At 60.9% G+C, this 57248-nt stretch carries 54 protein-coding genes and 1 pseudogene (1 of these 55 running past the window's edge); 25 read left to right on the top strand and 30 right to left on the bottom strand.

What is annotated here, in order from left to right:
* From PVW27_RS17000 to denD, 4 genes are all read right to left on the bottom strand, one after another.
* Positions 1-376, bottom strand: the start of a protein-coding gene (locus tag PVW27_RS17000) for a TRAP transporter large permease (protein ID WP_274559821.1). Its footprint begins 905 nt before the window's first position; 376 of the gene's 1281 nt are visible here — the first part of the coding sequence; its start codon is at positions 374-376; the stop codon falls past the left edge of the window.
* Positions 373-882 (bottom strand): TRAP transporter small permease, encoded by a 510-nt coding sequence (locus PVW27_RS16995; RefSeq protein ID WP_274559819.1) that lies wholly within the window; start codon positions 880-882, stop codon positions 373-375. The genes PVW27_RS17000 and PVW27_RS16995 overlap by 4 nt, the downstream gene beginning before the upstream one ends.
* A 71-nt stretch (positions 883-953) precedes the next feature.
* Positions 954-1919 (bottom strand): TRAP transporter substrate-binding protein, encoded by a 966-nt coding sequence (locus PVW27_RS16990; protein ID WP_274559818.1) that lies wholly within the window; start codon positions 1917-1919, stop codon positions 954-956.
* Positions 1920-1956: 37 nt separating this feature from the next.
* Entirely contained in the window at positions 1957-2991 is a 1035-nt protein-coding gene (denD, locus tag PVW27_RS16985) for a D-erythronate dehydrogenase (RefSeq protein ID WP_274559816.1), read from the bottom strand.
* On the opposite strand from denD, the gene PVW27_RS16980 reads away from it, so the two are divergent.
* Positions 2976-4082, top strand: coding sequence for a LacI family DNA-binding transcriptional regulator (locus tag PVW27_RS16980; protein ID WP_274559814.1), 1107 nt, complete (start codon positions 2976-2978; stop codon positions 4080-4082). The genes denD and PVW27_RS16980 overlap by 16 nt on opposite strands.
* A gap of 54 nt (positions 4083-4136) precedes the next feature.
* On the opposite strand, the gene PVW27_RS16975 is transcribed toward PVW27_RS16980, so the two are convergent.
* Complete coding sequence (locus PVW27_RS16975) at positions 4137-5012, bottom strand: helix-turn-helix transcriptional regulator (RefSeq protein WP_274559812.1); 876 nt, start codon at positions 5010-5012, stop codon at positions 4137-4139.
* A 251-nt stretch (positions 5013-5263) separates the two neighbouring features.
* On the opposite strand from PVW27_RS16975, the gene PVW27_RS16970 reads away from it, so the two are divergent.
* The 9 genes from PVW27_RS16970 (at position 5264) to PVW27_RS16930 (ending at position 15548) form a co-directional block, all read left to right on the top strand.
* A complete protein-coding gene (locus PVW27_RS16970) occupies positions 5264-6631 on the top strand; it encodes an aldehyde dehydrogenase family protein (RefSeq protein ID WP_274559811.1) in 1368 nt (455 codons plus the stop codon).
* A 63-nt stretch (positions 6632-6694) separates the two neighbouring features.
* On the top strand, positions 6695-7894 hold the full coding sequence (locus PVW27_RS16965; RefSeq protein WP_274559809.1) for an amino acid ABC transporter substrate-binding protein: 1200 nt from the start codon (positions 6695-6697) through the stop codon (positions 7892-7894).
* A gap of 75 nt (positions 7895-7969) precedes the next feature.
* The gene (locus tag PVW27_RS16960; RefSeq protein ID WP_274559807.1) at positions 7970-8836 is read left to right on the top strand and encodes a branched-chain amino acid ABC transporter permease; all 867 of its coding nucleotides are present in this window, start codon (positions 7970-7972) and stop codon (positions 8834-8836) included.
* Entirely contained in the window at positions 8833-9771 is a 939-nt protein-coding gene (locus PVW27_RS16955; RefSeq protein WP_274559805.1) for a branched-chain amino acid ABC transporter permease, read from the top strand. Before PVW27_RS16960 ends, PVW27_RS16955 begins: the two co-directional genes overlap by 4 nt.
* Positions 9768-10499 (top strand): ABC transporter ATP-binding protein, encoded by a 732-nt coding sequence (locus PVW27_RS16950; protein WP_274559804.1) that lies wholly within the window; start codon positions 9768-9770, stop codon positions 10497-10499. The genes PVW27_RS16955 and PVW27_RS16950 overlap by 4 nt, the downstream gene beginning before the upstream one ends.
* Positions 10492-11685, top strand: coding sequence for an ABC transporter ATP-binding protein (locus tag PVW27_RS16945; RefSeq protein WP_274559802.1), 1194 nt, complete (start codon positions 10492-10494; stop codon positions 11683-11685). Before PVW27_RS16950 ends, PVW27_RS16945 begins: the two co-directional genes overlap by 8 nt.
* Before the next feature lie 11 nt (positions 11686-11696).
* Positions 11697-13169: an aldehyde dehydrogenase family protein gene (locus tag PVW27_RS16940; RefSeq protein ID WP_274559800.1), complete on the top strand. Its 1473-nt coding sequence runs from the start codon at positions 11697-11699 to the stop codon at positions 13167-13169.
* On the top strand, positions 13169-13975 hold the full coding sequence (locus PVW27_RS16935; protein ID WP_274559798.1) for a coniferyl-alcohol dehydrogenase: 807 nt from the start codon (positions 13169-13171) through the stop codon (positions 13973-13975). The genes PVW27_RS16940 and PVW27_RS16935 overlap by 1 nt, the downstream gene beginning before the upstream one ends.
* 13 nt (positions 13976-13988) lie before the next feature.
* The gene (locus tag PVW27_RS16930; RefSeq protein WP_274559796.1) at positions 13989-15548 is read left to right on the top strand and encodes a flotillin family protein; all 1560 of its coding nucleotides are present in this window, start codon (positions 13989-13991) and stop codon (positions 15546-15548) included.
* Between the two features lie 71 nt (positions 15549-15619).
* Here PVW27_RS16930 and idi read toward each other — a convergent pair whose 3' ends face one another.
* The 6 genes from idi to PVW27_RS16900 form a co-directional block, all read right to left on the bottom strand.
* Positions 15620-16171 (bottom strand): isopentenyl-diphosphate Delta-isomerase, encoded by a 552-nt coding sequence (gene idi / locus PVW27_RS16925; protein ID WP_274559794.1) that lies wholly within the window; start codon positions 16169-16171, stop codon positions 15620-15622.
* A complete protein-coding gene (locus PVW27_RS16920; RefSeq protein ID WP_274559792.1) occupies positions 16168-17346 on the bottom strand; it encodes a geranylgeranyl diphosphate reductase in 1179 nt (392 codons plus the stop codon). The genes idi and PVW27_RS16920 overlap by 4 nt, the downstream gene beginning before the upstream one ends.
* Before the next feature lie 2 nt (positions 17347-17348).
* Entirely contained in the window at positions 17349-18632 is a 1284-nt protein-coding gene (locus PVW27_RS16915) for a BCD family MFS transporter (RefSeq protein ID WP_274559790.1), read from the bottom strand.
* On the bottom strand, positions 18629-19537 hold the full coding sequence (gene chlG / locus PVW27_RS16910) for a chlorophyll synthase ChlG (protein ID WP_274559788.1): 909 nt from the start codon (positions 19535-19537) through the stop codon (positions 18629-18631). The genes PVW27_RS16915 and chlG overlap by 4 nt, the downstream gene beginning before the upstream one ends.
* 109 nt (positions 19538-19646) lie before the next feature.
* Entirely contained in the window at positions 19647-21065 is a 1419-nt protein-coding gene (gene ppsR, locus PVW27_RS16905; protein WP_274559786.1) for a transcriptional regulator PpsR, read from the bottom strand.
* On the bottom strand, positions 21066-21872 hold the full coding sequence (locus PVW27_RS16900; protein WP_274559784.1) for a cobalamin B12-binding domain-containing protein: 807 nt from the start codon (positions 21870-21872) through the stop codon (positions 21066-21068).
* A gap of 311 nt (positions 21873-22183) precedes the next feature.
* Here PVW27_RS16900 and bchF point away from each other — a divergent pair, with 311 nt between their 5' ends.
* The 14 genes from bchF to hemA all read left to right on the top strand — a co-directional run bounded on the left by bchF (position 22184) and on the right by hemA (position 37590).
* On the top strand, positions 22184-22672 hold the full coding sequence (gene bchF / locus PVW27_RS16895) for a 2-vinyl bacteriochlorophyllide hydratase (protein WP_274559782.1): 489 nt from the start codon (positions 22184-22186) through the stop codon (positions 22670-22672).
* Complete coding sequence (locus PVW27_RS16890) at positions 22669-23955, top strand: ferredoxin:protochlorophyllide reductase (ATP-dependent) subunit N (RefSeq protein ID WP_274559780.1); 1287 nt, start codon at positions 22669-22671, stop codon at positions 23953-23955. Before bchF ends, PVW27_RS16890 begins: the two co-directional genes overlap by 4 nt.
* Positions 23952-25496, top strand: a complete 1545-nt coding sequence (bchB, locus tag PVW27_RS16885; protein ID WP_274559778.1) for a ferredoxin:protochlorophyllide reductase (ATP-dependent) subunit B — start codon at positions 23952-23954, stop codon at positions 25494-25496. Before PVW27_RS16890 ends, bchB begins: the two co-directional genes overlap by 4 nt.
* Positions 25486-29058, top strand: coding sequence for a magnesium chelatase subunit H (locus PVW27_RS16880; protein ID WP_274559776.1), 3573 nt, complete (start codon positions 25486-25488; stop codon positions 29056-29058). Before bchB ends, PVW27_RS16880 begins: the two co-directional genes overlap by 11 nt.
* A 113-nt stretch (positions 29059-29171) precedes the next feature.
* A complete protein-coding gene (gene bchL, locus PVW27_RS16875) occupies positions 29172-30068 on the top strand; it encodes a ferredoxin:protochlorophyllide reductase (ATP-dependent) iron-sulfur ATP-binding protein (protein ID WP_274559774.1) in 897 nt (298 codons plus the stop codon).
* Positions 30068-30739, top strand: a complete 672-nt coding sequence (gene bchM, locus PVW27_RS16870) for a magnesium protoporphyrin IX methyltransferase (protein ID WP_274559773.1) — start codon at positions 30068-30070, stop codon at positions 30737-30739. Before bchL ends, bchM begins: the two co-directional genes overlap by 1 nt.
* Positions 30740-30768: 29 nt before the next feature.
* On the top strand, positions 30769-32181 hold the full coding sequence (locus PVW27_RS16865; RefSeq protein WP_274559835.1) for a PucC family protein: 1413 nt from the start codon (positions 30769-30771) through the stop codon (positions 32179-32181).
* Between the two features lie 28 nt (positions 32182-32209).
* Complete coding sequence (puhA, locus tag PVW27_RS16860) at positions 32210-32980, top strand: photosynthetic reaction center subunit H (protein ID WP_274559771.1); 771 nt, start codon at positions 32210-32212, stop codon at positions 32978-32980.
* A gap of 21 nt (positions 32981-33001) precedes the next feature.
* Positions 33002-33649: a photosynthetic complex putative assembly protein PuhB gene (puhB, locus tag PVW27_RS16855; RefSeq protein ID WP_274559769.1), complete on the top strand. Its 648-nt coding sequence runs from the start codon at positions 33002-33004 to the stop codon at positions 33647-33649.
* 10 nt (positions 33650-33659) lie between these two features.
* On the top strand, positions 33660-34121 hold the full coding sequence (puhC, locus tag PVW27_RS16850) for a photosynthetic complex assembly protein PuhC (protein ID WP_274559767.1): 462 nt from the start codon (positions 33660-33662) through the stop codon (positions 34119-34121).
* Positions 34122-34139: 18 nt separating this feature from the next.
* Positions 34140-34436 (top strand): hypothetical protein, encoded by a 297-nt coding sequence (locus PVW27_RS16845; protein ID WP_274559765.1) that lies wholly within the window; start codon positions 34140-34142, stop codon positions 34434-34436.
* Positions 34433-35551, top strand: coding sequence for a magnesium-protoporphyrin IX monomethyl ester (oxidative) cyclase (gene acsF / locus PVW27_RS16840; RefSeq protein ID WP_274559763.1), 1119 nt, complete (start codon positions 34433-34435; stop codon positions 35549-35551). The genes PVW27_RS16845 and acsF overlap by 4 nt, the downstream gene beginning before the upstream one ends.
* Entirely contained in the window at positions 35551-36360 is an 810-nt protein-coding gene (puhE, locus tag PVW27_RS16835; protein ID WP_274559761.1) for a putative photosynthetic complex assembly protein PuhE, read from the top strand. The genes acsF and puhE overlap by 1 nt, the downstream gene beginning before the upstream one ends.
* Before the next feature lie 15 nt (positions 36361-36375).
* Positions 36376-37590, top strand: a complete 1215-nt coding sequence (hemA, locus tag PVW27_RS16830; protein ID WP_274559759.1) for a 5-aminolevulinate synthase — start codon at positions 36376-36378, stop codon at positions 37588-37590.
* Positions 37591-37716: 126 nt separating this feature from the next.
* On the opposite strand, the gene PVW27_RS16825 is transcribed toward hemA, so the two are convergent.
* The 12 genes from PVW27_RS16825 to PVW27_RS16770 form a co-directional block, all read right to left on the bottom strand.
* Positions 37717-38487 (bottom strand): SDR family oxidoreductase, encoded by a 771-nt coding sequence (locus PVW27_RS16825; RefSeq protein WP_274559756.1) that lies wholly within the window; start codon positions 38485-38487, stop codon positions 37717-37719.
* Positions 38487-39410 (bottom strand): dihydrodipicolinate synthase family protein, encoded by a 924-nt coding sequence (locus PVW27_RS16820; protein ID WP_274559754.1) that lies wholly within the window; start codon positions 39408-39410, stop codon positions 38487-38489. The genes PVW27_RS16825 and PVW27_RS16820 overlap by 1 nt, the downstream gene beginning before the upstream one ends.
* The gene (locus PVW27_RS16815; RefSeq protein ID WP_274559752.1) at positions 39407-40078 is read right to left on the bottom strand and encodes an aspartate/glutamate racemase family protein; all 672 of its coding nucleotides are present in this window, start codon (positions 40076-40078) and stop codon (positions 39407-39409) included. Before PVW27_RS16815 ends, PVW27_RS16820 begins: the two co-directional genes overlap by 4 nt.
* A complete protein-coding gene (locus PVW27_RS16810) occupies positions 40075-41520 on the bottom strand; it encodes an amidohydrolase family protein (protein ID WP_274559750.1) in 1446 nt (481 codons plus the stop codon). The genes PVW27_RS16815 and PVW27_RS16810 overlap by 4 nt, the downstream gene beginning before the upstream one ends.
* Complete coding sequence (locus PVW27_RS16805) at positions 41510-42952, bottom strand: ABC transporter substrate-binding protein (RefSeq protein ID WP_274559748.1); 1443 nt, start codon at positions 42950-42952, stop codon at positions 41510-41512. The genes PVW27_RS16810 and PVW27_RS16805 overlap by 11 nt, the downstream gene beginning before the upstream one ends.
* Positions 42949-43980 carry an ABC transporter ATP-binding protein gene (locus PVW27_RS16800; RefSeq protein WP_274559746.1) on the bottom strand — a complete coding sequence of 344 codons (1032 nt, stop codon included), beginning with the start codon at positions 43978-43980 and terminating at the stop codon, positions 42949-42951. Before PVW27_RS16800 ends, PVW27_RS16805 begins: the two co-directional genes overlap by 4 nt.
* Positions 43977-44972 carry an ABC transporter ATP-binding protein gene (locus PVW27_RS16795; protein ID WP_274559744.1) on the bottom strand — a complete coding sequence of 332 codons (996 nt, stop codon included), beginning with the start codon at positions 44970-44972 and terminating at the stop codon, positions 43977-43979. Before PVW27_RS16795 ends, PVW27_RS16800 begins: the two co-directional genes overlap by 4 nt.
* On the bottom strand, positions 44972-45844 hold the full coding sequence (locus tag PVW27_RS16790; protein WP_274559742.1) for an ABC transporter permease: 873 nt from the start codon (positions 45842-45844) through the stop codon (positions 44972-44974). Before PVW27_RS16790 ends, PVW27_RS16795 begins: the two co-directional genes overlap by 1 nt.
* Positions 45845-45851: 7 nt before the next feature.
* On the bottom strand, positions 45852-46817 hold the full coding sequence (locus PVW27_RS16785; protein ID WP_274559741.1) for an ABC transporter permease: 966 nt from the start codon (positions 46815-46817) through the stop codon (positions 45852-45854).
* A 78-nt stretch (positions 46818-46895) separates the two neighbouring features.
* Complete coding sequence (locus tag PVW27_RS16780) at positions 46896-48455, bottom strand: ABC transporter substrate-binding protein (protein WP_274559739.1); 1560 nt, start codon at positions 48453-48455, stop codon at positions 46896-46898.
* Between the two features lie 84 nt (positions 48456-48539).
* On the bottom strand, positions 48540-48941 hold the full coding sequence (locus PVW27_RS16775) for a VOC family protein (RefSeq protein WP_274559737.1): 402 nt from the start codon (positions 48939-48941) through the stop codon (positions 48540-48542).
* Positions 48942-49040: 99 nt separating this feature from the next.
* Positions 49041-49688, bottom strand: a complete 648-nt coding sequence (locus PVW27_RS16770; protein ID WP_274559735.1) for a GntR family transcriptional regulator — start codon at positions 49686-49688, stop codon at positions 49041-49043.
* A gap of 116 nt (positions 49689-49804) precedes the next feature.
* Here PVW27_RS16770 and hydA point away from each other — a divergent pair, with 116 nt between their 5' ends.
* Positions 49805-51208: a dihydropyrimidinase gene (gene hydA, locus PVW27_RS16765; protein WP_274559733.1), complete on the top strand. Its 1404-nt coding sequence runs from the start codon at positions 49805-49807 to the stop codon at positions 51206-51208.
* A 9-nt stretch (positions 51209-51217) separates the two neighbouring features.
* Here hydA and PVW27_RS16760 read toward each other — a convergent pair whose 3' ends face one another.
* From PVW27_RS16760 to PVW27_RS16730, 7 genes and pseudogenes are all read right to left on the bottom strand, one after another.
* On the bottom strand, positions 51218-51379 hold the full coding sequence (locus PVW27_RS16760) for a hypothetical protein (RefSeq protein WP_274559732.1): 162 nt from the start codon (positions 51377-51379) through the stop codon (positions 51218-51220).
* Between the two features lie 4 nt (positions 51380-51383).
* Complete coding sequence (locus tag PVW27_RS16755; RefSeq protein ID WP_274559730.1) at positions 51384-52742, bottom strand: amidase; 1359 nt, start codon at positions 52740-52742, stop codon at positions 51384-51386.
* On the bottom strand, positions 52726-54150 hold the full coding sequence (locus tag PVW27_RS16750; RefSeq protein WP_274559728.1) for a TRAP transporter large permease: 1425 nt from the start codon (positions 54148-54150) through the stop codon (positions 52726-52728). Before PVW27_RS16750 ends, PVW27_RS16755 begins: the two co-directional genes overlap by 17 nt.
* A 46-nt stretch (positions 54151-54196) precedes the next feature.
* The gene (locus PVW27_RS16745) at positions 54197-54781 is read right to left on the bottom strand and encodes a TRAP transporter small permease subunit (RefSeq protein WP_274559726.1); all 585 of its coding nucleotides are present in this window, start codon (positions 54779-54781) and stop codon (positions 54197-54199) included.
* A 69-nt stretch (positions 54782-54850) separates the two neighbouring features.
* Positions 54851-55990, bottom strand: coding sequence for a TRAP transporter substrate-binding protein (locus tag PVW27_RS16740; RefSeq protein WP_274559724.1), 1140 nt, complete (start codon positions 55988-55990; stop codon positions 54851-54853).
* A 133-nt stretch (positions 55991-56123) separates the two neighbouring features.
* Positions 56124-57086: a 2-hydroxyacid dehydrogenase gene (locus PVW27_RS16735; protein WP_274559722.1), complete on the bottom strand. Its 963-nt coding sequence runs from the start codon at positions 57084-57086 to the stop codon at positions 56124-56126.
* A 42-nt stretch (positions 57087-57128) separates the two neighbouring features.
* Positions 57129-57248, bottom strand: a pseudogene (locus PVW27_RS16730) (oxidoreductase); the annotation flags it as partial.

Genomic DNA, 57248 nt, shown 5'->3' with positions numbered 1-57248 from the left:
CCATGGCAGGAATAAGGATCGCGCCGATGGCGAAGGTGGTTGCCACGCTGGAGCCGGAAACAGAGGCGAACATCATGCAGGTCAGCACGCAGGAACAGGCAAGCCCCCCCTGAATGCCACCCACAAGCGATTTGGCCAATTCGACCAGCCGGAACGAGATGCCCCCTGCCGACATCAGATTGCCCGCAAGTATGAAAAGCGGGATCGCCATCAATGGAAAGCTGTCGATACCTGTGAACATGCGCTGTGCCACAAGCAACAAGGGCAGGCTGCCCTGCGCTTCGATCCCGATGACCGAGGCGAGGCCGATGGCCACAGCGATCGGCACGCCCAGCAGAAAGAAGATCGCCAGTGAAAGACCCAGTGCGGTATTCATTCTGCGACCTCCGTCTTGCCGTGGCTTGATGTCCAGTCCCCTTGCGCGCCGCGGATCATGCAGGCGAGAACGGAAATGATGATAAAGACCGATCCCACGGGAAGTGCCGCATAGGCCCATGCGATAGAGATATCCAGCGCGGCCAATTTCTGGTTGGCCACACGTTCAGCCATGGCCCAGCCCTGCCAGAACAGAATGCAGAAAAAGAGGACAGACAGGGCGTTGGCCAGAAGGAACAGGCCGAGTCCCAGTTTTGGAGGCAGGACTTGCTGGATGATCTCGACCGAGATCATGGCGCCATGACGAAAGGCGACGGCGACACCCAGAAAGACCGACCAGACCATCGCTGTGCGTGTGATGACCTCGGACCATGTCGAGGGACTGCCAAAGACAAAGCGGGTCGTCACCTGATAGAGCGCCAGAGAGGCGGCGATCAGCAGAAAGGCAATCGACAGCCGCAGCGCAAGCCCGGTGGTGAGATCTTCAAATCGCAGGAATGCGCGCATCCGGGCCTCCGTTCGTCTTGACGAAAAAACCGGCGCAGGGTCCCGCGCCGGTTTGTCTCTATGAAAAAGGGTTACTGAACCGCTTTGATGCGATCCACCATCTCGGTGCCATACTGATCCGTATAGACCGAGTAGGAGGCTTCGGCGAGAGCGGCGAAGGGTGCCTTGTCGATGTCGGTGATCACTTCCATGCCGTTCTCACGCAGCAGGGCGACGCCTGCTTCTTCCAGACGGTTCACTTCGGCGCGGGTGGCGGCGGCGGATGCCTTGGCGGCTTCCATGAACCAGCCCTTCTGCTCGTCGGTCAGACCGTCGATCAGGATCGGCGAGGCCAGCACGGCGGCGGGCGAATAGACATGGCCGGTCAGCGAGACGTGCTTTTGCACTTCCCAGAATTTCGACGCGGTGATCACGGTGACAGGGTTCTCCTGACCATCGACAACGCCCTGCTGGAGCGCGGTGAAAAGTTCCGGGAACGCCATCGGAGTCGGCGCCGCGCCCATGCCGCTGAAGGCGGTCATGTGGACCTTGTTCTCCATCGTGCGCAGCTTCAGACCTTCAAGGTCGGCGGGCGTGCGGACGGGGCGCTGCGAGTTGGTGATATGACGGAAGCCGTTCTCCGACCACGCCAGACCGACCAGATTGTTCTCGCCGATCTTGGCCAGAAGCTCCTGCCCGATTTCGCCGTCCAGCACCGCGCGGGCGTGGTCGTAGTCACGGAACAGGAACGGCAGGTCGAGGGCAAAGATCTCGGGGACGAAGTTACCAAGCGGCCCTGTGGAGGTGATGACCAGATCCAGCGAGCCGATCTGCAGGCCTTCGATCATGTCCCGCTCGCCGCCCAACTGGCCGGCGGGGGCTTGTTCGCCCGTGAAAGTGCCGCCGGACAGTTCGGTCAGCGTGTCGATGAAGGCTTGCGCGCCCACACCGTAATGCGAAGTTGGCGACAGCGCGTGGCCGACAACGATCTTCTGCTGCGCCTGTGCGCCGGTGGCCAGAACGGCCGCCGCGATAAGGCCGGTGATGAAATGTTTCATAGTGCTCCTCCCATGAGCTTGGTTTCAGGTCTTGGTCTTATTCCGCCGCGATCCGGCCCATGTGGGACGTGATCAGGTCGGCAAAATCTGTATCGGGGACAAACCCCAGCGCCTTGGTGCGGGGGGTCAGGATCTGACCGGGCCAACTGGCGACAATCGCCTCGATCGCCGGGTCATGCGCGGGTTTGATCCGGGCCGCCACATCTTCGCCTGCGATGCTGGTCAGTGTGTCGATCATTGCGCCCACGGTGACGGTCACGCCGGGCAGGGTCAGCGTAGTGTCGGGGCCGATGTCCGGTTGCGCCAGACCTGCGGCATGCAGCGTATAGGCCAATGCCTTGTCGGGTGATGCCAGATGCAGGCGCAGGTCGCGCCCGACCGGCAAGATTGCTTCTTGCCCGGCCAGCGGTTCACGGATGATCCCGCTGGCAAAGCTGCTGGCGGCCTTGTTCGGTGCGCCGGGGCGCACGGAAATGGTCGGAAAGCGCAGGCTGCGGCCAATGATGAAACCCTTGCGCGTGGCATCGCGTACCAGCAATTCGCCCATCAGTTTCTGCGTGCCATAGGACGAGCGCGGCGCAGGCAGCGTATCCTCGGAAATCGTGTCATTCGCCGCGCAGGAAAATACCGCGACCGATGACGAGAACAGAAACACAGGCGGTTTCGGCATCCTTCGGCAGGCATTGATCAGATCAATCGTCGACTGCAGGTTGACCGCCATCCCAAGATCGTAGTCCGCTTCTGCCTGACCTGACACGACGGCTGCCAGATGGATCACCAGATCGGGCGCGTCTTCCGAGATACGCTCCAGAATCTGGGGCGTCGACAGCATGCCAGGTAGGGCATGAACCCGATGATGCCGCGCTGCCAACTGCGCCAGCGGAGCTTCAGCGATATCGGTAGCGAGGATGGCCGAAATGCGCCGTTCGCTGCCGTTCAGAAACAGGCTATCCCGCGCGGCCAGCGCGTTCACCACCATCTGGCCGATGAAACCGGCCGCTCCTGTCACTAGAATACGCAAGGTCAGATCTCCTCCGGTGGCAAGGCTGTCATTGAATGACAGCGCTGTCAATCGGTGGCATCATCGGAATCGAATCGCCGTTTCCCATCGTTTTCATCTCTCTGATCCAAGGTCTGGTCATCTCTGTGCAGACACCGAAACACTCAAGAAAACCAACATTATCCGAGGTGGCAGCCCTGGCTGGGGTGAGCGAAATCACGGCATCGCGCGCTTTGCGGGGAAGTGCCGCGGTCACGCCCGACACGATCCAGAAAGTGCAGGCCGCCGCGGATTCGCTGGGATATCTGAGGAACCGTCTGGCAGGTGCGCTTGCCGGAGGGCCATCGAATCAGGTCGGGGTGATCTTGCCCTCGCTGTCCAACATCGTGTTCCCTGACGTGCTCAAGGGTCTGGAGGACAGGCTGGAGCATGCCGGTTTTCACCCTGTTCTGGGCATATCGAACTATGACCCTCTCAAGGAAGAGCACCTGATCCGCAATCTACTGTCGTGGCGCCCCGCCGGGCTGGTGATCGCGCCAAGCGGGATGACTGAGACAAGCCGGAACCTGCTGGCCTCTGCAGGGCTGCCCGTGGTCGAGATCATGGATATCGACACCGATCCGGTCGACATGGCTGTGGGCATGTCACATCGCGGCGCTGGTCTTGCGATGGCACGTCATCTGATAGAACGCGGCTATCGCCGTCTTGCCTATGTCGGACATGACATAGGCAGCGACAGGCGCGCTGCTGCCCGACTTGATGGCTTCAAGACCGGCCTGCGTGCCGCCGGTCTTGAATTGATGGGATGTGTGACCCTGCCGGAACCTTCATCGGTTGCCTTGGGGCGGCGCGGCTTGGCTAAACTTCTGGAGAGCGGGCCTTCAAGACCGGATCTTGTCTATTTTTCGAACGATGACATGGCTGTCGGAGGCGTTTTCCATTGCATGGCCGAGGGCATCGCTGTGCCGAGCGAACTGGCGATTGCCGGGTTCAACGGTCTCGATCTGGGCCAAAGTCTCCCTGTCCGGTTGACGACGACGGCCTCTCACCGTGCCCGCATCGGCGAGACAGCGGCGAACGCCATCCTGCAGCGATTGAACGGGCAAGAGAGTGCCCGGTTGACGGATGTCGGCTTCACCGTGATCGCCGGCGGAACGGCCTGACTTTGTCTTGTTCTTGGAAAACCTTTGCAGGTGTGAAGGTGCAGCCGCGTCTCTCTAGGGCCAATCGGCATAGGATTGCGCCGCACCCACGTCATTGCGTTTGTCGATGCTGCGGATCGAGCGTCGCCAGGCGCCCGGTCTGACACCGTGTAGCGTCTTGAAAAAATTGCTGAACTGCGCGGCCGAGCGGAAACCGAGAAACTCTGCGATCTGGTCCAGCGTCATGGAGGATCGCTCCAATAGGACCTGAGCCTCATAGCCGAGCCTTTCATGGATCAGGCGCGAAGGTGGCTTTCCAAGATTCCGCTGGCAGATGTCGTGCAGCCGATCCGTGGACATGTGCAAGGCGTCGGCATAGCGCGCCACTGTCCAGCGGTCGCGGAAATGCGTCTCGAGCGCCTGCCGAAACTGCTGCAGGATCAGGGATGTGTTCGCTCCTGTGTGACGCAGATCATCGGGCCGTGCGGTGTGCCGCCAAAGCATCACAAGGATCACGCGCACCTGCGCCTCGATCACGGTAGCCGAGCCGGGTGCCTGACCGGCAGATTCCCGCAGGATCAGATCGAAGCAGCGGGCGATGTCGCGATGCAGCGATTCACGGCCTTCCAATGGCAGATGGACAGCGCGTTCCGACAGCACCCGCAGATCAGCCGCTTCGGGTTTGACGCCAATTGCGTTGGCGAGCGAGGTCTCTCCCATGACCAGATGACCGCCGACCGTCCCTGCCTTGGCGCGCATCCTTTGTCTGCGATCCCATGGCAGCCAGAGCAGCGCCGGACCCGTGACCGATGTTGCTCCACCGTCGCGGTCTGTGGTCAGTTGTCCGCTTTCCAGCAGAATGACCCACCAACTGCGCGCATGCAGGTCGACCAGTCCGCCAAGAACCTTCTCCTGCAGCCCGGACTGGATGAGTTCGGCATGAAACGGCACCGGTGGCGGGACCTTTGCAGATCCGACGACGGGCGGTTTCGAGAGAATTCTGGAAGTTTTCTGCAACTTTACCCCGGAAATTATAAACTATATCCCATAATTTCACATTTTCCTTGGCGTCACTACGGATAGTTTGACGTGCAATAAAGAAAGGCACAGCCGCACCACGCGACCGGGGAGGGTTGCGAGCGGATCATGCCTTGGGGGAGGAATTCGGTTTGGACGCTGAACGGGTCTTTCAAAGCCCGTCCGTGACATCGCCTTTCAGGGTGGTGGACTCGGGCCAGAACGCGGCGGATGCGGCGGCCAATGCTGCTGCGGCAGCTTTCTGGGATTGGTCGCAGCGTTCTGCCGAAGACCGGGCGGCCCATTTGCACCGGATGGCCGACGCGCTTGATGGCAGTCGCGCCCAACTGGTCAACCTTGCCGCGAAAGAAGTGGGTGCGGCCTCGGGCTGGACGCAGTTCAACATTGATCTGGCGCTTCGCATCCTGCGCCAGGCAGCCGGATTGCCCGCGCTTCTGGCTGATCGCGAAATGCCGCCAGCGGAAGATGGAAGCCTGTCTATCCTGCGGCGGCAAGCGGTGGGTGTCGTGCTGGGAATCGCACCATGGAACGCGCCGATCACGCTGGCGGTCCGGGCAATCGCCACACCTCTGGCCTGTGGCAACACGGTCGTGCTGAAAGGTTCGGAGCATTGCCCGCAGACCCATCGTGCCGTGGTAGAGATCCTTAACGGGTCAGGATTGCCCGCAGGTGTGGCGAATGTCGTGACCGCCCTGCCCGATCAGTCAGAAGCTGTGGTCAATCATCTGATCGCCCATCCGGCAGTGCGGCGTGTCAACTTTACCGGATCGACGCGGGTTGGTCGCCAGGTGGCGGTCACCGCGGCGCATCATCTCAAGCGTTGCGTGCTGGAACTCAGCGGCAAGGCGGCGTTGATCGTTCTGGAGGATGCCGATCTTGACGCTGCGGTCGAGGCGGCAGCGCATGGCGCTTTTTTCAATCAGGGACAGATCTGCATGTCGACCGAGCGGATCATTCTGCTGGATGACATCGCGGATCGCTTTGTCGCCAAGCTGGTTGCCAGGACGCAAACCCTGCGGGCCGCTGATCCGCAGCGCGAGGCAGCCTCTCTTGGCACGCTGATCCATGCAGCGGCAGCCGAAAGGGTGGCGGCGCTTCTCCGGGATGCGCAGGACAAGGGAGCAGAGCTTCTGATCGGGGGGCGGGTCGAGGGCGCGGTGATGCAGCCTGCCGTGATCGACCATGTCGCCTCGAATATGGCGATCTATCACGAGGAAAGTTTCGGCCCGGTCGCCTCGATCCTGCGAGTGAGGGACGAGGAAGAGGCGCTGTCGATTGCAAATGACACCGAATATGGGTTGGCCTCCGCCATTTTCAGCCGCGATAGGGATCGCGCCCTCGCGCTGGCGGCGCGGCTTGAAACGGGCATCTGCCACATCAACGGATCGACCGTCTATGACGATGCGGCCATGCCCTTCGGTGGCATGAAGGCCAGCGGGTATGGCCGTTTCGGCGGGGAAACCGCGCTGGATGAATTCACCGAGTTGCGCTGGATCGCACTGCATCCTGATGGTGCGCGCCACAGTTTGTGAACAGGTGCCGCCAAGAGCACCGACAAGACGACAACCAACGACTGACCCTGGAGGAGGATCAACATGAAACGCAGAACAGCCCTGAAATTCGTGGCGGCACTGGCGCTGAGCACCAGTCTGGCCACCGGCGCCGTCAGCGCCGAGACGATCAAGATCGGGGCAGCCGCCCCCAAGACCGGCCCGCTCGCGGGCGGTGCCGCCGTCAGCCAGTGGCCCAATGTGCAGCTTTGGGCGGCGCAGGTGAACGAGCGTGGCGGGATCAATGTCGGCGGCACGATGATGCCTGTCGAGATTATCGAATATGACGACCAGACCAACCCCGGTGAGACGATCAAGGCCATTCAACGCCTTGCCACGCAGGATGAGGTGCATTTCATCGTCTCTCCCTACGGCACCGGTCTGGTTGTGGCCGCTGCTCCGATCTTTGCGCGCTACGGCTATCCGCTGATCGCAGTGTCGGCCATTACCGACCAGCAGCCCGCGCTGTCCAAGCAATTCCCCGACATGTTCTTCACGCTGGGCACCACATCCGCGCTGGCCGAGGATACGGTGAAAATCCTGACTGACATGCGCGATGCGGGTCAGCTGGGCAACAAGATCGCCATGGTCAATGTGGCCGATGCCTTCGGGATCGAACTGGCCGATGTGGCGCGCGACAAATTCTCTGAGGCCGGGTTCGAGATCGTCTATGACACCTCGTATCCGCTGGGCACGCAGGATCTGTCGCCGGTGATGAAGGGCGCGAAAGCCGCGGCCCCTGATGCGTTCGTGGCATGGTCCTATCCGCCCGATACCTTTGCGCTGACCGAACAGGCGATCATCGAAGATCTGCAGGTGCAGGCCTTCTACACTGCGGTCGCTACCCCCTTCCCCGCCTTTGGTGCGCGCTTCGGTGCGGCGGCCAATGGGGTGATGGGCCCGGGTGGCGTCAATGTGGATGACCCGAAGTTTCAGGAATATGCGGCCGCGCATGAGGCCGTGACCGGGGCCAAGCCGGACTTCTGGGCCTCGGCGACCACCTACGCCTCGCTTGAAATTCTGGAGCAGTCGATCGAAGCCGTCGGTCTGGACCGCAAGGCCGTGGCCGATCACCTGCGCACGGGCACATTCGACACCGTGCTGGGCCCCATCAGCTTTGACGAGAACAACAACAACCAGGCTTTCTGGACTGTCGGCCAGTGGCAGGATGGCGTGTTCAAGGGCGTCGCCTCGCGCAACCGCGACGGGGCAGTGCCTGTGATCCTGAAGGATGGCTGGAAGTAATTTCAAGGCTTTGGGTGTCCCGGTCAACGCCGGGGCACCCATACCGGCTGGCGGCAAGGCAGGAACGGGACGCGAATGGACATTCTGATCACAGGGCTTTTGCTGGGCGGCACCTATGCGCTGATCGCCATGGGGCTGAACCTGCAATATGGCGTGGCCCGCATCATGAACCTTGCGAATGGCGAGATGCTCGTGGCGGGCGGTTTTGCCGCTTTCTGGATGTACACAGGCGGTCAGATCAGCCCGTTCCTGACGATCTTTCTTCTGGCGCCGCTGACATTTGTGCTGAACTGGCTGATCTACAAGATCATGCTGCAACCCTTGGTCAAGCGCGCCAAGACGCGCGGTCAGCTTGAGACGGACAGCATTCTGGCCACCTTTGGTTTGTCCTTCGTGATGGTCGGGCTGATGCTGATGGTCTTTGGCGGGGATTATTTCAACTATTCCTATCTGGCACGGCCCATCGTGATCGCGGGCGATACCTTCGCGCTTAACCGTGTGGCGGCCTTCCTTGCAGCTGTGGTGATCTGCGGCGCGCTTTATCTGTGGTTGAACCGCAGCCGTCCGGGCCTGTCGATCCGTGCCATCGCCGTCTCACCGGACAGTGCGCGACTGGTGGGGATCAACGTCAATCATCTGGCCGCACTGGCCTTTGGCCTCGGAGGAGCGGTGACCGCTGTCGGTGGCGCCTTGCTGTCGACTTATCTGACACTGGATGCCTCGACCGGTGTGATCTTCACGCTCAAGGCATTGATCATCGTGATCATGGGCGGCGTCGGCGATGTGCGTGGCACCATCGTCGCCGCGCTCTTGCTGGGGATCGTCGAGACGATGGTGGCTACGCTGCTGGACCCCGGTCTGACGCTGGCCGCCGCCTATACGCTGTTCATCCTTATCTTGCTGTTCCGCCCGCAGGGCCTGTTCGGAAAGAAGCCCACATGACCGGCACCGATATCCGCAACCTTGTTCTTGCCACAGCAGCCTTCGGTATCTGCGCGCTGCTGCCGCTGTCCGGCTCGGGGTACTGGCTGTCAATCGGCGTGACCATCGCCATGTTCACGGTGCTGGCCACAAGCTGGGCGCTCTTTTCGGGGCCCACACATTACATCTCCTTGGCGACAGCGGCGTTTTTCGGTGTGGGCACCTATGTCACCGGTCTGGGGTTCGAGACTCTCCCCTTCTGGTCACTGATCGGGATTGCGGGAGTGATCGGCGCCGTGCTGGCCGCGCTGGTGGGTCTGGCGACGCTGCGCCTGTCGGGGGTCTATTTCGTGATCTTCACCCTTGGTCTGGCAGAATTGGTGCGACAGGTCATTACTTGGGTGCAGAACCGCTCGGGTCAGAAGGGGCTTTATGTCCTGACCGACATCACCGAGGCGGGGATTTACTGGATGCTGCTGTCGCTGGCCGCAGCGGTGTTTTTGACTGGCTGGCTGATCGGGCGGTCGCGGCTGGGCTTTGCGCTGCGCATCATCGGCGATGATGAAACGGTCGCCGTTCATTCCGGCATCAACACCGCCCTGTCGAAAGTGCTTTTGTTCATGGTGCCGGGGTCGGTCGCGGCGATGACGGGGGCAATCCTTGCCCCGCGTTACGTCTATATCGAACCCAGTCTGGCCTTTGCACCGATGCTGTCCTTTCAGGTGGTGATCATGGCGCTTCTGGGTGGGGCCGGGCGTCTGTGGGGGCCACTCGTGGGCGTCATCCCATTCACCCTGCTGTGGGAGTCGATCTCCTCCAGCTTTCCGCAACAGACGACCTTGCTGCTGGGTGTGGCCTTTCTGGTCATTGTCTACCTGCTACCGCGCGGTTTCGTAGGCTTGCTGGAACAGATCCGGCATCGCACGCGCGGCGCGGATGCGGAGGGTCTGGCATGAGCGCCCCGGTCCTGTCTTTGCGCAATGTCACGAAACGCTTCGGCGGTCTTGTCGCGGTCAATGCGATGACCTTCGACGTCGCCGAACATCAGGTCATGGGGCTGATCGGCCCCAATGGCTCGGGCAAGTCCACGACCATGAACCTGATATCCGGCGCGCTCAAAGTCTCGGGCGGTGAGGTGCTGCTGCGCGGCACCCCGATCACCGCCCTGCCCGCCGAGCAGATCAACCGGCGCGGCATCGCCCGCACCTTCCAGTTGGTCCGGCTGTTGCCGTCGATGACTGTTCTCGAGAACGTTGTGGCCGGTGCCGTTTTTGGCCATCGCCGCCGCTGGGGGCATGAGGCCCGCGCGCATGCCGAAACCCTGCTGGCCCGCGTGGGCTTGGAGGGCAAGGGCCACCTGCGCGTCGGACAGTTGACCTATATCGACACCAAGCGCGTCGAACTGGCCCGCGTGCTGGCCAGCGATCCGAAACTTCTGTTGCTGGATGAATGGCTGGCGGGCCTGAACCCGACCGAATTGCAGATCGGGATTAGCCTGATCAAATCGCTGCGCGACGATGGCCGCACCATCATTCTGGTGGAACATGTTATGGATGCGATCCGGTCGCTTTGCGATACCTGCGTGGTCATGGCTTCGGGCACCAAGATCGCCGAGGGCACACCACAGCAGGTCCTGTCCGACCCGGACGTGATCCGCGCCTATCTGGGGGATGACGATGTCTAGATCCGCAGGTCTTGAAGTCCGCAACCTGACCGTCAGCTATGGCAAGCACCGCGCGCTTGAAGATGCGTCGATCACCGTCCGCCCCGGCGAGATCGTGGTGATCCTTGGCGCGAACGGTGCAGGCAAATCGACCCTACTCAAGGCGATCAGCGGCATTTGCGAAGGACAGGTCAGCGGGCAGATCACGCTGTACGGCGAGGATCTGACGACTTTGCCAGCCAACCGCATTCTGGATCAGGGTGTAGCGCTGGTGCCGGAAGGGCGTGGCGTCTTTGGTGATTTGACCGTGCGCGAGAACCTGATCCTCGGGGCCTATTCGGCCCGCGCGCGTGAGGATCAGGCCTCCAATCTGGACCGTGTTCACGAGCTGTTTCCCAAATTGATCGAACGCAGCGGACAGGTCGTGCGCACCATGTCGGGCGGCGAGCAGCAGATGGTGGCCATCGGGCGGGCCATGATGTCGAACCCCAACATTCTGACGCTGGACGAGCCGTCTTTGGGTCTGTCGCCACTGCTGTGCAAGGAGTTGTTCCAGAACCTGAAAAAGGTGCGCGATCTGGGTATCGGTATTCTGCTGGTGGAACAGAACGCCAAGCAAAGCCTTGCCATCGCGGATCGCGGTTATCTGCTGGAGAACGCTCATATCGTGCATGAGGACAGTGCCGCGGCCCTGCGCAACGACCCTGCTGTGCAGTCCGCCTATCTGGGGGCTGGCGGGGCGGCCGCACCGCATACCCACGATGCGGCGCAGGGCCCATCCGGCAGGGATGCCGTGCCGTCTGAGGCCGCGCCGCAGACCTTTGCCGTGTCGCCACGACCCAGCCAGACAGTCTCTGCCGATATGATCCTTGGCCGTTCGGTTGCTGATCTGGTGGCACAGGCCAGCCAGCGCCAGCAATCCGCCGTGACCGACAGACGCCAGACTGCGCCTGCGCAGGCCGCACAGCAGAATGACCGCATTGCCGCGACACTGGCCGAGATCGAGCGCGCCGCACAGGCCGCGCGCCGCCCCCGCGTCGTCGAACGCTCGCGTCCGCAGGATCGAGCGCGCGATTCGGCGCCACAGACATCACAACGACAGGACAGCCACCCGGCTTCCCCGCCCGTTACCATCGAGGTCTACCGCGCCCCCCGCGTTGAAGTCTGGCGCCGCAGACCGGGTGGCAACGATTTCGACCGTTCATAGGAGAGATGCAGATGCTGGATTCCCCCCATACGAAAACCGTCAAGGGCATGTATATCGGCGGCAACTGGGTTGCTGGCCAAGGCAGCTTTGACGACATCAATCCTTCGGATGGATCGCTTTATGCGCGGATCCCTGATGGTGGTCGCGCCGAAACACGCATGGCGATTGCGGCAGCACAAGCCGCCTTCCCGGCATGGTCAAGCCTGATGTTTCAGGAACGCGCGCATTACATGCTCAAGATCGCCGATGTCTGGGAAAAGCGGGCCGCCGATTTTGTCGCCGCCGCACAGGCCGAGGGCGGCGGCTGGTTCGGCAAGGGCATGTTCGAGACCGGCTATGTCCCCGAGGTGTTCCGCGCAGCGGCGGGCGTACTGTACGGGTCGATCGGCGAGGTGCTTCCGTCCGAACACGGCAAGTTCTCAACCGCCGTGCGCTATCCCATGGGCGTGATCAGCGTGATCAGCCCGTGGAACATGCCTGGCATCCTCACCGCGCGCGGCTTTGCCTTTCCGATGGCCGCAGGCAACACCATCGTGCTCAAACCCTCCGAGGACACACCCTATGCGGGCGGTTTGTTCTTTGCCGAAGTGCTGGAGGAAGCAGGCATCCCCAAGGGCGTGTTCAACGTCATCACCTGTAGCCGCGACCGCGTGCAGGAGATGGGCGACGAGATGATCGAGAACCCGCTGGTCAAGGGCATATCCTTCACCGGCTCCACCCCTGTGGGCCGCCAGATCGCCGCAAAGGCCGGGGCCCATCTCAAGAAATGCTGCGTCGAACTGGGCGGCAAGGACAGCCTGATCGTGCTGGAAGACGCCGATATGGACCGCGCCACAAGTGCGGCCAGCTTCGGCAGCTTCATGCATCAGGGCCAGATCTGCATGAGCGTGGAAAAGGTGCTGGTGCAAGACAGCATCTATGCTGATTTCCTGCGCCAGTTCGTGGCCCGCGCGTCCAAGCTCAAGACAGGGGACACCCGTGACAAGGCCAATGTCATAGGCCCGCTGATCAACGAGCGGCAGGTCGTCCGCGTCAAACACCAGATCGAGGATGCGCTGGCCAAAGGCGCCAAGGCCGTGCTGGGCGGTCGTGTCTGGGATCGCTATGTCGAACCGACGATCCTGACCAATGTCACCCCCGACATGGCCGTCTGGCGGGACGAGACCTTCGGCCCGGTCGCCGTGGTCGTGCCCTTCAAAACGGATGCCGAGGCGATTGCCCTGAACAATGACACCGAATACGGGCTATCGGCCGGGATCATCACCCGCAACGAGGAACGCGCCCTGCGCATGGCCCGCCAGCTTGAAACGGGCATGTGCCACGTCAACTGCTCCTCGATCAATGACGAGCCGCATGTGCCCTTCGGCGGCTCCAAGGCCTCGGGCCTTGGGCGGCATGGCGGCAAGTGGTCGCTTGAGACCTTTACCGAAACGCGCTGGATCACGCTGGATCGTGGCCACCGCCCATATCCGCCGGTGTTCTGATGGCAGCTTGGGAGAGAAGCGCCCTTCTCAAGGGCAAGGTGATCGTCGTGACAGGTTCCGCCAGCGGCATCGGGTTTGAAACCGCGCGGCTCTGCACCGCGATGGGGGCGACCGTCCTGGGCGTGGACGTGACCAAGCGGTTCGACCATGTCGAGGAATTCTACCGCGCCGATCTGTCGGATGCCCGCACCATCGATGCGTTGGTCGATGTGCTGCCCTCAGGCATTGACGGGATCGCCAATATCGCGGGCCTGCCGCCCACGGCCCCGGCGGAAAAGGTGCTCAAGGTCAATCTCTTCGGCCTCAAACGCCTGACGTTGGGCCTGCTGCCCAAGCTGAATGACGGCGCGTCGATCGTGAACCTTGCCTCCTTGGCGGGTTTTGGTTGGCCGCATGCGGTCGAAGCGATCCGCGCCAGTGAAAGTGCCGATATGGATGATCTGGCTGGTTTCATGCAGCGACACGACATCACCAACGCAGGCGGGCGGAGTTATTTCTTCTCCAAAGAAGCGCTGATCGCCTGGACACAGCAGAACCGCTGGACCTGGCGCGACCGGGGCATCCGCATGAACAGCGTCAGCCCCGGCCCGGTCGATACACCAATCCTTGGCGATTTCATCGAAACGCTGGGCGCACGGGCCGAAGAGGATATGCGCGTCATGGATCGCCCCGGACGGGCCGATGACATCGCCCCGGTCGTGGCCTTCCTGCTGTCGGACATGACCACGTGGATTCGTGGCACCAATATCCCTGTCGACGGGGGCATGTCGTCGAACATCCTGTGCGAAATGCACGGGCTTACTTGAAGGGGAGGCTGTTATGTCTGCTTTGGGCTGGATCATTGTCCTGATCGTCATTGCCGCCGCGCTGATCGCACTGGCTGCATGGTTCTATGAGCGCGCCACGAACGAGGTGGCTTTGGTGAAAACGGGGATCGGCGGGCGGCGCGTCATCATCGACGGGGGCACGCTCGCCCTTCCCTATTTCCACGAGATCACACGCGTGAACATGCAGACAATCCGCATGACTGTATCGCGCACCGGCGAGGCGGCCTTGATCACCAAGGACCGCCTGCGGGTGGATGTGGGCGCGGATTTTTATGTTTCTGTCACACCGCAGGCGGAAACGATCACCCGCGCCGCCCAGACCCTTGGCAAGCGCCTGTTCCAGCCGGATCAACTGCGCGGGTTGATCGACGGGATGATGATCGACGCTCTACGCTCGGTCGCGGCCCGCATGACGATGGACGAATTGCACGAAAACCGCGCGCAATTCGTGCGCGAGGTGCGCGAAGGGCTGGCCGAGGCGATGGCAAACTATGGGTTGCAACTGGATTCGGTCTCTTTGACCGGGCTGGACCAGACACCTTTTTCCGCGCTGGACGAAAACAACGCCTTCAACGCGGTGGGTATGCGCAAACTGGCCGAGGTGATCGCCAAGTCCAAGAAGGAGCGTGCCGAGATCGAAAGCGAAAGTGATGTCTCGGTCCGTCGCGCCGCGATGGAGGCGGCCAAGCGCAAGTTGGAGATTGATCTGGAACAGCGCCGCGCCGAAATCGCCCAAGGTCAGGAGATCGAGACGCTGATGGCCGCGCAACTGGCGGAAGTGGCACAACGCAAGGCAGACAGCGAACGCACCGCGGCACAGGCCCGCATCCGCATGGAGCAGGACATTCAGGCCGCCGACATTGCCCGCGAGCAAGCGATCCGCGAGGCCGAGATTGCCCAGAGCCGCGCGCTGGAGGATGCCGAAAGCGACCGGCAGATCCAGTTGTCCGCGAAAAGTCAGGAGGAAAGCCGCGCCAAGGCGCAAGCTGATGCCGCCCGCGCCGAAGCCGTGACCGCAGCCGAGGCCGTGCAGACCGCCCGCGCCATGGCCGAGGCCGAGCGCCGCCGTGCACTCGCGCTGATCGCGGCACAGGAACAGGCCGAAGCCGCGGCCAAACGCGCCGAAATCGCCGCTGCCTCCGACAAGGCGACTGCTGCTGACAAGGCGGATGCCCGCCGCGCCGAAGCCGAGGCGACAAAGGCAGTCGAATTGGCCCGAGTCGAGGCAGAGCGTGCCCGGATCGAAGCCGAGAATGCCCGATCCGACGCGATCATCGCGATGGAGTTGGAAAAGGCACGACTGGAAGCCATGCCTCGCATTCTGGCCGAAATGGTGCGTCCCGCCGAAAAGATCACCGGTATCAGCGTCAATCACCTGAGCGGCGTCGGTGGCACGCGTGCAGAAGGTTCCGATCGCCCAGCATCGCCAGTCAACGCGACCGTTGACGCAATCATGGATATGGCGGTGCAATTGCCAAGCCTGCAAAAGCTTGGCGACCAGATCAGCGCCAATCTTGCGCAGGTCAGCGGCAAGAAGAAATCAAGCGATTGAATCTGCTCAATTCATGGCAGAAGGACCCTGAGGCCACCGCGCCCAGGGTCTTTCTTGTCTGGGTGCTACCCTTAGCCCTGTGACAGACTTGCCAGGTAAACCATATCAGGACCGAAGATACGGTCGCTGTGTTCGGCCAGATAGATCTTCATCCAGGGCGTGAAGCGTTCGGGTCTGCGGGCGACCTCTGCAACAAGATCCTGATAGTTGATCCAGCGAACTTCCATGACCTCGTCAGGGTTCGGTGCGATCTTCAGACCCTCATCGGCACGCGCCAGATAGATATCAACCACCTCATGTTCGACCAGACCCGCCCCCACATCGGCGCGGTATTCCACCCGGTCGCGATGTTCGGGATGCAGGCCCGTTATACCCAGTTCCTCGCGCAGGCGGCGGGTTGCGCACAGTTCGGGTGCCTCGTCCCAGTCCGGATGGGTGCAGCAGGTATTCGCCCACAGACCGGGCGTATGATACTTGCCCATCGCCCGACGCTGGATCAGCACATCCATGCCCCGGATCACAAAGACCGACACGGCCTTGTGGCGCAGCCCACGCTGGTGCACCTCAAGCTTGTCGACGGGGGTCAGAGTGCCATCAACCCAGGCTGGTATCATCATGCTCATACACGGCTCGCCGGGATCAGGCGGGTCAAGTGGGCCAGATTCTTGAGCCCGATCTTGAGATGCGCCATCGGGCGCGCCCGCACCAGTTTCTTGTTCATATAGGCCTCGAAGGTCAGGCGTTGCACATCAACGTCATGGCAGAGCGACACGAAGCGTTCGCGCCTTTCATCTGACCGATAATAGGCGTTCTGCATCGAAGCAAGAACCCGGAACACCATCTTGTGTTCCTTCATGAACAATTGCCGTGCCAGTTTCAGGTCGCGCACGCGGCCCGAGGCGAGACAAGCAGCCGCTGCTGTGGCGGCAACCCGTCCGCCGACCATCGCGTAATATATGCCCTCACCCGAGGAGGGGGCGACGACGCCGGCGGCATCCCCTGCCAACACCACATCGCGGCCATTGTCCCAGCGATCCAGAGGTTTGAGCGGGATTGGCGCCCCCTCCCTGCGGATCGTTCTGCACTCTGTCAAACCGGCCGCCGCACGCAAATCGGCGGTCGCCTTTTTCAGATCAACACTATCCACTTCGGTACCCATACCGACGCTGGCGGATTTGCCATGTGGGAAGACCCAGCCGTAAAAGTCAGGCGAGATCGCGCCGTCATAGATCACGTCGCAGCGTTCGGGATCATAGATGGCTGTCTTCGCAGGGGCCTCGATGATCTCGTGATAGGCCAGAACGTAAGGGATCTTGTCGCCGCCCGGCACTTCTGTGCGCCCGACCTTTGACCGTGCCCCATCCGCGCCGATCACCAGCCTTGTGGTCAGACGCATCTCTTCGCCGCTGGCCTTGTCGCGATAGATGACATGGGTGCCTGTTGTGTCACGCTCGATCCGCAGATAAGTGCCGGTTAGCCGTGTAGCACCTGCGCTTGCCGCCCTCGCGCGCAGGAACTCGTCGAAATGCTCGCGGTCCACCATGCCGACAAAGCCGTTCTCGATGGGGATGTCGACGGCCCGTCCGGTGGGCGAGATCATCCGCGCCGTGGTGATCTTCGCCACGATCTGCGAGTCAGGGATATCGAAATCCGCAATCAGACGCGGCGGAATGGCGCCGCCGCAGGGCTTGATCCGCCCATCCCTGTCCAGCATGGCCACCTTGACCCCGGAGCGGGCCAGATCCTCGGCCGCTGTGGCCCCGGATGGGCCTGCGCCCACGACGACGACATCAAACATGTTCATTCTCCCGGAACCAGTTGCGCACCGCCGCGGCGGTTTTCCATGATACGTGTGGCCATGAAGGCTGCGGCCAGAAACAGCGCGGCTTCAGCGATGAAAACGGTCCCGAACGCCGGGGCGTCGTCAGCAAAAAGCACGCGGAGCGCATCGACCGATGCGGCCCCCAACAAACCGCCAAATCCAGCGGCAATCGCCTGAGCGGCCCCCCATAGACCCATGCGCGTGCCTTCACGTGCGCCGCGGCCTTCGCCTGCCAAGGCCATCATCGATCCGATGGCGGCGACAGCGAACATTCCGTTGAAGAACCCCAGCGCCACGACGACGGGCACCAATGGCGCGCCGGGGCCAAGCGGACCCAGCAGGGTCAGCAGGCCAAGGCATCCTGCAGATCCAAGGCATCCCGCCACGACCCATGCACGCAACGTGCCCAATCGCAGGCCCGTGGCCGCGATCCCGACGATCAGCATGCCGACGAAAACACCACCATTCTGCGCCCCCGACAGGGACGTGGACTGCCCCGGCGTAAAACCGAATACCAGACCGGCATAGGGTTCAAGGATCAATTCCTGCATGAAATAGGCGGTCATGGACAGGAAAACGAAAAGGGTGAACATCCGCGCTTTCGGTTCCTCCCAGACTTCCCTCAGGCCTTCCATGAACGGCATCCTGTCCGGTTCCGGCTGCGCATCAACGCCGCGTTCCACCCTCCAGATGGCCAGGGTGGTCACGACGACCGCGCCGATGGTGACGATGGCCACGATCCGCATCAACAATGCGTGGCTATAGGGATCAAGATTGGCTCCGACCGTGCCCGCCGTGGCGGCGATGCCGAAGATCATCATCAGCCAAGTGATCGTGGCTGCCGCCGCGCGGCGGCGCGGTGCCGTGGCCGTTGCAAGCAAAGCAAGAAGCGAAGTGCCCGAGGCCCCTGACCCAAGGCCGATCAACGCATAGGCCAGAATTGACAAGGCAAGCCCTGCTGTGAACTGCGTCTCAAGAACAGGGATAGCCAGAGCTGCCAGAAAGGCACCCGCAGACAAAATTGCCATACCCCCGACGATCCAGCGCGTGCGGTTGCCCGACGTATCCGAGCGATAGCCCCAGTTGGGCCGCGTGATCTGTATCCCGTAATGGAGTGCCACAAGGAATCCCGGCAAAAGCGCAGGCAGCGCCAGTTCCACTACCATCAAGCGGTTCAGTGTGGATGTGGTCAATACGACCACTGCGCCGATGCACATCTGCACCAGACCCAGGCGAACAATTGACAGCCAGGACAGTGTCACGGTGCGGCCTCCAGCGTGCGGATGGCGAAGGCGGCAATCATCATGCCGCCGACGTAAAGCGTGACCCCGGTTCCGTTGTACCAAGGCGCGCGTCCTTTGGGATCGGTCAGCAAGACTCGCATCGCCCAAAGTTGCAGGACCAGAACAGCCGTTATGGCTGCGGCATGGATCGGCCTGTCCCAAAGCACAAGAAGCCCGATCACCACTATCTGTGGCAGTGCCATGACCCAGCAGGCAAGGCGTGCGGCACGTTCCGGCCCCATGGTGACAGGCAGGGAATTCACCCCCATCTGACGGTCGCCCTCCAGTGCCTTGAAATCATTCAGCGTCATGATCCCATGTGCGCCGATCCCGTAGAGAAGCGCGATGATCACTACGGCTATCGAGGGTGACCCTGCGCTGAGTACGGCGGCCCCCGTGAACCAGGGAAGACTTTCGTAGGAGAGCCCGACAAGCCCCGGTCCCCACAAACCCGAGCGTTTCATCCGCACGGGTTCGGCTGAATAGGCCCACGCCGCCAACACGCCGATGACCGTGGCGCCGAAACCCCAAGGTCCAAGCTGCCAGCCGACCACCAGCGACAGCACGGTCATGGTAAGTGCAATCCACAGCCCCCAGCGACCTGGAATACGCCCCGAGGGAATTGGCCTGTCGGGTTCGTTGATCGCGTCTACATGACGATCACACCAGTCATTCGCGGCCTGCGACATGCCGCAGACGATCGGGCCAGCCAGGATAACACCCAGAAGCACCATGCCCCATTGTCCCGAAGGGGATACGCCAGAGGAAATTACACCGCAGAGATAGGCCCACATAGGGGGGAACCATGTGATCGGTTTGATCAGCCGCAGCATGGCGGCTGGCTCTGGCAAGGTGCGAATGTGTAAGGCTTGGTTTACAGTCATGTGTAAACTATGACATTACAATTCGAGTCGGCGCAAGAAAAACAACGACCAGACACGATGTGGAAATGTCGCAGACTGTTTACGAGTGACAGGCGGACAGGCGGTTGCCTCAGTCCTCGCCGTCCTTGCTCAAAAGCCCGTATTTACGCAGTTTCACGTAAAGGCTCTGCCGGGACAGGCCCAGCATTTCGGCAGCAGCGACGCGATTGTTGCGTGTCAGGGTCACGGCGGTCTCGATGCACATCTTTTCGACGACATCAGTTGTCTCGGCGACGATCTCTTTCAGAGTAGCGGAGCCCACGAGTTCCATGACGCTGTGTTGCGAGCCTTCATCGACAGTCGCTACCGGCTTGCGCACGGCATCCACGCGGCTGACATCGCGCATCACAAAGGCGATTGCGGGGCTGCTGCGATCATTCAGCCATGTTGTTGCGACTTCGATTGCAACCTTGCCGCCATAGTCATTCACCAGCTGGGTCGCATACATCCGCATGTTGCCAGACCGCTGCGCGTTATCGATCAGGACGTTCAGATCAATCTGACCGCGTGCCAGAAAATCAGATAGGCTGCGTCCTTTGACATCCGACATATGGGCCGCATCGGCCATGTTCAGGAAGCTGTCATTGGCCGCAGCAATCACGCCCTTGGAATCGGTGAACACCACTGCATCCGCCCCGTTGTGATAGAGCGTGGAGAGGTTCACCGAGAGTTGGTCGTCCACGACGCGGGCATCCTCACCCGGGTCCATGCGGCAGATCAGGACACGTTCGCCGCCGGCACGGAACACCGTGGGCGTGACGGTCACACGTTTGCGACTGCGTCTGGTCTGCACTTCGAGATCCGAAACGGATTCCGAAATCGCCAGATTGACCAGTGATTCCACGAATTCGCCGCTACGCTTGTCCTTGAACTCCTGCGCGAATGTCGCGCCGGTCAGGTCATCCCGCGACGCGCCCAGAAGGCTTGCTGCTGGGTCGTTGATATCCTTGATGCGTCCGGTGCCTACCGAGACAAAGACAATGGCGTCGCGTGTCGTCGACAGAAGCAGGCGATAACGCGAGTCAAATTCGCGCCGGGCTTCATAGCCGCGCTCCAGCGCCATCTGTGCTTGAACTAGGTGTTGCTGCGTTTCCGCGATCAGACGCAGGTCGCGGCCCAGCATCAGGATCTGCCCATCCGTCCCGATGCGATGGAAACTGTAGCGGATCGGGAATTCCCAGACGGCATTGTCGGAATGGTTCAACTCGATCGGGCGCAGGTTTACGTCGCCATCGACAAAGCGCTTCATGGCCGCTTCGAATTTGGGCACGCTTTCCATTGTCAGGAACTGCTGAATCCGCCGCCCTTCCCAATGGTCAAGATTGCCATAGGAGGTGTCATTGGCGTTGATCAGAACGGATTCCACCACACAAGCCCGCGACACGACCAGAGCAATGTCTGACGCTGCCGCAATGATGCTGCGCAGAAATTCCGGTTCAATCAGTGGTACAGAGCCACTGGACCAGAAATGGGATCCACCCTTTGTCATCTATTCTGCCACGAGTTTCTTGCCGACCGCACGGGTGTCGCAAAGTTTAAGGGCAAACTGCAAGTCATTCGTTGCAAGGTCCACGCCAGTTATGTCCTTGGCGTCCACCAACTGAGTAAGAACAAGCCCGCCCAGGATGAGCGGAGGAACATTGCGAATGGACGTTCTAGCGTGTGTAACGAATTCAGCAATTGTTTCAAGTGCCTGAACGCGTGCGCAGGAAAACATGATCAAATCATACCAGTCCTGCCGCAAAGCCTTGCGGAAATCCAATTGTGTTGCCGACAGGATCAAACGAACGGAGTGACCTTCATGGCGCAGGCATGCGGCTATACTGGCGCATCCCAGTGTATGGGTATCGTTCTCGCACATCACGAGCAGAACACCCAACTGATCAGCCGTTGACCTGCCCGCGTTGCGTTCAGACCAATCCGAGGACAAAACCCGCACCATGTCCTGCAGGCGTGCACTGGCTGTCGTGACCTGTGCAAAGCTCATTTCGCTTTGATCCCAGCGGCAACCAAGGTGGCGCGCCGCTTCGGGTATGTAACAGCTGATGATGTCCTTGTCGGACAGATGCGCGGCCCGCAGCATGTCGATAGCGCCTTCCGCGTCAAATCCGCGTGGATCGCTGATGGCGGTCAGAAGCCTGTCGATGAGGCTGTCGCACAAAAGCGCCCTTTCAGCGATGCTCCGCTCGCGCAGCACCGAGATGACCCTGTTAGCCAGATCGCCGACTTGAAACATCCCCTTGAACGCGGGGGGGGGCGCGTCATTGGTCTGCCTATGATTGGGTCTTCTGGACATATGCCCTCCGCGACCGGTCTCAGACGCCACGTTTTCGGGCGCAGCGCGCTGAAAGTAAACCTCCGACTCCATGCATTGTCCAGTCTAAGAGGTCAAATGTCAAAGATAATAGACAGTATTGTCGATTTTGCGCGGCCTGCCTGAAGGTGATCTGGCGTAAATCTCTGTTTTTAATAGCTTTAGGGCAAGTCTCCTTAAAAGTAAGCCTAGATTTACAGCGTCAGGTTTACAGTACGTTTGTGTAAGTTTTAGTTGACACTTTTAGCCTGACGCCGTTACGCTTCCTGAGAAGCATGCGGATGGAGTCGGGAATGTCGCACAGCCTTGCAGGCAAATCGGACCGCACCGGCCTCTATACCGAGGCCGAGCGGCAGAGGCGCGACAGCACCATCTGGACGCTGGTTCAGGGTATCCTTGCTCCAGTCCAGTTCCTGGTTTTCCTCGTCTCTCTGGGGCTGGTCCTGCGCTATCTTCTGACCGGCCTGGGATATGAGGCAGCGACCCTGTCGATCCTGATCAAAACAGGGTTTCTCTACCTCATCATGGTGACCGGCGCGATCTGGGAGAAGGTGGTTTTCGGACAGTATCTTTTCGCCCCTGCCTTCTTCTGGGAAGACGTGTTCAGTTTCGCCGTCATCGCGCTGCATTCTGCTTATGTTTGGGCACTTTACACCGGATCACTCGTCCCCGTGGACCTGATGATCCTGGCTCTTGCCGCCTATGCCGCATACGTCATCAACGCAGGTCAGTTCCTGCTCAAACTGCGGGCCGCACGCTTGCAGGCAGAGGGAACCGCATGACCCTGAACAGCCCCCTTCCCAAGACCACCGGATGCCGCGAAACGCCCGTTCTGAAGCAGCGCGGCCAGCGCGAAGTTTTCTGCGGTCTGACCGGCATCATCTGGCTGCATCGCAAGATGCAGGATGCCTTTTTTCTGGTCATCGGATCGCGGACCTGCGCGCATCTTTTGCAGAGTGCGGCGGGCGTGATGATCTTTGCCGAACCTCGCTTCGGGACAGCGATTCTCGAAGAAACGGATCTGGCGGGAATGGCCGACGCGCAGGACGAGCTGGATTCGGTCGTGGCAAAACTTCTGTCACGTCGGCCTGACATCAAGCAACTCTTCCTTGTCGGTTCCTGCCCCTCTGAAGTGATCAAGCTGGATCTGGCACGTGCCGCCGAGCGGATGACTCAGACTTACGCGCCACATGTCCGGGTGCTCAACTTCTCAGGTTCGGGGATCGAAACGACCTTTACCCAAGGCGAGGATGCCTGCCTTGCATCGATGGTGCCGGTTCTGCCGGAATCGACGGCACGCGAGTTGATGCTGGTTGGTGCCCTTCCAGACGTGGTCGAGCAGCAGGCAATTGGCCTGTTGACGCAGATGGGCATCGGGCCAATTCGTGTCCTGCCCGCTCACCGCGCCGCTGATCAGTTCGGTGTAGGTGAAAACACGGTCTTTGCTTTGACCCAGCCTTTCCTTGGGGATACGCACGCTGCGCTTGAACGGCGCGGTGCGCGCCACATTCCTGCACCCTTCCCGTTTGGAGAGGAAGGAACAACTGCATGGCTGGGCGCGATTGCCGAAGAATTCGGCGTGACGCAGGAGGTCTTTGACCGTGTGACCGCCGCTCCACGCGACCGGGCGCGCCGTGCGGTGGCGCAGGCGTCCGAGGCGCTGCGCGGCAAGACGATCTTCTTCTTTCCCGACAGCCAGCTGGAAATTCCACTGGCGCGGTTCCTGACCCGTGAATGCGGCATGACCGCCATCGAAGTGGGTGCGCCCTATATCCATCAGAACATCGTCGGTCCGGATCTGGACCTTCTGGTCGAAGGTCCGACCCTCAGCGAGGGACAGGACGTTGATCTGCAACTCGACCGTTGCCGCGCCGCCCGCCCTGATCTGACGGTTTGCGGGCTTGGCCTTGCCAATCCGCTGGAGGCCGAAGGGCTGGCCACGAAATGGGCCATCGAGCTGGTGTTCACGCCTGTGCATTTCTACGAACAGGCGGGCGATCTGGCCGGGCTCTTCTCGCGCCCGCTGCGCCGTCGTGGCCTGCTCAAGCTGGAGGCCGCGGAATGAAACTGACGGTCTGGACCTATGAAGGCCCGCCCCATGTGGGGGCGATGCGCGTCGCGACGGCGATGAAGGGGCTGCATTACGTTCTGCACGCACCGCAGGGCGATACCTATGCCGATCTGCTGTTCACGATGATCGAGCGGCGCAACCACCGCCCGCCTGTGACCTATACTACCTTTCAGGCCCGCGATCTGGGGTCCGACACGGCGCAACTGTTTCAGGATGCCTGCCGTGAGGCCTATGAGCGGTTCAAGCCCGAGGCGATCATCGTCGGCGCCTCCTGCACCGCCGAGCTGATTCAGGACGATCCGGGCGGCATGGCCGAAACAATGGGTTTGCCGGTGCCGATCATCGCGCTGGAACTGCCCAGCTATCAGCGCAAGGAAAACTTCGGCGCGGATGAGACCTTCTTTCAGATCGTCCGTCATCTGGCCAAGCCTGTCGCGAAGACCGACCGCATTACCTGCAACCTGATCGGCGCAACCGCTCTGGGATACCGTCACCGCGACGATATCGAGGAACTGACGGGTCTGCTGTCCGACATGGGTATCGAGATCAATGTCTGCGCGCCGATGGGTGCAACGCCCTCCGACATCGCACGACTGGGGGCCGCACATTTCAACGTTCTTATGTATCCGGAAACCGGTGAAAGTGCGTGTCGCTGGATGGAGCGTGATCTGGGTCTGCCCTTTACCAAGACCATCCCCATCGGGGTGGGGGCAACACGTGATTTCCTTGCGGAAGTGGCCGCGATCACCGGCCTTTCACCGAAAGTGGACGAAAGCCGCCTGCGCCTGCCGTGGTATTCGTCTTCCGTGGACAGCACCTATCTGACTGGAAAACGGGTATTTCTGTTCGGGGATGGCACCCATGTGAAGGCCGCTGCGCGCATTGCGCGCGACGAGATGGGTTTCGAAGTGGTCGGCCTTGGCTGCTACAACCGCGAGATGGCCCGCGAGATCCGCGCTGTAGCCAAGGATTTCGGTCTGACCGCTCTCATCACCGAGGATTATCTGGAAGTCGAAGCCGCGATCGAGGCGGCTTCCCCAGAGATGATTCTTGGCACACAGATGGAGCGTCATATCGGAAAGCGTCTGGGTATTCCCTGCGCCGTCATTTCAGCCCCTGTCCATGTTCAGGACTTCCCCGCCCGTTACAGCCCCCAAATGGGGTTCGAGGGTGCGAATGTGATCTTCGACACTTGGGTCCACCCGCTCGTGATGGGTCTGGAAGAGCATCTTTTGCATATGTTCCGCGAGGATTTTGAGTTTCACGACGCCGCCGGTGCAAGCCATCACGGTGGCAAGGCAGTTGCGGCCCCCGAATTTGAGGTCGAGCCGGTTCTGGCCGCGAATGCCCAGGCTGCGGCGCTACAGTCTGGTGAGGTCATCTGGCTTTCTGATGCGGAACGGGAATTGAAGAAGATCCCCTTTTTCGTGCGCGGTAAGGCCCGCCGCAACACTGAGACCTTCGCACAGCAAAAAGGCCTTCAGGAAATCAGCGTCGATACGCTCTACGAGGCAAAAGCCCATTATGCGCGATGATAGAATGATAGCCGCGCCCCTTCCGGGCTACAGGGTTGTAATCCTGACCTTGGACAGCCATGCCGCAGGTCCTTGTGCCCGCGCCAGTGAGCGGTTGGCGCGGGATTTTCCGGGTCTCAGCCTGAGTGTGCATGCTGCCGCCGAATGGGGCGAAAGTCCCGATGCATTGATTGCGGCGAAAAAGGCGATCGAAACCGGCGATATCGTCATCTCGAACCTGTTGTTCCTTGAGGAGCATATCAACGCGATCCTGCCGACGCTGGAAGCGCGGCGCGATCATTGCGATGCGATGATTGGCGTGATTGCCGATGCCCAGATCGTCAAGTTGACCCGGATGGGGACGCTGGACATGTCCAAGCCTGCCTCCGGGGCGATGAAGCTGATCAAGAAGTTACGCGGCACCTCCAAACCCTCGGCCGAAAGCGGCGAGAGCAAGATGAAGATGCTGCGCCGCCTGCCCCGCATCCTCAAGTTCATTCCCGGCAAGGCACAGGACCTGCGTGCCTGGTTCCTGATCATGCAATATTGGCTGGGCAGTTCGGACGACAACATCGAAGGCATGGTCCGTTTCCTGATCTCGCGCTATGGCCGGGTTGATCAGTGGCGGGGGTCCGACGCACCCGAGCCGTTGGAATACCCTGATTGCGGCTTGTATCACCCCGATCTTGAGACGCGGATCACGACGCATGCCGCTGACCTGCCGGGTCCTGCAAAGCCGCGCGCCACGATCGGTCTGCTGATGATGCGCAGCTATGTGCTGTCTTCGGATACCGCTCATTATGACGCGGTGATCCGTGCATTCGAGGCGCGCGGGCTGCGAGTGATCCCCGCCTTCGCCGGGGGCCTGGACGGGCGCCCTGCGATTGATGGCTACTTCATCAAGAACGGCGTATCGCAGATTGATGCGCTGGTCTCATTGACTGGTTTCTCGCTGGTGGGTGGGCCGGCCTATAACGACAATGACAGTGCCGTGAAGGTGCTCTCGGCGCTTGATGTGCCCTACATCGCCGCGCACCCGCTGGAGTTTCAGACACTCGGTCAATGGGCCGGATCGACAGGTGGTCTTGGCCCGATCGAGACGACCATGCTGATCGCCCTGCCCGAACTGGATGGCGCGACCAATCCGACCGTTTTCGCAGGCCGCCATGGTGAGGATGGTTGCAACGGCTGCGCGCATCGTTGTCGGAACGGGGCAACTGCAAAACAGATGTCACCCTGCCCCGAGCGGATCGAGAAACTGGCCGCCCGTGTTGAGAAACAGGCGCTGCTGCGCCGCAGTCAGGCGGCGGATCGCAGACTGGCGATCATCCTGTTCGGCTTTCCGCCCAATGCAGGCGCGGCTGGCACAGCGGCTTATCTGAGCGTGTTCGAGTCTCTGCACAACACCCTGCATGCCTTGGCGGCGCAAGGGTATGACCTGACCCCGCCCGCCACGGTCGAGGCGTTGCGCGAGGTGGTTCTGCAAGGTTCGGCCCGCCAATACGGGCAGGAAGCGAATGTGGCCGCGCATGTCAGCGCGGATCAGATTGTGGCACAGACACCTTGGTTGTCCGAAATCGAGAAAGCCTGGGGCCCGGCGCCAGGCCGCGTGCAAAGCGACGGGCGCGGCGTTTTCGTGCTGGGTGCGCAATTCGGCAAGGTCTTTGTCGGGCTGCAACCGACTTTTGGCTATGAGGGCGACCCGATGCGCCTTCTGTTCGAGCGTGGTTTTGCCCCGACACATGCATTTACCACTTTCTATCTCTGGCTGAAGAACACGTTCCGCGCCGATGTCCTGCTGCATTTCGGCATGCATGGCGCGCTGGAGTTCATGCCCGGCAAACAGGCCGGCGTCGGTGAGGGCTGCTGGCCCGACCGGCTGATCGGGGACATGCCCAACGTCTATCTCTACGCCTCGAACAACCCCTCCGAAGCCACACTTGCCAAGCGGCGCTCGGGTGCGGTGACGGTCACACATCTGACACCACCCTTGGCAGCGTCCGGCCTTTACAAGGGTTTGGCCGAGTTGAAGGACAGCCTGACCCGCTGGCGCGCCATGCCGCCCGAGGCTGGGGAACGGGCCGAGATCGAACTTCTGATCGCTGAACAGGCCTGCGCCGTCGACATGGGCGATACCGCGCCCGGTGCCCTCTGGCTGCGACTGCTGGAAACCGAAAACGCGCTGATCCCCGATGGTCTGCATGTTTTGGGTCGTCCCTTGAGCGACAATGCGCGCGCCGAGTATCTGCGCGTGATGGCTGATGCCGATGCCCCGACCAAGGCGCGGGTTGAGTCCCTGTTGAAGCAGGATCACGAGATCCCTGCCCTTTTGCGGGCGTTGGGGGGACGTTTCACCACCCCTGTGGCCGGGGGCGATCTGATCCGCTCGCCTGATGTGCTGCCGACGGGGCGCAACATCCACGCTTTCGACCCGTTCCGCATGCCCACCGAATTCGCCTGCCGCGAGGGCTTCAAGCAGGCGCAACTATTGCTGGATACGCATAAATCCATCCCGCGCACTGTGGCGCTGGTTCTCTGGGGCAGTGACAACATCAAATCCGATGGCGGCCCCATCGCGCAGGCGCTGGCACTGATGGGGGCCAAGCCCCGCTTTGACAGCTTTGGCCGGTTGTCAGGAGCCGACCTGATCCCGCTAGCCGAACTGGGCCGGGCACGGATTGATGTGGTGATGACCCTTTCTGGCATCTTCCGCGACCTTCTGCCCTTGCAGACCCGGATGCTGGCCGAAGCGGCGTTGCGTGCGGCGCAGGCTGACGAACCGCTGGAACTGAACTTCATCCGCGCCCACGCGCTGGCTTATGCAGCCGAGATGGGCTGTGATCTTGAAACCGCCGCCCTGCGCGTCTTCTCGAATGCCGAAGGAGCCTATGGGTCGAACGTCAACCAGTTGGTCGACAGCTCGGCCTTCGGTGACGAGGATGAGCTGGCCGATGCCTATGAGGCGCGCAAAAGCTTTGCCTACGGCGTGAATGGGAAGGCCACCCAGAACGCCGCGCTTTTGCAAAAGGCGCTCAAGGATGTCGACCTTGCCTATCAGAACCTTGAATCGGTCGAACTGGGTGTCACGACAGTCGATCATTACTTCGACACCCTTGGCGGGATCTCACGCGCTGTAAAACGGGCGCGCGGCGGAACCGAGGCGGCCGTTTACATCAGCGACCAGACCCGAGGAGCGGGCAAGGTCCGTACGCTTCAGGATCAGGTTGCACTGGAAACACGGTCGCGCGCGCTGAACCCGCGCTTCTTCGAACCGCTTCTGTCGCATGGTGCTGAAGGTGTGCGCCAGATCGAAGCCCATGTGACGAATACGATGGGGTGGTCCGCGACGACAGGACAGGTGGAGCCTTGGGTCTATCAGAGGCTGAGCGAGACTTTCGTTCTGGATGAGGCGATGCGCAAGCGTCTTGCCGACCTGAACCCCGCATCGTCAAGCCGCATGGCCAATCGCCTGCTGGAGGCGAGCGATCGCGCCTATTGGACACCCGATGCCGCCACGCTGGCTGCCTTGCAGGCAGCAGCGGATCAACTGGAAGACCGGCTGGAAGGGATTGCTGCGGAATGACACGCCCCCTTGACACCCTCGACGACATCACTGTGGGGGCCAGCCCCCACACCCCCGGGATATTTCCGGCAAGCAGAAACAGGGCACAACGCCCGGTTTGAAAGGAGGCTTTCATGAGCCCACGCGACGAGATCCCCGACCTGCGCGGTCTGGACGGCGACGGATCGGTGCAGGTGCATCAGGATGCGGATACGAAGATCGAAGGGGCCAAGGTCTTTTCTGTCTATGGAAAGGGCGGGATCGGGAAATCGACCACGTCGAGCAACCTGTCGGCGGCGTTTTCCAAACTTGGCAAACGTGTGCTTCAGATAGGTTGCGATCCCAAGCATGACAGCACTTTCACCCTGACCGGCACCTTGGTGCCAACGGTGATCGACATTCTCAAGGATGTGGATTTCCACTCCGAGGAACTGCGCCCCGAGGACTTTGTTTTTGAAGGTTACAACGGCGTGAAGTGTGTCGAGGCGGGTGGCCCGCCTGCGGGCACCGGATGCGGTGGCTATGTGGTCGGTCAGACCGTCAAGCTTTTGAAGCAGCATCATCTGCTGGAAGACACCGATGTGGTGATTTTCGACGTGCTGGGGGATGTGGTCTGCGGCGGTTTCGCCGCGCCCCTGCAACATGCCGATCTGGCGCTGATCGTGACGGCCAATGATTTCGACAGCATCTATGCGATGAACCGGATCATTGCCGCCGTTCAGGCCAAGTCGAACAATTACAAGGTTCGGCTTGCCGGTTGCGTCGCAAATCGCAGCAAGGATACCGACGAGGTGGATCGCTACTGCCGCACCGTCGGGTTCAACCGGATCGGCCATATGCCGGACGTCGATGCGCTGCGCCGGTCGCGGCTCAAGAAGAAGACGTTGTTCGAGATGCCGGATGACGAGGATATCGTCCAGTGCCGCGCCGAATACATGCGTCTGGCTGAAGCGCTTTACAACTCGACCGCAACGTTGGCCCCCGCCCCGCTGCCGGACCGCGAAATCTTTGAACTGCTTGGGTTTGATTGATGACCTATGATCGCACCCTGACGCGTGTCGAGACCTATTTCGACAAGACTGCGACCCGAACCTGGGAGCGGCTGACCTCGGATGCGCCTGTCTCGCGGATCCGAGAGACGGTGCGGCGTGGGCGCGACGGGATGCGGGCCAAGATGCTGGCGCAACTGCCCGAGGATCTGCGCGGCGCGCGGATCCTTGATGCCGGTTGTGGTGCCGGGCAGATGACCGCAGAGCTGGCGGCGCGTGGCGCGGATGTTCTGGCTGTGGACATCTCGCCCTCGCTGGTCGAGATCGCGCGCAAGCGTCTGCCGGCGGGGTTGCCCGGACGGGTGACCTTCACGTCTGGCGACATGCTGGCAGATACGTTGGGCCGGTTCGATCATGTCATGGCGATGGACAGTCTGATCTACTATGGCGACAGCGACATCCGCAGCGCTCTTGATCGTCTTGGTCAACGCACGTCGGGTTCGGTTGTCTTCACTGTTGCGCCGCGCACCACGCTGCTGATGGGCATGTGGTATGCCGGAAAGCTTTTCCCGCGGTCAGACCGTTCGCCGGTCATGATCCCCCATTCACCCGCCTCATTGGCGCATGGTTTGCGCGATTCCGGCCGCATTCGCGATCTGGGGCGCATCACATCGGGTTTCTACATCTCGCAAGCTCTGGAGTTCTCGAAGTGACACGGAAAGCGCCCCGTTTCCTGACCCGGATGACAGCCAACATGCTGCCCTTTGCCGATGCGGCCAGCGCCGATCTGCCGATGTCACAGTTGTTGCGCCTGTCGCTGTTTCAGGTTTCAGTCGGGATGGCTTCGGTCATGCTGTTGGGAACGCTGAACCGGGTGATGATCGTCGAACTCTCACTGGCGGCGATGATCGTTGCCTTCATGATCGCACTTCCCGTGCTGATTGCACCATTCCGCGCGCTTCTGGGATTCCGCTCGGATACACATCGCAGTGCGATCGGATGGAAACGTATCCCTTACCTGTGGTTCGGATCGCTCTGGCAGTTTGGCGGGCTGGCGGTGATGCCCTTTGCCCTGCTGGTGCTGGGCGGTGATGTGGTCCACGACGTCCCCTTCGCCGGTGAGGTTCTGGCGGCGCTGGCCTTTCTCATGACCGGCCTTGGCCTGCACATGACCCAGACGGCCGGTCTGGCGCTGGCCAGTGACAGGGCCACGGAAGAGACCCGCCCCCGTGTTGTGGCGCTTCTTTATGTGATGTTCCTGCTGGGCATGGGGGCCTCGGCCCTCATCATCGGGTTCCTGCTGCAGGAGTTCACCAGCCTCAAGCTGATCCGAGTTGTCCAAGGCGCCGCGGTGGCCGGTCTGGCGCTGAACATTCTTGCCCTTTGGAAGCAGGAAAATGTCCGCCCCATGAGCCGCGAAGAACGCGAGGCTCCCCGTCCGAAGTTTGCCGATGCCTGGGCGGATCTGATGGCCGGTGGCACGGCTGGTCGTTTGCTTGCGGTGGTCTTTCTGGGCACCGTCGCCTTCAACATGCAGGATGTGCTGTTGGAGCCTTATGGCGGCGAAATTCTGGACCTGTCGGTTGCGGCGACGACCACGCTGACAGCGATGTGGGCGACCGGGGCGCTTTTGGGTTTTGCATTGGCGGGCCGTATGCTGGCCCGGCGCGCCAACCCCTATCGCATGGCAGGAAGCGGTATTCTTGCGGGTATCATGGCCTTTTCGGTGGTGATTTTTGCTGCACCGATGAATTCGCCTACGATCTTTTTCGCCGGTGCGATGATGATCGGATTTGGCGGTGGGCTCTTTGCTGTCTCGACCCTGATGGCCGCCATGGCAATGCCTGCGCGCGGTCTGGCCGGACGCGGCCTGGCGCTGGGGGCCTGGGGTGCGGCGCAAGCCACGGCGGCAGGCTCGTCCATCGCCTTTGGCGGCGCATTGCGTGACTGGGTCAACCATATGGCGCTTAGCGGACAGCTGGGCGAGGCTTTGAACAGCCCTGCGACCGGCTACTCCGTTGTCTATCATACGGAAATTGCGATTCTTTTTATTACCCTGGTTGCTCTGGGTCCGCTGGTGCGGACTGTCACGGCCAGTTCTGACCAACCCGACCATGGGCCGACCGGCATCGGCCTGGCCGACTTTCCAACCTGATACAAGGCTCCCCTAGGAGGACACGACCATGACAGCAACTTTCTTCGGCGAATTCGACCTTGCCAGCCTGACTCTCTGGCTGTTCTACGGCTTCTTCGCTCTTCTCATCATCTATATCCAGCGCGAGAACATGCGCGAGGGGTATCCGCTCGAGGATGACGACGGCAAGCAATCCGCCAACCAGGGACTGTTCCCGGTGCCGGACGACAAGACCTTCAAGCTGGCCCATGGCCGGGGCGAGGTCACAGTTCCCAGCGGCCAGAATCCTGAGCGCACGGATATCGCAGTGCGCAAGACTGCTGCGGGCAATGGCTTTCCCTTTGAACCGACCGGCGATCCGATGATCGACGGTGTCGGCCCTGCGTCCTGGGCGCCGCGCCGCGACGTGCCGGAACTGGATGGCAAGGGTCACCCCAAGATCATCCCGATGGCTGCGACCGAGCATTTTCATGTCTCTGCGGGGCGTGATCCGCGCGGTCTTCCGGTGCAGGCCGGCGATCTGGAGATCGTGGGCAGCATCGTCGACATGTGGATCGACGAGCCGGAACAACTGGTCCGTTATCTCGAGATCAAGCTGGATGCTGCATGGGGCGAAGGCACACGACTGGTGCCGATGACGCTCTGCAAGATCAAGTCGGACCGCGTCAAGATCCACTCGATCTTCGGCAAGCATTTCAACAATGTGCCCAAGACCGCCTCGCCCCGGCAGGTGACACTGCTCGAGGAAGACAAGATCTCGGGCTACTACGCTGGCGGCAAACTCTATGCCAGCCAGGACCGGCTTGAGCCGCAACTCTGACGCAAGAAAAGGGGGTCCATCATGTCCCACGACGATTTCGACCAGGAACCGATCAACGGTCTGCCGGAGCTTCCGCCCGAGGGCGAAGTGATCCTCTGGCAGGGCCGTCCCGACTGGTGGGCCCTCACCAAGGAATCCCTCAACCTGTACTGGGTGGTCGGGTATTTCCTGTTTCTCTTCGCCTGGCGCTTCATCGTGCTCAGCGACCAGGTCACATTATCTCAGGCGGTGAGTGGGGCTTTCCCCTTCATCGTTCTGGGTGGCATCGTTTCAGTGCTTCTGATGATCACCGCCATTATTCAGGCGCGGGCCACCGTCTATACGATCACGAACCGCCGTGTGGCGATGCGGATCGGGGCGGCTCTGACTGTGACGCTGAACCTGCCCTACACGCAGATTGCCAATGCAACACTTGATCTGCGGAAAACCGGGACCGGCACCATCGCTCTGGATCTGATGGGCGATACGCGCCTTTCCTATCTGGTGTGCTGGCCGCATGTGCGCCCTTGGGTCATGCGGCGCACCCAACCCGCGCTGCGATGCATCCCCGAGGCGGCCAATATCGCCAGGATGATCAGCGACGCAGCGGAAAAGCGTGTCACAAGTCCGGTCATCACCCGCAATCAACCTGTCGCCGCACCGCAGGGCAATGCTGTTGCGGCAGAATGAGGATCAGATCATGACCATGCCCGTTCACCCCTACAAGGCCAGCCCGGAAGTCGATCTGATCCCGCGTTTTCTGGGACGCAGCTTGACCGCTCTTGTCCTTGTCTGTCTTGCACTGGTCACCATGGCCACACTCACGGATCGCCCGCTTGAATCCACCCCCCCGCGCGAGGCAGTGGTGGCAGAGCGGATCATCATCCTGTCTGGCGACCTGAGCGGGGCTGCCCGCGTCATGGATGTCAACGGACAGATTATCGCCGAACTCTCGCCCGAACAGGGCGGTTTCATCTCGGGTGTTCACCGGGTTCTGGTGCGGGAACGCACCAAGCACGGCGTGGCCCTTGACGGTCCCGTGCGGTTGGTCCGCACGGAAGGCAACCGGATTGCCATCTATGACGACACGATCGGATGGAGCGCGGACCTCATGGGGTTCGGGCTCACAAACACCAGAGCCTTCGCCAGGCTGCTGGATTGATATCGAAAGGGAACCGATATGGGACTGTTGACAAAAGAGGTTGAACGCGCCCCCTGCACCGTCGAAGTGAGCCACAGGTTCGAAAGCCTGCATGCGCATGTGAAATTCAACAACGGCGCCGTGATCTATCCGGGGGATGAGGTCAAGGTGCATGGGCCGCAGATCATGGCCCCCTACGGCGAAGTGGTGATCGAGGACCGCGAGGCCACGATCATCCGCGCCAGCAAGCTGGAGCGGCTCTGGACCCGCCTGACCGGTGATTTCGAGTTCATGGAACTTTGCGAATTCTCATTCTCCGAGGAGGTGATGCTATGAACGTTCATTCCGCAGATGCCCTGACCGCAGAAGAGGCGCTTGCCACGCAGGAAGCCAATCAGGAGAAATTCGACAGCGAGGCCGCGACGCAGGTTGCAATGCAGGATACCCTGCTGACGCCACGTTTCTACACCACCGATTTCGACGAGCTGGACGCGATTGACGTGACCCCGGTCCGCGAGGACTGGGACGCTTTGATCGCGCAGATGCAGAGCGATCCGAACCGGGGTCATTTCAAGAAGAACGAGAACTGGGACCATGTCGATTGGGACGGGATGGAGCCGCAGCTGAAGAAGGAATTCCTCGATTTCCTGATAAGCTCCTGCACCGCCGAATTCTCGGGCTGTGTTCTTTACAAGGAAATGAAGCGGCGCGGCAGCAATGCCGACATCACGCAGCTTTTCCAGCTGATGGCGCGGGACGAGGCGCGGCACGCTGGCTTCATCAATGATGCGCTGCGCGAAGCGGGCGTGGCGGTGAACCTTGGGTTTCTGACGCAGAAGAAGAAATACACCTACTTCCGTCCCAAGTTTATCTACTATGCCACCTACCTGTCCGAAAAGATCGGCTATGCCCGTTACATCACGATCTTCCGTCACCTCGAGGCACATCCCGAGCACCGCTTCCATCCGATCTTCAAATGGTTCGAAGAGTGGTGCAACGACGAGTTCAGCCATGGCGAAGCCTTCGCCTTGCTGATGAAGACCGATCCGAAGTTGACCAGTGGCATCAACGTTCTGTGGATCAAGTTCTTCCTCACGGCCGTTTATTCCACCATGTATGTGCGCGACCATCAGCGTCCGGCCTTTCACAAGGCCTTGGGGGTGGATCCAGACTGGTATGCCCACGAGGTCTTTACAAAGACCTCCAAGCTGTCCGAGCAGATCTTTCCGATCACGCTGGATATTGACCATCCCCGTTGGCAGCGCGGTCTGGTGCGCTTGCAGAAGGCCAATGCGGATCTGGCCCGTGCCAAGACGCAGAGCGGGTTCGGCGCAGCGGTCAGCCGCCTCACGTCGCAAGCCCGTGCGGCTGCGGCTTTCGTGTCACTGTTCACCATCCCGGCGAAAACGCATCGCGTGCCTGTCTCCACCCGCCTGGAGCCCGCATACTGATGCTGGAAAACCCATGGATCGCGGCCCTCGCGGCCCTTTTTGTCTGGTGGTTCTCGACCGGGGTGATCCTGATGGCCGTGCGCTATGCCGACAGGCATGGCGCGCGGGCCTGCAACATGGCGACATGGGCCGCCTTGCCGCTATTCGGGATAGGTCTCTGGGGGCTATACGCCACCTTCGATGACGTCAGTTCAACTGGCGCCTATCTTGCCTTCCTCTCGGCCATTGCGGTCTGGGGCTGGATCGAACTGGCCTTTCTGACCGGCATTATCACCGGCCCCAACGCCAACCACTGCCCCGAGAAATTGCCGGAATGGGAGCGCTTCATCCGAGCGTGGGGCACCATCGCCTATCACGAGATGCTGCTGGTCGCGACGATGATCCTGATCCTGCTGGTGGGTTGGGGTGCTGAAAACGCCTTCGGCCTGTGGACCTTCGTCGTTCTGTTTTTCGCCCGTGTATCCGCCAAGCTGAACCTCTTCTTCGGCGTGCCCAAGATCAACGTGGAATTCCTGCCCAGCCCGCTGGCGCATCTGCCCAGCCATTTCCGGCTGTCGCGGCTGAACTGGGTCTTTCCCTTCTCGGTCACTGCCCTGACCTTTGCCGTGGCCTGCTGGCTGGAACGCCTTTGGGCGGTGGACACCGCAGGGGACATCACCGGCTTTACCCTTTTGACTGCGATCACAAGCCTTGCCCTGCTGGAGCATTGGCTGATGGTACTGCCTCTGCCTGACGAAAAACTCTGGCGTTGGATGTTGCCCGCGCCAAAACCCGCTCACCCCGAAACACTCCCTTACGAAAAACCATAAGAAACGAGGACGCCCATGGACTTTGACGCCCTTTTCCAAAGCCAGCTTGACGCATTGAAAGCCGAAGGCAATTACCGCATCTTTGCCGAGCTGGAGCGCAAGAAGGGTCAGTTCCCGCGCGCCATCAGCCATAGCGAGAACACGCCAGATCAGGTCACGGTCTGGTGCTCGAATGACTACCTTGGCATGGGCCAGCATCCGGTTGTGACCGACGCCATGAAAGCCGCCGTTGACAGCTTCGGTGCGGGTGCCGGTGGCACGCGCAACATCTCGGGGACCAACCACGCACATTTGCTTCTAGAACGGGAACTGGCAGATCTGCACGGCAAGGAAGCGGCGCTTTTGTTCACCAGCGGTTATGTGTCGAATTGGGCTGCGCTCAGCACGCTTGGCTCTCGCCTGCCCGATTGCATCATCCTGTCGGACGAGTTGAACCATGCCAGCATGATCGAAGGCATCCGTCACAGCCGCGCCAAGAAGGTGATCTGGAAGCATAACGATCCCGCTGATCTGGATCGCAAGCTGGCGGCACTGCCGGCCAATGCGCCCAAGATCGTTGCGTTTGAAAGTGTCTATTCCATGGATGGCGACATCGCTCCGATCCGCGAGATCGTGGAAGTTGCCGAGAAACATGGTGCCATGACTTATCTGGACGAAGTTCATGCTGTCGGCATGTATGGGCCACGCGGCGGGGGTGTCGCGGAACGGGAAGGTCTAATGGACCGCATCACCCTGATCGAAGGCACGCTGGGCAAAGCCTTTGGCGTGGTTGGCGGCTACATCACCGGATCGGCGGCGCTGTGCGATTTCATCCGCTCTTTCGCCAGCGGCTTCATCTTCACCACGGCGCTACCTCCTGCCGTGGCGGCTGCGGCGCAGGCCAGTATCGCACATCTCAAGCAATCCAGCGTCGAGCGCGAGGCGCAGCAGCGTCAGGTCGCGCGTCTGCGCGCCATGCTGGACCGTGCTGGCATCCCGCATCTTCACAATGACAGCCACATCATCCCGGTGATGATCAAGGACCCGGTCAAGTGCCGCCAGCTGGCGGATATCCTGATGCAGGATTTCGGGATCTACGTTCAGCCGATCAACTATCCTACCGTGCCCAAGGGGACCGAGCGGTTGCGGTTCACCCCGTCGCCCTTTCATTCGGATGCGGACATCGACCATCTGGTTGCCGCTCTCAGCACCTTGTGGAAGCGCTGCGCGATCGCCCACGCGGTCGCCTGATTCAGAGGCCCCGGAGAATGTCCCACGGTGGGACATTTTGCGGGGCCAATGTTTTCAATGTGTTACGCGAGCGACGTAAGGAAATCTTAACGGTTGGCTTCTGTCAGGCCGCCATGATCCCGAAGATCAGATGGATTTGACCGACCCGCCATCGACCCGAATGCGCGAGCCTGTGACATAGGAGGCGCGTTCCGAGGCAAGGAAGGTCACGACATCGGCAAACTCCTCGGGCCGGCCATAGCGTGCGGCCGGGATCGTCGCGCGGGACTTGCTGGCCACTTCGGCCACATCGGTTTGTGTCCGCTTGGCCGCGGCGGCATCCAACTCGTCCACCCGCTGCGTATGGATGCGCCCCGGCATCACGACGTTGACGGTGATCCCATCCGCCGCCACCTCATTCGCCAATGTCTTGGACCAACCCACAACCGCCGACCGTATCCCGTTCGACAGGGCAAGGTTGGGGATCGGCTGCTCCACACCCGATGACGTGACCGAGATCACACGCCCCCAGCCCCGCGCCTTCATCTCGGGCAAGAGCCGCGTTGTCAGATGAAAGATATTCGCCGCCATCGCCTCGAACTGAGACAGCCAAGCGCCACGATCCGCGTCCTGCGCGGTGCCGGGGGGTGGGCCGCCACTGTTGTTGACGATGATGTCAACGCCACCCTTGGCCAGCAGATCGTTCACCACCGCATCCACTGACGCCAGATCGGAGAGATCCAGAGTCATTGGGTGGACATTGTCCATTCCTTTGGCCCATGCCTCGATCTTGTCCCGGCTGCGGGCGGCGGCAAAAACGGTTGTGCCTTCGGCGGCCAGCGATTTGGCAATCGCCATGCCAAGGCCACGGCTGGCCCCCAGCACAAGCGCGCGTTTTCCAGTCAGTCCAAGATCCATCAATCCAGCTCCTTCAATCTTTTTTCCTGTCGCGCGATCAGCAGATCCACTTCTGCCCGGCTGGCTGCCGACAGCGCCGCACCTGGTTTGCGCAGCGCATCATGGGCGATGATGCCCCGCTTCGCCAAAGTGTATTTGCGGATGGCAAGGCCCATACCCGGCTGCTGTTCGAAGCGTGCCAAGGGCAGATAGGCATCAAACAGGTCACGTGCCCGGTCCATCTGTCCTTTGGCGTGATGTTCGACCACGGCCACCATCATTTCGGGGTAGGCAAAGCCGGTCATGGCGCCGTCTGCCCCGCGTTCCATCTCTTCGGGCAGGAACACGCCGCCGTTGCCACACAGGATCGAGATCCGCCGGTTCAGCACGCCATCCCGCCGCAGAGCGGTGATCTTTTCCAGTCCCGGCCAATCTTCATGCTTGAGACAGACGCAAGTCGGCAGGTCGTTCATGATCCGCGCGATGACGCCGTTCGACATCTGCACCCCAGTGGCCAGAGGAAAATCCTGCAAGACAAAAGGCACATTGCCCAGCAGTTCAGCCACTTGGCGGTAGTAGGTGACGATCTGGTCATCGGTCCGCAGGCTGCCCGGAGGGGCCACCATCACGCCCGCCGCGCCCAAATCCATCACCATCCGCGTCAGCGTATCCATCTGCGCGAAGCCGGGGGCCGAGACGCCGACGACCACAGGGACCCGCCCCGCGACACGCTTGAGGATACGCTCTACCACATCGCGCGACTCTTCCACCGTCAGCTTGGGCGCTTCGCCCATCATGCCCAGAACGGTCAAGCCCGTTGCGCCGGCCTCAAGGTAGAAATCGACCATGCGGTCGCAACTGTCCATGTCGATGCGCCCATCGGGATGAAACGGTGTCACCGCGATGACGTAAACGCCCCGCGCCTGGGTGGTAAGAAGTGTCATGCTCTGTCCTGTCGTGTCTTTTGCAATGCTACGCGGCCAATCGCCATCGCGGTTGCGGCCTGACATGGTTCCACCACGGGCAGGCCAAGGTAGGTCTCAAGATCGGTGCGGAATGCGGTCATCCCGGCGCAACCAAGGATCAACACGTCCGCCATCGCCTCGTCGCGCAGACGGGTGCCGACAGTCTTGAGTCGGTCGAACGTGCGCCCGGCATCGGCAAGGTCCAGCACGCCAAGTTCCAGCGGCATGTCGGCGGCCAGACGATCCATCACACCCATCGCGCCGACATAGCGCATATGGCGGGGAATGCTGCGCGAGAGGATCGAGATGATACCGAACCGCTGCCCCATGGTCATGGCGGTCAGGATCGACGCCTCGGCGATCCCCAGAACGGGGCGCGCGGATTGCTCGCGCAGGGCGGCAAGACCAGGGTCCGAATAGCAGGCCACAACAAAGGCTGAGGCGCTGTCCTCAAGCTTGGCGCAATGGGCCAGCAAAGGGGCGACGACGCCATCGACATGTGCCTGCGTCTCGATCCCCGGAGGGCCTTCGGCCAAAGTGCGGGCTTCGATCGCGACAGGGCTTGCCGCGCGCATCGGATCGACGGCCCGGTCGATGCCGTCGGTCACATGCTGGCTGCTGTTCGGGTTGATCACATAGATCGTCATGGCTTTGCGCCCTCCTCACCCCAAAAATCCGACGGCCGTTCAAGGTCGGCGGCTCCACCGATCCGTTCAATCATTAGCGCGGCCTGTGTTGCGGCGTCAGCCAGAATTGCGGCCTCGTCCACCTGTGTCGCACGACCGTTCCGCAACACGATCTGACCGCCGACCATCACCATCGACACGTCATTGCCGTTGGCAAAACATATCAGGCGATGCAACGGCATGTTGGGCGGGTAAAGATGCGGTTTGCGCATGTCGACCATGACGATGTCGGCCGCCTTGCCGATTTCAAGCGAACCGATCCGGTCCGACATCCCCAAGGCACGCGCTGCCCCGATGGTGCACATTTCCAGAACCTTGCCGATGGGCAGGACGGAGGCATCGCGGAAGAAAGTGCGGTGGTAGTGCATGGCTTGCTGCATGTGACGGAACATGTCGGCCGAACGATCCGGGGCAGTGGCATCTGATCCCAGCGCGACAGTTGCCCCCTCTGCCATCAACTCGATGGCCGGGCACCGGCCCATGATCGAGGCATTGGCCGAGGGGTTGTGCGCGACCTTGGTATCCGTGCGAGCGATCAGCGTGATTTCGTCCGAATGCAGATCAATGCAATGCGACAAGAGGCTGTCAGGTCCCAACAGCCCCAGTTCCTGCGCCCGTCTGACCGAGCCGCGCCAGTGGCCATCCTGCGTGAAGATCAGGCCACGAGCGCGGGCAAAGGCGCGCACCTCTTGCGCCTGCGCGCAGGCTTCGGCGTAATCCACGCGGGTCATGTCACGTTCATGTTCATCGCGCAGCACCGGATAGAGCATTGCGATCTGGATGCGACCCTGATGGGTGTCGTGCCAGTCTTCAACCACCTGCTGACATGTGCGGAGTTGCTGTGTGAAAGTAACATCATAGGTCTGCCGTTTGCCATCCTTCCACTCTGCGTAGAGGCGTGGATGTGGCGCGCGGGTGGGGCCTACAGCCACCATGCTGCGGGTGCCGACCTCGACCACGCCACGACAATGCGCGGCGGCGTAGGTGGGGTTATCCGTCCGCATGATCGTATCGCCGCCACCCAGCAGGGACACGCCGGTCGTCACCCCGAAACGCAACCGTTCCAATGCGGCCAGACGCGCCTCGGCATACCAGAAGTCAGGCGGCGACACCTGCGTATAGACCTCGCCGCAGATGTTTTCCCAGCGGTCACCGCCATGCATCCCCATCGACTTGATCAGCCCGTGCCCTGCATGGGCATGCACGTCGATCAACCCCGGCAGCATCACATGGCCGGTGCAGTCGATGACTTGGGCAGCCTGCACACTGTCCCGCAGGGTGTCGGCTGTATCGATAGCGACGATCTGGCCATCACGGACGGCAATCCCGCCATCCTCTATCACACGCCGCGCGGGGTCCATCGTGACGATGGTGCCACCGATGAAAACTGTATCAGCGTGCATTCCGACCCTCGTCCAGTTCTGGCAAGCGCGCCACGTCGATCACACCATCAGCGGGCATGGCGAAATTCGGATGGGAGCCAGCCAGACCAATCACCCGCAGCGGGTTGTAGAGCGTCAGCCAAGCCGGATCGTCCTGTAGCATCCGGTAAGCCGCACGCCAAATTTCGGCGCGAGCTTCGCGGTCTGTGGTCCTGCGCCCCTTGTCGATCAGCACCTCGATTTCTGCGTTGGCATAGCCTTGCCACCACGCCCCCGCGACACGGGAGTCGATCTTTTCATACAGTACGCGATAGGTGCTCATCGGACTGGAATCGAAAACGCACAGATCCCGGATTTCCTTGCGGCGAACCATATGGGCGTAATCCTCGCGCGCTGGGTGGACATGCACGCGCAGCGTTACTCCAACCTGCGCCAATTGCTGGCCCAATGCCGCGGTCAGGCGTTCCGCCTCATCGGGCAGGCGTGTCGGGCAATCCACCTCAAGCGTCAGACCGTCGGGATACCCAGCCTCGGCCATCAATGCGCGCGCTGTGTCGCGGTCCAACGCCGCAGCTTGGCCCTGTGCTGCGCCATAGTGCTGCGGGCTGACAAAACCGTGCAGCGGACAGGCGGCCCCCGCAACCACCTCGGCAATCAACGCATCCCGATCAACGGCAATCCTGAGCGCCCGCCTCATGCGTGCATCTGCCAAAGGACCACGCGCCGCGTTCAGAAGGTAGATGATCGCAACCGGCGACAGATAGACATGGCGCATCGCACCCAGCCTTTCCGAGGCCAGAAAATCCAGACCATTGGCGACCTGCACCATGCCCTGTTCCAGCATGGTCAAACGCAGATCAGGGTCAGGCACGCTTTGCCATGTCATGACCGGATTGGCGGGGGTTCCCGCAAAATGGTGATCCAACCTGCGGGCGGTCACATGGTCTGTGGTCATAGCGTCAAGTTTGTAGGGTCCAGAGCCGACCTGATGGCCATAATCGCCGGCATCCAGCGCGGCAAAGGCCGAAGGCGCGACGATGAATCCCTGTTCAAGCACGTCCAGCAGATCCGCCATCGGTGATTGCAGGGTCACGCGCAGCGTGACCGGATCTATCACGTCGCAGATCGCATGCCCCAGATATTGCCGCCAGACGGCAGGCGCACCCAGCGTGTAGCCCTTGTCCTCGCGCGCCATACGCTCAAGGCATGCGGCAACGGCAGTAGCGTCACAGGCTGTGCCGTCATGAAAGGTGACATCGGGTTGCAGGTGAAAGGTCCATTGACAGGCATCCTCTGACACGTCCCAGCGACGCGCCAGATGCGGGACATAGTCCTGCCCGACCCGCCGCACGAGCGTGTCATAGAGCGCATGGTAGATCGTCAGCGTGTCACTGGCATCCGTGCAGTCATGCGGGTCCTGAAGCCCCACGCGGGCTTGTGCAATCACGGTCATCGTCTGTCCCTGTCCGGTTCGTCCACAAGATGGCAAGCGACGCTTTGCCCGCCGCCCACATCCTTGAGCGTGGGGCGTTCCAGCGCGCAACGCTCCCATGCAAAGGGGCAGCGCGTGCGGAAACAGCATCCGGACGGAAGGTCCAATGCGGAGGGCACCTCGCCGCTGAGAGTGATCTCTTCGATGTCACGCTTGGGCTTGATGCTGGGTGCGGCCGACAGAAGCGCGCGGGTATAGGGATGGCGCGGTGTCGCGAAGAGGACGTCCCGCGGCGCGGTTTCGACCATGAAACCCAGATACATCACGCCGACAGTGTCCGCGATATGCTGCACCACGGACAGGTCGTGGCTGATGAAGAGATAGGACAAGCCGAACTCGTCGCGCAGGTCCATCATCAGGTTCAGGATCTGCGCCTGAATGGACACATCCAGTGCCGAGACAGGTTCATCCGCGATGATCAGCCCGGGCATGACGGACAGCGCCCGCGCGATCCCGATCCGCTGCCGCTGGCCGCCGGAAAACTGATGCGGGTAACGCCCGGCATGTTCAGCGTTCAGCCCGACCTTGGCCAGAAGTTGCTGGGTTTTCGCGGGCACAGACTTGCGATCCTGGGCGGTTTTCATCTGCTGGAGCAAGGGTTCCGCTACGATATCACGCACCCGCTGACGCGGATTGAGACTGGCGTAAGGGTCCTGAAAGATCATCTGCATCTTGGAGCGCACGGGCAGCATTTCGGCAAATCCGTAGCTCGCGACATCTTCGCCATCGACGCGGATTTCGCCTTTGGTCGGTTGGTAGATGCGCGCGATGGTCTTGGCGACGGTGGACTTGCCACAGCCGCTTTCACCGACCAATGCCATGATCTCACCGCGCTGGATGCGAAAGCTGACCCCGTTCACCGCGTGGACAACGGGACGTTCGATGCGCAGTCCCCGGCTGTCCAGTTTCAAACGGTCAAGCACTCCGCCGCCAATGGGGAAATGCATTTCGAGGTCGCGCACCTCCAGCATGGGTGTGGCATCGGTCATGCACTGTCTCCCGGTTGCAAAGGATAGTGGCAGGCCGCCCATTGCGCCGCATTTTGCGGGTGCAGTTCCGGCTCCTCCTCGGCGCAACGCGCCTGTGCGCGCGGGCAGCGGTCACGGAAGTTGCACCCTTTGGGCAAGTTACGGATATCCGGCACGGTTCCGGGGATCTGCTTGAGGCGCGCATGAGGATTGGCCGGATCAGGGATGCTGTCGATCAGTCCACGGGTATAGGGATGTGCAGGCGCTTCGATCAGATCCCGGGTCCGCCCCCGCTCGACGACCTTGCCGCAGTAGAGCACGGTGATGTGGTCGGCCATTTCCGACACCACGGCCAGATCATGCGTGATCAGGATCATCGAGGCGCCCTTTTCGGCGATCTGACGCCGCATCAGCTTGAGGATCTGGCTCTGGATCGTCACGTCCAGCGCCGTCGTCGGCTCGTCCGCGATGATCAGGCGCGGACGCGCGAGCATGGCAATCGCGATCACGACGCGCTGCCGCATCCCGCCGGAAAACTGGTGCGGATAGGCCGACAGACGCTCTGCCGCGCGGCTGATACCCACGCTTTCCAGCATCTCGACACAGGCGCGGTGGCGGGCATCGGCATCCAGATCGGTATGCAGGCGCAGCACCTCGTCCATCTGCTGGCCCACGGTATGCAGCGGGTTCAGGGATGTCATCGGGTCCTGAAACACCATCGAAATCTCGCGGCCACGGATCTGGCGCAGACGCTCTTCCCCGGCTTGCGCAAGATCCTCGCCATTCAGCAGGATCTCTCCGCCCATGATCTGACCGGGGCTGTCGATCAGGCCAAGAATCGAGAAGCCGACCACGGATTTTCCGCCGCCGCTTTCCCCGACAAGGCCCATTACTTCGCCCTTGCCGATCTGGAAACTGACGCCGTTGACCGCTTTCACGGTGCCGGAAAATGTGTGGAAATACGTCCGCAGATCGCGCACGGCCAGCAGGGTGTTGTCTGTCGCCGTTGCCATCATTTCAGCCTCGGGTTCAGTTCGTCGCGCAGGAAATCCCCGAACAGATTGATCCCGAACACCAGCATCATGATCGCCACCCCCGGAAAGACCGAGGTCCACCACAATCCGCTGAACAACACGTCAAACCCGTTCTTGATCAAAAGCCCAAGCGAGGGCTGGGTGATCGGCACGCCCACCCCCAGAAAGCTGAGCGAGGCTTCGATCAGCACGAAGGTGCCCACCTGGATGGTGGCGATCACGATCAGCGGGGTCAGCACATTTGGCAGCACATGCTTGCGGATGATTGCCGTGTTTGGCAGGCCCGCGACCTTGGCGGCTTGCACATATTCCTTCTTGATCTCGGACAGGGTCGAACCGCGCACTGTCCGGGCATAGACCACCCAGCCGACAGCCGTCAAAGCGATCAGGACCTTGTCCACCCCGGTGCCCACGGCCGACATCAGGAACAGGGCAATCAGGATCGAGGGGAAGGAGAGCTGGATATCCGCGATCCGCATGATCACGGAATCGACGATACCGCCATAGAACCCGGCAATCAGGCCCAGCAGCGTGCCGATGGTGCAGGAGGCGATCATCGCCACCAGTCCGATGAACACTGAGATCCGCGCGCCATACAGGATCGAGGCCCAGACGTCGCGCCCCTGCCCGTCCGTCCCCAACGGAAACTGCGGGTCGCCGCCGTCCAGCCAGACGGGAGGCTTGTAGCTATCCATCAGGTTCAACGCCGCGATGTCATAAGGGTTCTGCGCGACAAGAAACGGCCCCGCAATGACAGCCACGGCAAAGGTCAGCATCAGCGCGCTTCCAATGATCGCAGAGGCGCTGCGCGAATAATTGTGGAAGAACTCCGATTGGAAGAAACCGGTCATGCGCCCCTCATTTCAGCGTGATGCGGGGGTCGATCAGCGTATAGACGATGTCGACCAGAAAATTGATCACCACGAAGATCAGGGCAACCAGCATCAGGTAGACGACGATGACGGGCCTGTCCGCGCGATAGATGGAATCGATCAGAAGCTTGCCCATGCCGGGCCAGGAAAAGATCGTTTCGGTGATGGTGGCAAAAGCGATCAGGTCACCCAGTTGCAGGCCGAAGATCGTCACCACGGGGATCAGCGCGTTCTTGAGGCCGTGCTTATACAGGACGTCATGGCGTGTGGCCCCCTTGGCGCGGGCGAATTTCATATAGTCCTGCCGCGCCACCTCCATCATGCCCGCGCGGGTCATCCGCAGCAGGATGGCCATGGTCCCCAATGACAGCGTGATCGCGGGAAGCGCGATGTGGTGCCAGCCGTCCCATGTCGCCAGACTGACGCGGAGGCCGAACACCTCGGCCGTGTCGCCACGTCCCGAAGAGGGGAAGATTCCCCAGTGCACGGCGAAGAGATAGATCAGCACCATGCCGACCCAGAACCCCGGCAGCGAAATACCCAGCAGCGAGCCTGCCATGATCATGCGGCTGAGACGCCCGTTCGGGTTGGCGCCGGCATAGACACCCAAAGGGATGGCCACGACGACGGCCAGAACCATCGCGACCACGACTATCTCGATCGTCGCGGGCATCCGTTCAAGGATCAGGGTCATCGCGGGCTGGCGAAAAACATAGGATTGGCCGAAATCACCCTGCAAGAGACTGGTGATGAAAATCCAGTATTGCACCGGCAGGGACTGATCGAGGCCAAGGATACGCCGCGCCTGTGCAATCTCGGCATCTGTGGCGTCGATGGGAACGATCATGAACACCGGATCGCCGGTAAAGCTCATCATGAGGAACACCACCAGCGAGACAACCCACAGCACAAGGGCCATCTGAATCAGGCGTTTGAGCAGATATCCAAGCATCCGGTTCTACCGTCTTTCCGAGAAAGGCAAGAAAAGCCCCCAGCATCATGGCGATGCTGGGGGCGATGTCAGAGTCGCTTACTCGATGTCCATTTCGAAGGCCGACAGGAACTTGTCGGTACGCGGCTTCAGCATCACGCCTTCGCGCACACCGTAGATGTCCTGTTCGTAGTGAACCGGGATCATCGGAATGTCCGCCATGAGCAGCTTGGTCGCCTCTTGTAGGTTCGCATCACGCTCGGCCACATCCGGAGTGGAATCCGCCTTGTCGATCAGCGCATCCACATCCGCATTGGAATAGGAGCTGCGGTTGACCTGACCATAACCCTCTTTCTTGTCGCGGGAATAGAACAGCGCGGCATACATCGAACCGGCATCACCTGCGGGCACGTCCCATCCGCTCATGATGAAGCTGGAGTTGTCGGATGGCACGCGAATATAGCCCCAGAAATTCGACTTGGGCATGATGTTCAGGTTCAGCGTCACGTTGATCTTGGCCAGCATCGACGCCAGTGCCTGTGCGATCTGCGCATCGTTGACATAGCGGTTGTTGGTCGCGTCCAGCGTCATGGTGAAGCCATCGGGGAAACCAGCCTCGGCCATCAGGGCTTTCGCCTTTTCGATATCCACCGGATACATCTGGCGGAAATCCATCCCGTCGACATAACCGAGGTGGGACTCAGGCACAAACTGCGCGCTGGGTGTGGCCAGTCCGTTCATGACGATCTTGTTGATGGCATCCACGTCAATGGCCCTGGCAATCGCCTCGCGCACGCGCTGATCCACCATCGGGTTTGGACCTTCGATCGTGGGCGACTCCGCGCGGGTGTCCATGGCAAGAACCACGTTCAGAAGGCTTGGTCGGGTGATCACCTCGAACCCGCTTTCGTTGCGAACGCGGTCCACGTCGCGCACAGCCAGATCCTGCACCACATCAACTTCGCCGGTCAGCAGAGCCGCCGTGCGGGTGGCGGGGTTGGTGATCGGACGGAAGGTCACCGTCTTGATCCTGGGCGCGCCGCCCCAATAGTCGTCGAACGCGGACAGAACCAGCCGCTCCTCCTTGATCCACTCCTCCAGCTTGTAGGGCCCGGTGCCCATCGGCTTGAGGTCCATCTGCTCATCACCCGTCGTGGTCGTGTATTCTTCGTCAAGGATCAGAAGTTCGGCCAGATCATTGGGCAGCACGGCATAGGGCTTTGGCGTGGTGATTTCCACCGTGAGGTCGTCAACAGCGGTGACCGACGCGATATTCGCAACCAGATCAGGGCGGATCGAGGCGCGCGCCTTTTCCACGGTAAAGACCACATCCGACGCTGTGAAAGCATTGCCGTTGTGGAATGTCACGCCCTCGCGCAGCTTGAAACGCCATGTGGTGTCATTCACTGTTTCCCAGCTTTCAGCCAGACCGGGGCCAAACTCCAACTCGGCGCTGCGGGCGACCAGCGGGTCGTAGAGATGGTAATACATGATGTTCGAGGACAATTCCTCGCCAGCTAGCGGGTAAAGGTGGCTGGGATCGGCCGTCAGACCGATTGTCAACGATTTGTCTTGGGCAAGTGAGGCGCCGGCCGTGGCCACGACCAGTGTCGCGCCCAATGCGCCCATGCGCCATACGGTGTGAGACAGGGTTTTCATGATAGCTCCATTGTTGGTTGCTTTCGCGCGGGGTAATGGGGACGTTGTGCCGCCACTCTTGTTTTTTGTTGGGGAAAACTGGGGTCAGTGGCCGGGCTTGGCCGTCTGAACTTCGATCTGATAGCCTTCGGGATCGTTCATCACGAATGCGCGGATCCCAAGTTCGGCGCTGTCGCGCGGCGCTGTCAGGCCGGGCACTTGCTTGAACGCAGCCCATGCATGCCAGGCGTCTACATCCGGTACACGCAGGCAAAGCTGCACTGTCTTGTGCGCAGCCCATTTCTGCATTCCGCGCGTTTCATCGACGAGGCCGACATGCGCCTGGCCGTCGATGCGATAGATCTTGGACCACCCCTGATCAATCGCCAGCGTCAATCCCAGCACGTCCTCGTAAAAGGCCATGGCACGCGGCAGGTCGCGATAATACTGAAAGGTGATGGCGAGGACGATCCCGTCGGTCGGTCGCAGTGGCGCTGGCGCGGTCATGTTCCATCTCTCTGTCCAATGTGTATCCCGACTGTATACACGATGAACACCGAGTCAACATCCCAGCGCCACTCTTTGCCGCGCAGGAGGGGCTTTCGCTCAGAATGGGTGATAAATGTGCGAGATGATCGATTCGCGCACTTTCTTGAGATGCAACTTCATCGCATCCGAGGCCTGATCAGCATCCCCGGTCAGGATCGCGTCGATGATGGCGATGTGCTCATGACATCCCGGCTCGAATCTTTCGGGAATCGAGCCTTGGTCATACATCCGGGTCTTGATCTTCAAGCCTTCGATCAACTCGCCCAGCAACTGTGATCCGGCCATCTCGGCGATGGTCAGATGAAGCCTTTCATCCAGCGCGTAATGGGTATCCGGATCGGGGCGCGGACCTGTCAGGAACCCTTCGACCTGCGCCCGCAAAGCCAATAAATCTTCGGTTTTCTTGCCTGAAGTGGCTGCTTTCCGGGCGGCTTCACACTCCAGCAGGCTACGGACATGAAGGATTTCCATGATGTCTTTCAGGGAAACGCTGTTGACCGCAGGCGTGCCGCCAGAGGTGCGGGTCGCGAAGCCCTCGCTGATCAACTGGCTGATCGCCTCGCGCACGGGTGTGCGGGAAACACCCAGCTGATCGGCGAAACTTTTCTCGCGCAGCAGGGCGCCGGGCGGCAGGGTCCCATCCAGTATCATGGACTTCATGCGTTCGTAAGTTGAACTGCCCAAGGTCTTAGCCGTTTCGGCCATGAGTTTCCCTCCTGATCGCCCCGACACCTTCGGTCTCTTGCACGCGACATGTTAATGATCCAGTATTCAGTATACACTTGGTATATCAATATGCAAACCAGAGCGGCGGCCCGGACATGACAGAGCACGACTTCGACACCATCATTCGCAGCGGCGCTGTCGTGCATGCGGGCGGAACAGGGCGCGCCGACATCGGCATTCGGGGTGGCAAGATCGCCGCGATTGCGGAACGCCTCGATGCGCGGGCACAGACCGAGATCGATGCAGACGGGCTTCTGGTGCTGCCGGGTGGCGTGGATACGCATTGCCATATCGAGCAGATCTCCGGGGCGGGCCTGCTGAACGCGGATACGTTCGAGACGGCCACGCGATCGGCCGCGATGGGAGGGACAACGAGCGTGGTGTCTTTCGCGGCACAACATCCCGGCAACCGGATGGCCACGGTCGTCAAGGATTATGCCGCGTTGGCCCGCAAGGGTGCGCTGATCGACTACGCTTTCCACATGATTGTCGCGGATACCAAGGACGGCAATCTGACCCATGACATTCCAAGCCTGATCACCGAAGGGCATAGATCGATCAAGATCTTCACGACCTATGACAAGGTGCGACAGGATGACAAATCGATCCTCGACATTCTGGATGTGGCGAAACATCAGGGCGCTCTGGTTTGTTTTCATGCCGAGAATGACGGCCTGATCCGCCACATGACCGAAAAGCTTCTGGCTGAGGGAAAGACTGCCCCGAAGTATCACGCCGAGTCGCATCCACGCGAGGCCGAAATCGAAGCCATCGACCGCATGTGCCGTTTTGCTGAATTCACCGGCGCGCGGATCATGATTTTTCATGTCTCGACTCGCGAGGGCGCGCAGATCATCCGCGAGGCGCGCGCGCGCGGTGTCCGTGTCGCGGCCGAAACCTGCCCTCACTATCTGTTCATGACAGTGGATATTCTGGAGCGCGAAAATCCCGCCCGGTTCATGTGTTCTCCGCCGCAGCGGACTGTTGATGATCAGATTGCCCTCTGGGACGCGATCGCGGATGGCACGATTACCTTGATCACTTCGGACCATGCGCCCTATCGCATGGACGAAACCGGCAAGTTCGCCAATGGTGCTGATGCGCCCTTCAATCGTATCGCGAACGGGATGCCCGGGCTTGAGACGCGCCTGCCCCTGATGTTCCATGCGATGGTGAACCAGAGGCGTATGTCGGTGGAAAGCTTCGTGGCCTTGACCGCGACTGCGCCAGCGCGTGCTTTCGGGCTGACGAACAAGGGTCAGATCGCGCTTGGTTTTGACGCGGATATTGCCCTTTGGGACATCAGGCGGTCGCATACTTATGGAGCAAATGATTTGCACGACAATGTGGGTTACAACCCGTTTGAGGGTACCGAGGTTCTGGGCATGCCCATCACAGTTCTGTCGCGCGGGAATGTCATCGTCAGGGATCGTGTCATCGAAGGCATGGCAGGGCGCGGCATATGGCAACCCATGTCAGCCACGTCCATGCAAAGCTGACATCCTGTGTCAGCGTTTGCGCGCCCTGTGGGTCGTGTAAAGATCCCATGCCGCCAGAAGCACGGTAAGGGCGATCACAGCGGACAGATCCAAGCGGGGTACGTGGATCACAAGGATTGCCAGAAAAGCAACCAGCACAATAAATGCAAACAGTCCCATAAGTTTGTTCATGGTATCAGTTCCCCTGATCGAGGGTTTCAAGATGTGTGGCCAACCAACGGGCCGTCCGCAATAGCCGGGCGTCATCACCGCGCCGTCCAACCAGCTGCACGCCCATGGGAAGACCGTTCTCGGACGTGAACACAGGCAGGGTAACGGCGGGCATTCCGCTTAGTGTCCAAAGCCCGTTGAAGATGGCGCTGCCCGTATCGTCCAGACCCTTTGGTGCGGGTCCGGGTGCGGCGGGGCACAGGATCGCATCACAGCGGGCAAAAATCGCCTCCAACCCTGCATTCATCAGATCACGCCAGTCAAGCGCTGCGATGTAATCGCGCGCAAGCACCGATTTGCCCTCGTCCATGGCGGCGGTCAGCTTGTCCGACATCCGATCGCGACCGCGACGCTCCAAACCATAGTAGCATTTGGCCATTTCGGCAAAATTGATCCGCTGGCGTATCGCGGCGACATCGTCCAGACCGGGCAATGGTGCCTCGAAACACTGATCCCCCAGCAGTGCCGCGAGTTCTTCGACTGCGGCGGTCATCTGCGGATCGGCCTGATCCCAACCCGGTGGTCTGGCAAAGGCGAAGACCGGGGTGACCGGGGCCTTGGACTGCGCCACGCTCAGCATGCGCGGCATCGGGATCGGTGCTGTCGCGCGGTCGGCCGGATCATGGCCCACAAGAACGTCTGCCAGCAAGGCGCAATCTTCAACGCTGCGGGCAAAGACGCCAACGGTATCCAGAAAGGGCGATTGCGGCAGGATACCCGTGCGCGGGATCAACCCGAAACTTGGTTTGAGACCGACAATGCCACAGAAAGACGCGGGCCTGATCACCGAGCCCCCCGTTTGCGTGCCGATGGACAGGGGCACCATACCGGCAGCGACAGCCGCGGCAGATCCCTGCGACGACCCGCCGGGCGTGTGGGTGCTGTTGTGGGGATTGCGTGTCTTGCCCGGATGCATGAAGGCGCATTCCGTGGTGACCGTCTTGCCAAGAATGATGGCCCCCGCCGCGCGCAGACGCGCAACGATCCAGGCATCCTCGGCCGGCACACGACCAGCGTCGATGGGTGTGCCGTTTTCGGTCGGAATGCCCTTGGTGTCGATGATGTCCTTCAGACCGACAGGCAGACCATGCAGCGGACCCAATGGTTTGCCGGATTGGCGCCATTGATCCAACCGCTGCGCCTGTTGCAACGCATGGTCGCCATCCAGCCACGCCCAGGCCCCGACTTCCGGTTCAATGGCGGCAATCCGCGCCAGACAGGCTTCGACCAGATCAACGGCACGCAAGGCACCCGAGGCGAGGCGGTCGCGCATCTCGACCGCCCCAAGCCCAAGGATTGCCTGCGCCTTATCGCTGTGGGCCATAGAAGGCATCCGGCAGGCTGAACACGATCTGCGGGAAGGTATACATCAACACCATCGCGATCAGCACCATCCCGCAATAGGGCAGCACGCCTTTGAAAATCTCGGTCAGCTTGATATTGGGTGGAGCGATCCCCTTTAGATAATACGCACTCATGGCCATTGGTGGCGTCAGGAAGCTTGTTTGCAGGTTCAGTGCCACAAGCACGCCAAAGAACAGCGGGTCAATTTCGAACAGTGGCAGAAGCGGCAGGAAGATCGGCACGAAGATGATGATGATCTCGGACCACTCCAGCGGCCAGCCAAGCAGGAAGATGATCAACTGCGCGATGATCAGGAACTGAATCGGCGTCAGGTCCAGACCTTTGACGAATTCCGCGATCACATGCTCACCGCCCAGATAGCTGAACACGGCCGAGAATGTGTAGGACCCGACAAAGAGCCAGCAGACCATCGCCGTCGTGCGGACGGTCAGATAGACGCTCTCGCGCAGGCGATCGAAGGTCATGGCGCGATAGGCGATGGCCAGAACGATACCACCCAGCGCGCCGATGGAGGCGGCTTCCGTCGGGGTCGCCAGACCGAACAGGATCGAACCCAGCACCGACAGGATCAGGACAGCAAGCGGCAGGAAGCTGGTGGCCAGCATCCACATCATCTTGCCAAAGGGCACCTCGGGCAGTTCTTCCTTGGTGGGCTTCGGGGCAAGAGACGGGTTGAGAATGGAACGGACCACGATGTAGGTCAGATAAAGACCAACGAGCACCAGTCCAGGCAGCAGCGCCGCCGCATAGAGACGCACGATCGACACACCCGAAGATGCCGCATAGACGATCAGCATGATCGACGGCGGGATCAGGATGCCCAATGTACCGCCTGCGCAGATGATCCCGGTGGCAAAGCTGTGATCGTAGCGCATCTTGAGCATCTGCGGCAGCGCCAGCAGACCCATGAGCGTCACGACCGCACCCACGATCCCGGTCGCGGTTGCAAAGAGCGCGCAAGTGATCAGCGCGGCCACACCCAGAGATCCGGGAACGCTGCGTGTCGCGACGGCCAGCGTACTGAACAGCTTGTCCACGATATTCGCGCGTTCCACGATGTAACCCATGAACAGGAACAGCGGGATCGCGGTCAGCACCTCGTTGGAAATGACCGTGTATGTCTGGTTCACAAACAGATCGAATATTCGGTTGTTATAGAACCCTTCGATCCAGAGCTGGGTCGATTCCCACCATCCGGCATCCTCGCCCAGACGGTTGAAGGCCCGCCACATGCGCGACGGTTCGAAATAGGCGTAGTAGCCAAATCCGATACCGATAGCCATCAGTGTGAAGGCAATGGGAAACCCCAAAAACACACAAAAAATGAAGATGCCAAGCATGGTCAAGGCGATCTGAGGATCGGTCACGGTGTGAACTCCACATCTGGAAGGGCAGGAACGGATAACCTGAGGATCAGGCCGGGTCGTGTGACTGCCCTTCGGCAGCCTGTTTCATCAGCAAGGTTTCGGTCTCTTCGACATCGGACGCGATGGGCGGCCATTGCCCTTCACGGATACAGATGATGCAGCGGAACACTTGCGCGATCCCCTGAATGATCAGCAGGATGCCAGCAGCGACGATCACTGTCTTGAACTGGTAGATCGGAATACCCGCAGGGCTGTTGACGGACACTTCGGCATAACCCCAGGAACGGCTTGCATATTTCCAGCCCGCAAAGACCAGTGCTAGGATTCCCGGAAAGAAGAACAGGACATAGAGTGTCAGGTCCACCTTGGCCTGTGTCCTGGCGGACCACAGCCGATAGAGGAAGTCGCCGCGAACATGTCCGCCGCGCGACAACGTATAGGCCCCGCCCATCATGAACAGCGTGCCGTACATGATGAAACTGATATCAAGCGCCCAGGGTGTCGGACTGTTGAACAGATATCGGACCAGAACTTCATAGCTCATCCCGAAGGTCATCAGGATGATCAGCCAGCCGAAAGCCTTGCCGAACCAGGCCGAAAGACTGTCGGCAAATCGGATATAGTGCTGCATTACGCAAACTCCGTGCGGGACGCGTCACAGGCAAAGGAAGGCGCGGGACGACCCGCGCCTTCCGGCTGATCAGAGTTTCAGCTTGCCCGGGAAATAGTGCTCGAACGCCAGACCCAGATCGGGTGCGTTCATCAGCTCGTAATAGGCGACCTTTTCGGTCCACTCACGCTGGCTGTCCATGACTTTCTTGTTGAAAGGATCGGATTCCAGATCAACGATCAGTTTGTCCCATGCTTCCAGCTGTGCCGCCAGAATCTCTTTCGAGGTCCGGTGGACAGTGACGCCGGCATCCGACTGAAGCTCAGACAGATCCTTGGAATACTCGCGCATCGCCAGCGCCAGGTTCGAGGTGGCCGAGGCTTCGACAGCATGCTTCAGGATTGCCTGAAGGTCTTCCGGCAGGTCTTCCATGAAGTCGCGGTTGAACAGGAATTCAAACGACTCGGATGCCTGATGATAGGACGAGAGGTAATAGTTCTTGGCCACGTCCTGTGCACCGAAACGACGGTCCGACGACGGGTTGTTGAACTCGAACGCGTCGATCACGCCACGCTCCATCGCGGGGACGATCTCGCCGCCGGGAAGCTGTGCCACGGACATGCCCATACCCTGCAACAGGTCAGCCGCAAGACCCACGGTGCGATACTTGAAGCCCTGAATGTCCGCGACGGTGTTCACCTCGGTCTTGAACCAGCCGAAGGGCTGCGCGGGCATCGGCATGCCCATCATCCCGATCACGTTCAGGCCCAGAATGTCCTGCGTCAGTTCGCGGTAAAGCTCTGCGCCGCCACCCTGATAGAACCAGGCCAGCATGGTCGTGGCAGACCCGCCGAACACCGGGCCGGTGCCGAAGAAGGACGCGGCCTTGGATTTGCCGTACCAGTAGACGGGCACTGTATGCGCTGCGTCGATCACACCGTCATGCACGGCGTCCATCACCTGGAACGCACCAACCACGGCACCCGCCGGCAGCAGGTCAATGGTCAGACGACCACCCGACATCGCCTCGACACGGGCCGTATATTCGCGGGCCATATCCATCCAGATATCGGATGCCGGCCACGAGGTCTGCATCTTCATCACGATCGGCGCTTGCGCCAGAACAGCAGGGGCTGCAAGTGCGGTGGCTGCGGCAGCAGACCCGCCAAGTGCACCCTTGCGCAGGAAAGAACGGCGCGAAAGCCGCGCTGCTTCACGAGTATCAGTCATTGGTGTCCTCCCAGACGATGAAGTCGCTTGATGCGACAGGCAATCGACCCTCATCCTAAATCGGAATATGTGAATTGCAAGTCCTGGTAAGAAAACTTGACCAGATTTCCGCCCTCACAGCCAGATGCCGGGATCACGCCACACGATCGCCCGGTTCCTTTCCCGCGAAGAAGGCATCCAGATTGTCCAACGCCCGAAAGCCCATCGCGTCGCGGGTTTCTTCGGTGGCGGATCCGATATGCGGCAGCAGGAAAACATTGGGCAAGGCTGCGAGCGCAGGATTTCCTCCGGGCTCGTTGCGGAATACGTCCAGCCCTGCTGCGAACAGCTTGCCGGATACCAGAGCATCAGCCAGCGCGGCCTCGTCAATCAAGGCACCCCGCGCCGTATTCACCACGATTGCGCGGTCCGGCAGCAGAGATAGCGTGCGGGCATTGATGACTCCGTTGTTCTCTGCCGTCGCCGGGCAATGCAGGCTCAGCACATCCGAAGCGGCCAGCAGGCTTTCAAGCGTGTCATGGAAGATTGCGCCCTTCTCCAGATGCGCGGGGAGGCGGCGGCGATTGTGGTAATGGATCTCCATCCCGAATCCGCGCGCACGCTCTGCCGTGACCTGCCCGACGCGTCCCATGCCCAGAACGCCGAATCGTTTACCCGTCACCTGACGCCCGACCATGAAGGCGGGTGACCAGAAGTTCCACTGACCCGAGCGGACCATCGCATCGCCTTCCGCACCACGTCTTGCAGCACCCAACATGCACAGGATGGCAATCTCGGCCGTCGCATCTGAAAGGACATCAGGCGTGTTGGTCACCACCACACCTGCCGCCTTGGCGGCCGCCAGATCGACGTGATCAGTACCCACCGAATGGTTGGCGATGATCTTGAGGCCGGGCCCGATGGCCCGGATCACGTCGGCGCTGAAATGCTCCGAATGGCAGGGCAACACCGCATCAACCGACCGGCAGGCCGCGATGAGTTCCTCGGTCGTGAAAACCTTGTCCTCTGGATTCAGAACCACCTCATAGTCACGCGCCGCCCGCGCCTCGACAACAGGACGCAGCTTGCGCGCGATCAGCAATTTCGGTTTGGCCATCAAGGTATCCTTGCTTTGACGTGTATCTCTGTCTGTTGCGGTTCAGCCCGCGGCGCGCAGGCGTTTGATGAGGGCGGAGGTGTCCCAGCGGCCGCCGCCCATTTTCTGCACGTCCTTGTAGAACTGATCGACCAGCGCGGTGACGGGCAGGCTGGCCCCCGT

Origin of the sequence: Seohaeicola sp. 4SK31, from assembly GCF_028802875.1 — a bacterium.
GTDB lineage: Bacteria > Pseudomonadota > Alphaproteobacteria > Rhodobacterales > Rhodobacteraceae > Seohaeicola.
Note: the sequence above shows the minus strand (reverse complement) of the source record. Positions and strands in the feature narration are given on the sequence as shown.

Excerpts from the sequence above, each read along its gene's own strand:
- PVW27_RS16995 (WP_274559819.1), bottom strand. The coding sequence starts at position 882 with ATGCGCGCATTCCTGCGATTTGAAGATCTCACCACCGGGCTTGCGCTG.
- PVW27_RS16990 (WP_274559818.1), bottom strand. The coding sequence starts at position 1,919 with ATGAAACATTTCATCACCGGCCTTATCGCGGCGGCCGTTCTGGCCACC.
- PVW27_RS16980 (WP_274559814.1), top strand. The coding sequence starts at position 2,976 with ATGACAGCGCTGTCAATCGGTGGCATCATCGGAATCGAATCGCCGTTT.
- PVW27_RS16965 (WP_274559809.1), top strand. The coding sequence starts at position 6,695 with ATGAAACGCAGAACAGCCCTGAAATTCGTGGCGGCACTGGCGCTGAGC.
- PVW27_RS16960 (WP_274559807.1), top strand. The coding sequence starts at position 7,970 with ATGGACATTCTGATCACAGGGCTTTTGCTGGGCGGCACCTATGCGCTG.
- PVW27_RS16955 (WP_274559805.1), top strand. The coding sequence starts at position 8,833 with ATGACCGGCACCGATATCCGCAACCTTGTTCTTGCCACAGCAGCCTTC.
- PVW27_RS16950 (WP_274559804.1), top strand. The coding sequence starts at position 9,768 with ATGAGCGCCCCGGTCCTGTCTTTGCGCAATGTCACGAAACGCTTCGGC.
- PVW27_RS16945 (WP_274559802.1), top strand. The coding sequence starts at position 10,492 with ATGTCTAGATCCGCAGGTCTTGAAGTCCGCAACCTGACCGTCAGCTAT.
- PVW27_RS16940 (WP_274559800.1), top strand. The coding sequence starts at position 11,697 with ATGCTGGATTCCCCCCATACGAAAACCGTCAAGGGCATGTATATCGGC.
- PVW27_RS16935 (WP_274559798.1), top strand. The coding sequence starts at position 13,169 with ATGGCAGCTTGGGAGAGAAGCGCCCTTCTCAAGGGCAAGGTGATCGTC.
- PVW27_RS16930 (WP_274559796.1), top strand. The coding sequence starts at position 13,989 with ATGTCTGCTTTGGGCTGGATCATTGTCCTGATCGTCATTGCCGCCGCG.
- idi (WP_274559794.1), bottom strand. The coding sequence starts at position 16,171 with ATGAGCATGATGATACCAGCCTGGGTTGATGGCACTCTGACCCCCGTC.
- PVW27_RS16920 (WP_274559792.1), bottom strand. The coding sequence starts at position 17,346 with ATGTTTGATGTCGTCGTCGTGGGCGCAGGCCCATCCGGGGCCACAGCG.
- chlG (WP_274559788.1), bottom strand. The coding sequence starts at position 19,537 with ATGACTGTAAACCAAGCCTTACACATTCGCACCTTGCCAGAGCCAGCC.
- ppsR (WP_274559786.1), bottom strand. The coding sequence starts at position 21,065 with ATGACAAAGGGTGGATCCCATTTCTGGTCCAGTGGCTCTGTACCACTG.
- PVW27_RS16900 (WP_274559784.1), bottom strand. The coding sequence starts at position 21,872 with ATGTCCAGAAGACCCAATCATAGGCAGACCAATGACGCGCCCCCCCCC.
- bchF (WP_274559782.1), top strand. The coding sequence starts at position 22,184 with ATGTCGCACAGCCTTGCAGGCAAATCGGACCGCACCGGCCTCTATACC.
- PVW27_RS16890 (WP_274559780.1), top strand. The coding sequence starts at position 22,669 with ATGACCCTGAACAGCCCCCTTCCCAAGACCACCGGATGCCGCGAAACG.
- bchB (WP_274559778.1), top strand. The coding sequence starts at position 23,952 with ATGAAACTGACGGTCTGGACCTATGAAGGCCCGCCCCATGTGGGGGCG.
- PVW27_RS16880 (WP_274559776.1), top strand. The coding sequence starts at position 25,486 with ATGCGCGATGATAGAATGATAGCCGCGCCCCTTCCGGGCTACAGGGTT.
- bchL (WP_274559774.1), top strand. The coding sequence starts at position 29,172 with ATGAGCCCACGCGACGAGATCCCCGACCTGCGCGGTCTGGACGGCGAC.
- bchM (WP_274559773.1), top strand. The coding sequence starts at position 30,068 with ATGACCTATGATCGCACCCTGACGCGTGTCGAGACCTATTTCGACAAG.
- PVW27_RS16865 (WP_274559835.1), top strand. The coding sequence starts at position 30,769 with ATGACAGCCAACATGCTGCCCTTTGCCGATGCGGCCAGCGCCGATCTG.
- puhA (WP_274559771.1), top strand. The coding sequence starts at position 32,210 with ATGACAGCAACTTTCTTCGGCGAATTCGACCTTGCCAGCCTGACTCTC.
- puhB (WP_274559769.1), top strand. The coding sequence starts at position 33,002 with ATGTCCCACGACGATTTCGACCAGGAACCGATCAACGGTCTGCCGGAG.
- puhC (WP_274559767.1), top strand. The coding sequence starts at position 33,660 with ATGACCATGCCCGTTCACCCCTACAAGGCCAGCCCGGAAGTCGATCTG.
- PVW27_RS16845 (WP_274559765.1), top strand. The coding sequence starts at position 34,140 with ATGGGACTGTTGACAAAAGAGGTTGAACGCGCCCCCTGCACCGTCGAA.
- acsF (WP_274559763.1), top strand. The coding sequence starts at position 34,433 with ATGAACGTTCATTCCGCAGATGCCCTGACCGCAGAAGAGGCGCTTGCC.
- puhE (WP_274559761.1), top strand. The coding sequence starts at position 35,551 with ATGCTGGAAAACCCATGGATCGCGGCCCTCGCGGCCCTTTTTGTCTGG.
- hemA (WP_274559759.1), top strand. The coding sequence starts at position 36,376 with ATGGACTTTGACGCCCTTTTCCAAAGCCAGCTTGACGCATTGAAAGCC.
- PVW27_RS16825 (WP_274559756.1), bottom strand. The coding sequence starts at position 38,487 with ATGGATCTTGGACTGACTGGAAAACGCGCGCTTGTGCTGGGGGCCAGC.
- PVW27_RS16820 (WP_274559754.1), bottom strand. The coding sequence starts at position 39,410 with ATGACACTTCTTACCACCCAGGCGCGGGGCGTTTACGTCATCGCGGTG.
- PVW27_RS16815 (WP_274559752.1), bottom strand. The coding sequence starts at position 40,078 with ATGACGATCTATGTGATCAACCCGAACAGCAGCCAGCATGTGACCGAC.
- PVW27_RS16810 (WP_274559750.1), bottom strand. The coding sequence starts at position 41,520 with ATGCACGCTGATACAGTTTTCATCGGTGGCACCATCGTCACGATGGAC.
- PVW27_RS16805 (WP_274559748.1), bottom strand. The coding sequence starts at position 42,952 with ATGACCGTGATTGCACAAGCCCGCGTGGGGCTTCAGGACCCGCATGAC.
- PVW27_RS16800 (WP_274559746.1), bottom strand. The coding sequence starts at position 43,980 with ATGACCGATGCCACACCCATGCTGGAGGTGCGCGACCTCGAAATGCAT.
- PVW27_RS16795 (WP_274559744.1), bottom strand. The coding sequence starts at position 44,972 with ATGGCAACGGCGACAGACAACACCCTGCTGGCCGTGCGCGATCTGCGG.
- PVW27_RS16790 (WP_274559742.1), bottom strand. The coding sequence starts at position 45,844 with ATGACCGGTTTCTTCCAATCGGAGTTCTTCCACAATTATTCGCGCAGC.
- PVW27_RS16785 (WP_274559741.1), bottom strand. The coding sequence starts at position 46,817 with ATGCTTGGATATCTGCTCAAACGCCTGATTCAGATGGCCCTTGTGCTG.
- PVW27_RS16780 (WP_274559739.1), bottom strand. The coding sequence starts at position 48,455 with ATGAAAACCCTGTCTCACACCGTATGGCGCATGGGCGCATTGGGCGCG.
- PVW27_RS16775 (WP_274559737.1), bottom strand. The coding sequence starts at position 48,941 with ATGACCGCGCCAGCGCCACTGCGACCGACCGACGGGATCGTCCTCGCC.
- PVW27_RS16770 (WP_274559735.1), bottom strand. The coding sequence starts at position 49,688 with ATGGCCGAAACGGCTAAGACCTTGGGCAGTTCAACTTACGAACGCATG.
- hydA (WP_274559733.1), top strand. The coding sequence starts at position 49,805 with ATGACAGAGCACGACTTCGACACCATCATTCGCAGCGGCGCTGTCGTG.
- PVW27_RS16760 (WP_274559732.1), bottom strand. The coding sequence starts at position 51,379 with ATGAACAAACTTATGGGACTGTTTGCATTTATTGTGCTGGTTGCTTTT.
- PVW27_RS16755 (WP_274559730.1), bottom strand. The coding sequence starts at position 52,742 with ATGGCCCACAGCGATAAGGCGCAGGCAATCCTTGGGCTTGGGGCGGTC.
- PVW27_RS16745 (WP_274559726.1), bottom strand. The coding sequence starts at position 54,781 with ATGCAGCACTATATCCGATTTGCCGACAGTCTTTCGGCCTGGTTCGGC.
- PVW27_RS16740 (WP_274559724.1), bottom strand. The coding sequence starts at position 55,990 with ATGACTGATACTCGTGAAGCAGCGCGGCTTTCGCGCCGTTCTTTCCTG.
- PVW27_RS16735 (WP_274559722.1), bottom strand. The coding sequence starts at position 57,086 with ATGGCCAAACCGAAATTGCTGATCGCGCGCAAGCTGCGTCCTGTTGTC.